Origin of the sequence: Haladaptatus sp. AB643 (genome assembly GCF_024136975.1) — an archaeon.
In the GTDB taxonomy this organism is placed as follows: domain Archaea; phylum Halobacteriota; class Halobacteria; order Halobacteriales; family Haladaptataceae; genus Haladaptatus.
Genome location: NZ_JAMYJW010000007.1, coordinates 115,344 through 173,014, shown reverse-complemented (window position 1 = coordinate 173,014; position 57,671 = coordinate 115,344). Strand labels below are relative to the sequence as shown.

Here is a 57,671-nt window from a genome sequence, read left to right as displayed (position 1 = left end):
AAGTGGTGTTCCTTCCCGACACCCGTGAGAAGCGTTCCTGTGCGCCCAATGGCTTCTCACGGTTTTCGATACTGACATCCTTATGCCGAGTGAAATTGCGGAGGAACTCAGGTGGTCACGTCGGACGTCAAATGAGGTTCTGAATTGGCTGGCCTAGAAGAGATTCGCAAGAAGAATCCCGAAGAGCGTCGCGTAATCGGGATTCGAACAGAATAGCAATCGTTGGTATGGGTGATCGCGATCTAGTGAGAGGGTAGCACTCTCACACAAAAGAAACCATTCAGAGCGCGCTCTGCGTACGCGCTCCATTGGGAGACATTATTCGAATTCGTCGTTGGGACGCGCATAGAGCAATTCGCTCTCACCATCATCGTAATCGCTCTCCGGACCACCGATGATGAGATCAAGTTCTCGAGTGCTGCCACCGGTCTCAATCGTCTCCGGATGGCGTCCGTCATAGTCGAATTCGTCTATGGCCTCGTCGATCTCGAATGCGAGAACAACATCGACATCACTCTCTTGGGTGACTTCCTTCGTCAGGTTCACAAAAACGTCATGTGAGCCACGCACTGAGTAGGCGATCCTCGTTGACTTCGAGTGCATCTCGGTCTGTAACCACGTTGGCTTGCGTTCGTTGTTGTCCATTGCAGTGGAGTATCGGTGATCGCCTATTGTGATACCGATACCAAGTCACGATGCCGGAACCAACATCGATTTCGATGAGGCAGCTGTAGGAATCCAGTTCGCGCCCAGTCTCTTCTCCGAGATTGTCATGCAAGACATCTGTGATGGTATCTTCTTTCCCGTGGTTTTCGCTGTCGAGATCAGTCTCGGAGACGTAGACCTGTACGTCGTCGCCCGGTTGATAGGGGTCGGTCCCAGGGTTGAACGTACCTTCAACAGCATCAAGTAAAATTATTTAGAGGGCGGCAGTCATGCAGAATTCGGATTTACTTGGTCAGTAAAGCCAATCGAACGCCTCACGAAACCTTCGCTTTGGATTGTGCTCGACAACGTTACCATGGCCGACAATGACTCGTTCGAAGTCCCACTCAAGGATTCGATCGATTGAGTGGCGTGCTGCGGCCTTATTCTTCATCATGTGCTGAAGATCAAGGGGGACAGATAGATCACCATACATGCCGAGAAGCTGTGTGGCAAGCCTTGTTTTGAGCGGAGTTTTCGGCCCGAGATTGTAGCAGATATCACCGATGATCAGTGTCTTACTTGGTCGATGAAAGAATTCGATTTCGGTAATCCAAAAGGAGCCAAGGAACGCCGCCTGGTCGATAACATCACTCCAGCGTTCGTCGGGGGTGCTGCCAAGAAGACCATCGAATACAAGATCTGTACGGCGACGATCAAGGCCAGGTGCAGCGAATAACTCAGCATCTGGAAATTCATGTTTGTAGTCTTCCATGTGGAGATGACCGTGGAGTTTACTCGATGGTGCCACATATCTCACTCTCCCGAAATCTTTCAATGTCGAAATTCTGTCATCAGTCAATGATGCTGGGGAGTTTATGAATAGATCACCATTCGGGAGACGAATGACAACCATATTCCGACCGATCTGGAGCCCGTAGAATGATAACGGTTCTGAGAGAACGAATATGTTTGAAGCCAGCTCGGTGAACATATCTTGTAATCGGTGCAACGATAGAAAGAGATTCGGTACAAATAGGAGTCAATTTGCTAATTCCGTTCATCGTTTGTTCCGGTCGGTTTGACCGATGTGGAAGCATCACACTTTGTTCACATTGGGGTTAATTCGATAATTTCTTCCTCCTCGCTCTTACGCACGGCCTGCACGGGAAGCCACGTACCAAACGCTCACAAATCAAATTGCATCTCGCATACTTGTTCAGAGTATCTTGATGATAGACATAGAATTTTGTGACCTCCAGCCAATATAGGATATATGGAAACTAGACCACTCGGCGAAATCGGTCACGACAGTTCGATCCTGACGTTTGGCGCCATCGCGCTGAATTTCCTCGAACAAGACGAAGCGAATCAAATGGTGGAGGATGTTCTCAATGCGGGTGTCAACCACTTCGACGTCGCTCCAACCTATGGTGACGCCGAAGTGAAACTGGCCCCTAAGCTGAACGAACACCGCGACGAAATCTTCCTCGGGTGCAAGACCCAAGAGCGTACCTACTACGGCGCTTGGGGAGAACTCCACAAGTCATTGGAGCGCCTCGACACCGACTACATTGATCTTTATCAGTTCCACGCATTAACCCGCTATGATGAACTGGACACGGTCACAGGCAACTATCACCCAGAGATGTCTCAAGGCGACCATGATCCCGGCGCGCTAGAGGCATTCAAGGAAGCGAAAGAGGAGGGGCTTATCGGTCACATCGGCCTGACGAGCCACGGTGATCCGAGCATCATTCGCACCAGTATCAAACGAATCCCCGAACTGGAATCGGTTATGTTCCCGTTCAACTACACACTCGACTCAAAGAAAGGTCCTGAATACGATTACCGATCGGTGCTCGAATTCGCCCAAGAGCGCGGTCTCGGTACCCTCTGCATCAAAGGCTTCGCGAAACAATCATGGCCCGAGGATCTTTCCGAGGACGAGCGCCCCTATTCGACTTGGTATGAACCGTACGATACGAAAGAGGAACTCGTTGACTGCTTCCGCTACGCGCTCTCGCAAGGCATGACCACCATCCCGAGCGCTGGCGATCCGAATCTCGTACCGGACATTCTTGAAGCAGCGAACGAATACGAACCGCTCGACGAGGCTGAACAAGAGCGACTGCGTGAAGCTGGACGTGATCACGAATCACCGGTTCCCGCTCCCTAATCAACACAGCATCCAGAAATGCAAAAGCAGTATTAAACAAGAATTGGTTAGTGGCCGTCGCCCTCCTCGACACGGAGTGAACCACCGCACTCACTACAGCTGTACTGCTCCGGTGCGGACTATCTTCAAGCATCGATACCGGGCACTCCGACTGTCGCAGTCCTCGTACACGAGCCACCACTTGGGTGCAGTGAAGGGTTCGCAGTATTTCGAGGTGTTGAGGGCGTCCGTCCACCGAGTGAACGTTGTGCCGTGATCCGCGTCGCCGAACTCGTTGGTACTGCCACGCGTGAATCAGTTCGTGCCGGACGGTGGAACTGAATTGCTCCTACCCGTGTTGTTCGTCGGCCGTCCAGGTCAGTGCAATCGTGATTGCCTCTGTTGCAGGGCCGTACTTCGTGACGCCTGCCTGTCGTTGGGCTTGGTGTGAAATCTCCCAATCGATCGTTTCGACGGGCAGATCTGGGAAGTGTTCGGCGGCGACGTTTGTTGCGTGCTGTCGTGCTCGGTCGAGCAGATCCGTTGGTGTCTTCGGTGTATCGCTGCTGCCGATAGAAACACGATTTTTTTAGACCAGGGTGTGATTGATAGCGGGCCGAAAACCTTTTGTTTCGACTTTTTAGTACCGGTCAACGTCTCCGCCAACGAATTTCTCTTTCATATGGACCACTGAAACCAGGATCCGATGACTACAATCACTGACGATCTCGAAGGGAAGACTGCACTAGTAACCGGCGCCTCCTCAGGTATTGGTGAGTCAACTGCAGAAACGCTAAGCGAAGCAGGCGCAAGCGTCGCACTCGCTGCCCGCCGCGAAGACGAACTTGCACAGCTTGCGAACCGCATCGAGTCCAAAGACGGTGAGGCGCTCGTTATCCCAACCGACGTCACTAACGAGGAGGACATCCGAGAGATGATTGACCGAACCCAGGAGGAGTTCGGGACCCTCGATATTCTCATCAACAACGCAGGCGTGATGTTGCTTGAGCAGGTCGAGGATGCCAATACGGATAACTTCCGTCAGATGGTCGAGGTAAATCTGCTTGGCATGATGAATACTGCTCACGCGGCCCTCCCGATCATGCAAGACCAGGGCGAAGGTCACATTGTGAATATTTCCTCCGTTGCTGGACGAAAGGCATATGCCGGGTCAAGTGGCTATAATGCAACGAAATTCGGCGTAAACGGCTTTTCTGAGGCCCTCCGCGAAGAGGTCACTGGTGAGAATGATATCCGTGTGACGCTCATTGAGCCTGGCTATGTCGATACTGAACTCGCCGAGCATATTCCAGATGACGAGCAGAAATCCCAGGCGGAGCAGATGCTAGAGTCGATGGATGCACTAAGTCCCGACGATATTGCTCGATCTATCGCGTACGCTGTAGGCCAACCTCCGCATGTGGATGTCAATGAGATACTTATCCGGCCAACCGACCAAGAACTCTGAAATTTTTGCGCTCAGATCTGTTATACCGTAATGCTCGATAGACATAATGCGGGCACTTACAGGCCATCAGTTCGTCAGTCACGTTGTCCAGCGTCACATCGTATTGATCCTCAACGGGATTGTCGTGGCTCTCATTAGTTACTTCGACCATTCCGGGGGCATCGACGTTGAAGGAGAACTGTTCCCACTGGGCGCGTTTCTGTGCTGTCTCGTCAGCTTCAAGTTCACGAGGCGATTTCGTTGACATGGTCTTTCAACGGGTTTCGGAAGACCGGTGCCGGGTGTGCCAGCACCCGGTGCGTTTCTACACGCCTGAAGATGTCGTTAAGTGTTCAAAGATTATAGACAAATTATCAATATTAGACTTGTTCTTTTCTATTATTTCAAGGATAAACTCTGATATTTATCCGGATGTATGGTAACGCTTAACATGATGGGGGCAGCAGGAGCGATATAGGTTGATTAATAGTGATTGAACGACCAAACGATGATACAACGAACGAAACACCAATCTACTACCAGAAAAAAGCTATTCTGCCAGTACTGGTAATTTGCTTTGGGGTTCTCATCTATTCTGGACTTACCGTTGGCACCACCACCGGCAGTTTTGTCGCGATAGTGTTTGGGTTCTTTTTGATGGTAATTGGGACATTCAGGAACCTTTCCGCTTCCGACAATACGGATGACGATTCCGACTATAGAGAAAAGATGGCGAAGTAAGTGAAACTTTTCGTATATCGCGGTCGAGATGGAACGGCGGCCAGTGCACCAGTGGATTGAGGAGTTGCATGAACGAGGTGCGTTAGAACGTGGGAAATTGAGCCCACGAGTGATTATCTGGTGGATCCCCAAAGAATAGTAGCAATAGGTACCTCAGTTAGCGATTTTCGGTTTCGCACATCTCTGTTTTCAGCTTAGTTTTGAATTGATTGTGTAGAGCAGTCGTCTTTTACGTGGTTATACATAATTATTCGAAGGTAAGAGAATAGCAGCGTTTTCGTGCATCAGTATATGAGGAGCGTGAATTGACGAGATCGTGGTTTTCGAGTTGGGTGAGTGCGTAGCGAACCGTCCGTGCTGGGAGTAAGGTTTTATCGGCGAGTTCACCCTGTGTGAGCCCATCGTCGTTGTATTCGAGTGTCTTTACAACCAGTTTTGCACTTGGTGGAAGCTTGGACAGCACGTCAGTCGGTGGTTTTGTTTCTGGATCGTCTGTGTCGTCTGGCGTTGGGCGTTGTTGCATTAGTCAGAATATGTATCTAGTAACTCAAGGCACCGTTGCTATGACAGAGATGTCTGTCGGATTGAAACTGTTCATTTAGGGATATCGTTGGGGGTGAGTGGAAAGAAGAATGCGAGGGATGGGATTCGAACCCATAGTCGCCTACGCGAGCGGGTCTTAAGCCCATCATCCCTGGCTTGACTTGGCAACCTTTGCTCATCAGGTGGGTCCATCGGTCAGAATAAATGATTCACTAATTCTGAGAGGTGATATAATAGGATGATCGGTAGTATGTGCAATATCATGTCCCACGAGAACATTATCTTGAGAGATCGGGACCGAACTCACAGACAAATTGCCATTGTGATCCTACCCATCTGGCACCTATAGCAGGGAAGGACGACTCGCAGATCCCGATGAATGAAAGAGAATGTGTAATCAGGTTAGGAATACAGACTAACAATAGGGACTTAAACTACTGATCTAACCATACAGTTCGACTTCTCTGGATTATTCGGAGTGGAGTGCCCCACCTTGTTTCACCTCAGACGCATGCATACACTCAAAGCACCCGAATTCCTCATCGTCATTGGTACCGAAGATACGAGCAAAGTCTCTCGTAAAGAACGCCCCACAGTTGCGGCAACGATGATCACCCGGATACGATCCGCTCGGGGTATTCTGGTGTGTCTGTACAGTATTCCCTTGCGCAAGTATAGAGTTGGGCATTGTGGTGATTGAGTGCGTTCTCGTGTTGTTGTTTCTCGGTGCGAGACTTCCCAGTCGATCGCCTCGACGGGCAGATCTGGGAAGTGTGGGCGGCGACGTCTGCCGCGTGCTGTCGTGCTCGATCGAGCAGGGCTGTCGGTGTCTCGGGTGTATCGTCAGTCACAGTGCTCGCGCTTTCCGTCAGCGTTCGCTGGTCGGTGCTATCCGAGACCGTCAATCATCATGTTATAGAAATAAACTGGAGCGAGCTCGCTCGTCTATGTTCTTCCTGGATAGACTTATCTTGGTTCCCTTTTCATGAGTGTCATATTTTAATTATCAATTCGAGCAGGAATATTCATCTGAATATGAGGATGGCTACCTATCGTGTCCTCTTGCCTCCCTTATCAATCATGGATAAATCTCAGCGTGGGGATTATTTACCTTGTGGAGGGGAGTAACTATATTACCATTACGTGGTTAGGAACGTAATGGAAACGATTGTACCTGAGCATAGATGCAAAATCGCCTTCCTCGACGATTGACCGGCGAAGGTCGAAAATGATCGGGATTGGTCGGTCACTCAGGCGCTATTATTTTGTTACATTCCGGTATGGAGCGTCTAGTCGTACTGGACGTACCGCACGCTATGGCGATTACTCTTGCCAATGCCGTAAACGTCCAGCACGTATTGGAGCGCATCTCGATTCATTTCAAAGAACAGCTAGTAGACGTCGATGTGGTTTGCGACGAACATGTACTCCAGAGATCGTGAACACCAGAGTTTCGAGACGGATTTGGGGTCCGGGACCCTGTCTGCGAGTGCCTTCTCGGCAGCATCGACATCGACGAGTGTGTTGTACGAGTCAAACGTGACCGTTGTGACGCGTTCGGAATCGAACTTCCTTGATGACTTCATTATGGCGGAACCACTTGATTCCAACCCTGCAGCGGTCAACATCGATCCAAATCCCGCTCTTGGAGCTTCCAAAAACCACGCACTATCGACTATTATTCACTTCAAAGGTCCATCCTGCCCAGTCTGCAAACAATTCACGGTGAACGCGTTTACAAAACTTCGAGCAAATCTCTGCAAGTTGGAGGAAACGAAGCTATCACTATATCGACGTTCGTTTGCATGAGTTGTCCCTTTTTGGACGATTCTTTTGCATATCGTTCTTTGATACGGTTTACTGCTTGGAAGCGATCCGTCGACCCGATATGTTCGAGAAACCATCCTATATGTGTGTTATTTCGCTCCTCACGATCTCGTTTCGGTGGCTCATAATTGCGTGTGATGCTCTTGATAACGGATGTTCTAGGTCGACAATTGACCCTCGACGGCGTGACCGAGGGATTCGGTGTTCATCGTATTTCTGTGTTCGTGGTTCACGAACGTTAAGTACTACCACGTTAGTTGATAACCTATGAGTGAGGGAAGCCGAACACTAAAATCGGGAACAACACTCTTTCGGGTGCTCGAATCACTTCGCGAGTCCGACGGTGCGTCCGTAACCGAACTCGCCGACCGGCTCGGGTTGGCGAAGAGTACCGTCCACGTACACCTCTCGACGTTGAAAGCGGCCCGTTACGTGGTTCAGGAGGGTGATGTCTATTATGTGGGCCTGCGATTCCTCGGTCTCAGCGAGTACGCTCGCACTCGGAGGGAAGCGTATCGGCTCGCCGAGTCGCTCGTCGTGGAACTCGCCGAGGAGACCGACGAACGAGCGCAGTTCATCGCCGAAGAACACGGCAAAGGCATCTATCTTTACCGCGAGACTGGCGAACGGGCCGTCCGAACCGATTCGGGCGTCGGCAAGGAGATCCTGCTTCATTCGACCGCAGCGGGGAAAGCGATCCTCGCGTTGTTCCCCGATGAACGGATTCACGAGATCGTTGACCGTTGGGGCCTCCCGGCGCGGACGTCGGCGACGATCACGGACAAGAAACGTCTCTGGACCGAGATCGAAACGATCCGTGAACGCGGCTACGCGTTCAATCGAGGAGAGAACATAGAATCCCTCAACGCGGTCGGTGTTCCCGTCAAACGATCGGACGGTACCGTTATCGGCGCTTTCAGCGTCTCTGCACCGGCACATCGCCTGGAAGGCGAACGGCTCGAAACACAGGTCCCGGAGCTCCTACTCGGCGTCACGAACGAACTTGAACTCAAGATCGCGTACTCCTAACTGTACGACGCTCGCGAATCTATCGCTCGTCCGCTGGCAGGGAACCGTACGGCGATTTCACGGGATTACACAGCGGTGTTACGCCCGCATCGTTGTAATAGAACGATGTCTCTGTCGACAAATGTTCGCGATCATCGAACGATGCTGACCGTCGTCTGTCGTGCTCCCGTCTTTGTGCTGATGCATTCCTTCTCACCTATCGACCTCGCCTCAACTGGCGTGATCCCCATAGTTTATGAGTTCGTGCGCAGAATTTCAAGCGCATGGTTAGCAAGTGGCGGGACCAGATAGGTCTCACCGAGCAACAGCGCCTCGTCCGCGACAGCGTCCGCGAACTCTGCGAGGAGTTCGGCCCGGCGTACTGGCGCGACCGCGATCGAACCGAGTCGTACCCGACTGACTTCGTTAACGCGCTTGCGGAGGGGGGATGGCTCGGAATTCTCGTCCCGGAGGAGTACGGCGGTGTCGGAATGGGGACCCCCGAGGTTGCCGTGATGATGGAAGAACTGGCGGCCTGTGGCGGCGGATTCAGCGCCCCGCAGTCGATTCACGGCGGCATATACAACTCCGTTCCACTGGTACGCTACGCCGACGAGGAACTGAAAGAACGAATACTGCCGGGCGTCGCGAGGGGCGACGTCGCCGTCCAGTCGCTCTGTCTCACCGAACCCAACGCCGGGTCGGACTCGACGTCGATGGAGACGAAAGCGGAAAAAGACGGTGACGAGTACGTCGTCAATGGCCAGAAGATTTGGATCTCGCGTGTCGACCACTCGGACTACGCGATTCTCATGGCCCGGACGACGCCGAAGGCCGAAGCCGACAAACGGACCGAAGGTATCTCGATGTTCCTCGTGGATCTGGACGACGCCTTCGAGCAAGACGCGCTCGAAATCCGGCAGATCCCGAAAACGGCGAGCACCGCCGTCCACTCCTTCGAGATGTGGTTCTCGGACCTCCGGGTCCCCGTCTCGAATCTCATCGGCGAGAAGGGACGCGGCTTCTACCAACTGCTCGATGGCCTCAACGAGGAACGACTCGTCATCGCCGCCGAGTGCATCGGACTCGGCGAAGTCGCACTGGAAGCGGCCGTCGACTACGCGAGCGAACGCGAGGTTTTCGACCGACCAATCGGACAGAATCAGGGGCTTCAGCATCCGATTGCCGAGGCGTACGCCCACCTGCGGGCGGCGAAACAGTTGACCTACGACGCTGCCTCGGCGCTGGACGACCTCGACCGGACCGAGGCGGGAGCGCAGGCGAACACCGCGAAGTACCTCGCGGCCGAGGCGGCCTTCGACGCGGCCGACATCGCCGTCCAGACGCACGGCGGGTTCGGTGTCGCCCGCGAGTACGACGTTGAGCGGTACTTCCGCGAAGCACGGTTGACCCGTATCGTTCCCATCTCGCAGCAACTGGCGCTGAACTACATCGGGAGCAACGTCCTCGGGCTTCCGCGGTCGTACTGATCGATGCCGGGGGAACGACTCGACACCAGTACGCACGACGGCGATCGAACATCGGAAAACGCCTCGAACGACGCGAAAGGTTACCGTAATTCACCCAGACAGAACACACATACCACACGAACATACCACACATGACCGACGACACGAATCCGACTGACGGCAATGACGAATCGAACGACGACGAACCGACCACCGACCGTCAACTCGTCGGCGGCTGGGAAGGCCGCTACTACGAGGACTTCGAGGTCGGCGACGTCTATAAACACCCCTACGGGCGGACAGTGACCGAGACCGACAACGTCTGGTTCACGAACCTAACGATGAACGCGAACCCAATGCACTTCAACGAGCCCTACGCCGCCGCGACGGAGTTCGGTGAGCGACTCGTTGACGGGACGTTCGTCATCGCGCTGGCGGTCGGGATGAGCGTCGTCGACGTATCGATGAACGCGACGGCGAACCTCGGGTACGACGACATCCGCCACCACGGCCCGGTGTTCCACGGCGACACACTCTTCGCCGAATCCGAAGTACTCGATAAACGCGAGAGCAGTTCCCGCGACCACGTCGGCATCGTCACGACCGAACTCCGAGCGTACAATCAGAACGACGATCTCGTGCTCTCGCTCGAACGTACACCGATGGTGCTCAAACGCGAATACGCCCAGCCGTCGGCGGCACAGCCGACCGGGTGGCCCGAGGGTGTCGGCACCCAACCTGAGGACCTATGACCAGGGCGTTCGACGACGACGAACGCCTCCTCGGCGATCTTCCGACTCGGTCCGCGACGGCTGCAGCAGGGGAGATCGAAGACGACGACACGATGCTCGTGAGCGGGTTCGGCAGCGTCGGTAACCCGAAGGCGGTCCCCGAGGCATTGGCGGCGAGTGACCGCGATTTGGCACTGACAGTCGTCAGCGGCGGCTCCACCGGCGATCAGATCGACACTGACATGGTGGAAGCTGACGCCATCGCGCGGCGGATTCCGTATCAGGCCCGTCCCGAGGCACGCCGGGCGGTCAACGATCGGCGAATCGCGTTCCACGACACGCACATTTCGCGACTCGGCGACCAAGCGGCACTTGGCGAGTTCGGGAACCCCGACGTCGCGGTCGTCGAAGCCGTCGCCGTCGGCGAGGACTGGCTCGTCCCGTCGACGTCTATCGGCCACACGCCCGCGTACGTCGACGCCGCTGATCGACTCGTCGTGGAGGTAAATCGGGCACAGCCGACGGCGCTCGCGGCGCTCCACGACGTCTACCGCCCTGGCCTCCCGCCCCGCGGTCCGATTCCTCTCGATGGTCCCGGTGACCGTATCGGCGATTCGAGAATCCGTTTCGACCCATCGAAACTCGTCGCTGTCGTCGAAACCGACGACCCGGACACGCCCTACAGTTTCCGCGACCCGACCGACGAAGACGAGGCCATCGCCGTGAACCTCGTCGACTTCCTCACCGCGGAACTCGACCGTAATCCCGCACTCGAAGAGGCGATTCGCCTCCAGTTCGGCGTCGGGAGCATGGGGAACGCGCTGATGGGCGCGCTCGAGTCCTTCGACGCCGGGAACCGGCGACTCGACTACTTCGGCGAGGTGTTTCAAGATGGCCTCCTCGATCTCGTTCGGGACGGGACGTTCGACGCCGCCAGCGCGACGTCGCTGGCGCTCTCGGAAGACGGTCAGCAGCAACTGTTCGACGACATCGAAGGCTACACCGAACGACTCGTACTCCGTCCCGCAGATGTCTCGAACCGCGCCGAACTGATCGACCGATTCGGCGTCGTCGGGGTTAACAGTGCGCTCGAAGTTGACATCTACGGCAACGCGAACTCCACGCACGTCGGCGGTACGCGGCTGATAAACGGCCTCGGCGGCAGCGGCGACTTCAACCGGAACGGCCTGCTATCGATCACGGCGCTCCCGTCGACGGCCGGTCGGGGGGACATCTCGCGCATCGTCCCGATGGTCCCGCACGTCGACCACACCGAACACGACGTCTCGGTCATCGTCACCGAACACGGCGTGGCCGACCTTCGAGGGCTGAGTCCCGTCGAACGGGCCGGGACCGTGATCGACGACTGCGCCGATCCCGACTTTCGCCCTCGTCTCCGCGAGTACGTCGACCGCGCCGAGCGACAGCGCGGTCACCTCCCACACGACTTCGACGTCGCGTTCGACTGGTTCGACGAGTGACTCGGCGCTTGGTCGCCACTCACACGACGCCAATCTTTATACCGCTTCTAGACCGTGTGATTGCATGGCACAAAATTCGACGCACGGGCAAGAGGAATCACCGGTTGACGTACTCGCAGATTTCATCAGCGAGTGTACGTACGACGACGTCCCGGACGCCGCACACGAGACGGTCGTTCGAGCGATCACGGACACCGTCGGCGTCACGTTGGCGGGGACGCGAGCCGGGAGTTCCGAAATCGTCACCGAATTCACCACCGGCCACTCCAGCGGCGACGGATTTCCCGACCCATCTGCCGCCGAGACGGACGCCGACATCGCCGAACTCGCGCTCGCCTACGGCACTGCGAGTCACGCACTCGACTACGACGACCTCTCGTGGGCGATGGACGGCCATCCGAGTGTAGTACTGCTCCCACCGATCCTCGCGCTCGCCGACCGGGTCGATCCGACCGGCGAAGAAGTCGTCACCGCCTACGCGGCTGGATTCGAGACGGCGTGCTACGTCGCCGCCCCAATTAGTCCGTCCCACTACGAAGCGGGGTGGCACGCCACGTCGACGTTCGGCGCGTTCGGCGCGACCGCCGTCGCGGCGTCGTTGCTCGATCTGGACATGGAGACGACGGCCTGCGCACTCCACGTCGCGGCCTCGACGCCCGCCGGGACGAAAGAGAACTTCGGATCGATGACGAAACCGATCCACGCGGGACTGGCGGCCCGGTCGGGCGTGACGGCGGCGCTCCTCGCCGCGGACGGATTCACAGCGGGGGATGGCACTCTAAACGGCTCTCGCGGGTTCTGGCGGCTGTACGGTCCGGAAACAGAAGACGACGTGGAGGTCCCGACCGCACCGACGAGCGACGGCTGGCTGCTCGAACGCCGCGGGATTCACATCAAACGTTACCCCGCGTGCTACTTCACCCACTCCTCGATTGCGGCGACGCGGTCGCTGGCCGACGAACACGGGATCGTACCGACCGACGTCGAACGCGTGGTTGTCGAGGCAGCGGGCGGTGCCGGCGACGCGCTCACCTACGAGCGGCCGACGGACGCGCTCCAGTCGAAGTTCTCGATGCAACACGCGGTCGCAGTCGCCATCGCGAGCGACCGGGTTAGTCTCGGTGAATTCACTGACGAAGCCGCCACGGACGACCGGTTCACGCAACTTTATCCCCGGATCGACTTCGCGGTCGACGAGTCGATGTCCTATGACTCTCACGCGGCGAGGGTGACTATCGAAACTGCCGACGGGAGTCACCAGACGGTCCGTGAGCATCCGCCGTGGACCCACGAACATCCGCCGACGACCGACGAGTTGGAGGCGAAGTTCGTCGAGACGGCGACGCGGGCAATCACCGAGAGCGACGCCCACCGTGCCTTCGAAGCGTTGCAGTCGCTGCCTTCGCGGCGACTCTCGGACGTGTTGGCTCCTCTCGTCGGTTCGGATCGCTAAAAAAGGAAGATCGAGAACTCGAATCGTGCTACGCGCCGAGGTAGAGCCGTGCGATGTCTTCGTTTTCGAGCATCTCGTCGGATGACCCCTGGTACTGCACCTCACCGTCGGCGACGACGTATCCACGGTCGCTCGCCGACAACCCCTTCTCGGCGTTCTGTTCGACCAGCAGGACGGTCTTCCCGCGGTCGTTCAACGCTTCGATCCGGTCGAACACCATGTCGACGTACGTCGGTTCGAGGCCGATGCTCGGTTCGTCGAACAACACAAGATCGGGGTCGAGCAAGAGCGCACGGGCGATCTCGAGCAATCGCCGCTCGCCGCCGCTCATCGTGCTGGCTTGCTGGTTCCGGCGGTCGGCGAGTCGATCGAAGTCGTCGTACAACTCCTCAACCCGCTCGCGGACGACGTCGTCGTCGTTGAGAATGAACCCGCCCATCATCAGATTCTCGTCGACGGTCATCTTCGGGAAGATCGAGGGGTTCTGCATCACGTAGCCGACGCCGCCACGCAGCAGATCGACCGGGTCGGCGTCGGTCACTTCGCTCCCGCGGAGCGAAATCGATCCGGAGTCGACGTCGGCGAAGCCGTAGATGCTGTTCATCAGCGTCGTCTTGCCCGCTCCGTTCGGTCCGAGGAGCGTGACAACTTCACCTTCGATGACGTCGACGCTGACGTCCGTGATGACTTCCGTGTCGCCGTATCCGGCGGTGACACTGTCGATGACCAGCATCGCGTCGTCGGAGACTCCGCGCCGATCGGCAGCAGTCGTCTCCTCGGCTACGGCCATTCCATCGGACGCCGACCGCTCGTCGGATCCTGTCGGATCGTCGGTGGCCATCTACTCGTCACCTCCGCCGAGGTACGCCTGTTGGACGCGTTCGTCGTTCTGGATCGCTTCTGGCTGTCCTTCCGCGAGGAGTTCGCCGTTGTTCAGTACGTAGATCCGGTCACAGATGTTCATCACGAAGTCCATGTTGTGTTCGACGACGAGGAGCGTCTTCTCCTCGTTTATCTCCCCGAGCAGCGTCCGAAGTTCTGTTCTGGTCGTCGGGTTCAGTCCGGCGGCCGGTTCGTCTAGCAGGAGTAACTCGGCGTCGGTCATCAGCGCCATCGCGAGTTCGAGGAGCTTTCGGTGTCCATAGTTGAGGTCGGCGGCGAGTGTGTCGCCTTCCGACGGAATCCCGACCCGATCGAGCAACTCGTCGGCTCGCTTGGTAACGGCGTCGGGGTACGGACGGAAGAGGTCGAACGTCGACTCCGACCCGTGGTCGACACTTGCCAGCAGGTTCTCGCGGGCGGTCATGCCCTCGTACACCCGAACCTCCTGAAACACGCGGACGATACCGCGCTGGGCGATCACGTTTTCTTTTGTCCCCGTGATGTCGGTGCCGTTGAACTCGATGGTTCCCTCGTCGACCTGGAGCGCGCCCGTGATGCAGTTGAACAGCGTCGATTTGCCCGCCCCGTTCGATCCGATAAGGCCGACGATGTCACCGTCGCCGACTTCGATGTCGACGTGGTCGACGGCGGTCAATCCGCCGAAGGTTTTGGTAACGTCTCGACCGATCAGTTCGGTCATTCACTCCTCACCTCCCGCCGTGCCACGATTTCGCAATTTGTCCACCCGCCGTCTAGTGACTCCGAAGACGTCCTTCCCCTCCAAATAGCCGAGGATTCCGTTGGGCGCACCGATCACGATTGCGACGAGGATGATCCCGAACACGACGAGGTACGCGTTGCGCATCGACACACCGGTGATCGTTCCAACAGCGTCGACCATCGGGCCGCCGCTCCAGAGCGTGTTGCGCAGTTCCCAGAGGAACGCCGCCCCGAGGACAGGCCCCCAGAGACGGCCCATTCCGCCGACCAGCGCCATGAGGATCATCAGCACCGTCCAATCGATGTTGAACGCCGTTCCCGGGCTGACGTAGGAGTTCTGGTAGGCGAAGAGCGCGCCCGCGAAGCCGGTCAGGAGTGCGCTCACCCCCCACGCGACGATCTTGTACTTCGTGGTGTCGATTCCCATCGCGCGCGCTTTGGCTTCGTCGTCCCGAATCGCGTTCAGGCCGTACCCGAACCGCGTGTTCATCAGGTACCAGTAGACGATCACGGTCACCACGGCGAGGCCGACGAACAGCAGGAAAAAGGTTCGATCGACCTGTGCAAAGCCCGGCAGCGGAAGCGTTTGTCCGCTGCCGCCCCCGGTCTGTTTCAGGTTAGCGACGTACTGCTGGGTCGCCACGAGGACGCCCAGTGTCGCGACGGCGAAGTAGTGGCCCCGTAGCCTGAGCAACGGGTAACCGAGGATGAGGGCGTAGACGAGTGCGACGATCCCGGCAGCGACGAACGCGACCGGGAAGCCGTACGTCCCGACGAGCGTTCCCTTCATCAGCACGACGACCGTGTACACACCGATGCCGAAGAAGGTGATGTTGCCGAACGAGGCATAGCCCGTCTGGCCGCCGATGAGATCCCATGCCAGCGCCAGTACGACGAACTGGAGGATGCGACTCATCACGGTGTACTGACTCGTCTTGATTCCGACCCCGACGTACGGTGCGACGAGGTAGAACGCGGCCCGGAGGAGGACGTATACCGCGACGATGAGGACGATGATTCCGAGCACGTTGCCAATCGCGCTGGTCGTTCGGCCGTAGACGGTTCGGTATCGCTCCGGGACCGACCGGCGGAGCGTCCGCCTCGAGCGCCGTGAGACGCCGCTGAGGGCTCGCTTCGGGTTGTCGACGTCGAGTTCATCAGCGTCGACCATCAGTCATCCGCCTCGCCGAAGAGGCCGTTCGGTCTGACCAACAGGAAGACGACGAGCGCGGTGAACCCGATGGCGTCGGCGATGCTAGCACTCCAGATATTCGATCCGAGGTGCTCGATGAGACCGAGCAGGAGACCGCCGACGAGCGCGCCGATGATGCTGCCGAGTCCGCCCATGACGACGACCACGAAGCTCTTGAGCGTATAGGCGTTCCCCATTCCCGGCTGGAACGAGAAAGCCATCCCGATCAGGCCGCCGGTGACGGCGACGACCGCGGCCGAGATGGCAAACGTCACGCTGTAGATGTGGTCGATGTCGAGGCCGACCAGTTGCGCCGCCTGTTCGTTCTGGCTGGCGGCGCGGATCGCCCGTCCCGTCCGCGTCCGCTTCAGGAACACGTAGAAGATTCCCGTGAGCAGGACCGCGACGACGAAGATGAGCAGTCGTTCGGCCGGAATCGTCGCACCGAGGAACTGGTAGTTCGACGGCCCAGGGACAGAGGGGTTGATAGACCGGGGAGTCGCCCCCCAGTAGAGCAGCGCCGACTGCTGAATGATGATCCCCAGCCCGAAGGTCAACAACAGCGTCAGGAACTTGCTCGTCCGCATTACCTGGTTGACGAGCAGCCGCTGGATGAAGTAGCCAAGCACGCCGACCGCAACCATCGATACAAGGAGGCCGACGACGAACAGCCCGAAGCTCGGGTGGTTGGTCGCGCTGATCGTGCCGACCGTCGTCCACGTCGTGAACGCACCGAGCATCAGCAGGTCGCCCTGTGCGAGGTTGATGACGCCGACGACGCCCCAAATCATCGTGAAGCCGATGGCCATCGCGGCGTAGACCCCGCCGATGAGCAACCCGTTGATGACGACGCTCGGGTCTGTGATCGAGTTCCACAAATTGGTAAGTACAGTGATCATTGTATCTGTGAAACGTAGCGTTAGCGCTTGGACCACTTGGGTGCCGGATACTTGGCGTCGGATTTGGCGACACTCTCCGGTGCGACGAGTTTCTTCTTCTTGTTTTGCCACTGGTACGCGACGGTCTTCTTCCCGACGTTTGCCCCGTTCGAGCCGAACTTGACTTTCCCGAAGAACGTCTCGACGTCCATCTTGGCGAGTTGGTCCTTGACTTTCTTGGGATCTGTCGATCCCGCCTTCTTGAACGCACGGAGATACGACAGGATGCACGCGCTTCCGGCTGCGTTGTGGTAGTCCGGGTTGTAGTCGTGGCTCTTCTTGAAGTGTTTCACGTAGTCGGGAGCTGACCCGTAAAAGAAGCCTTTGTACTTCGCCCCGCTTGCCCACTGGCTCGTCCCGTAGACGTAGTTGCCGGTGTCGCCCAGTTCGTCGATGAAGTCGCTCGTCGTCGCACCGACCGTCTCGACGGTCATAGGAACGTCGACATCGTATTGCTTCATCTGTTTCTCCGCGAGGACGGCGTGTTTGTAGTGACCGGCGACGACGAACACCTGCGGCGATTTCTTCTTGACTTTGTTCAGGATCGACGAGAGGTCGTCGGCCCCCGACGGGAACGACTCGTCGACGGCGATGTTCCAGCCGTTCTGTTTGGCGATCTTACGGACGCCGTTGGCCGATCCCTTGCTAAAGATGTCGTTCTCGTAGGCGATGGCGATCTTAGATACTTTCGGATTCTTTAGACCCTTCGCAAGACTCAACGCACCGTCTGCGTAGTGGGGTGCGGTGGCGAGCAGGCCGAAGACGTACTTGTTGCTGTCGGAGAAGATCTCCGTCGAGGAGCCGCCGCCTTCGACCATGGGGAGTTTGTTCTTCTGGACGACCGGCTGTGCGGCGAGGGTCACCCCGCTCGAATACGGACCGAGCAGATACTTGACCCCGTCCTCCTGAATGAGCTTCTGAAACAACTGTCGGGACTTCGTCGGGTCGCTCTGGTCGTCGTACGTTTTCAGATCGAGTTTGTACGAGTCACCTCCGACCTTGACTCCCCCCTTGTCGTTGATATCCTTGATCGTCATCTTGTAGGAGTCGAGGTACAGTTTCCCTTCCTTGGAGAGTTCCCCCGTCTTCGAGATGGCGGCACCGAGCGTGAGCGTCTTCCCACTCGAACCGGACGACCCACTCTTGCTTCCGTTGTTGTCATTGTTGCCACCGCTCGAACATCCTGCAAGACCAACAATACCCGCCGCACCGGTCGTCTTCAGAAACTGTCGCCGCCGACTCGTGGCTGTACTGCGGTCTCTCTGATCATGCCTGTCATTTGATGGCATGTCACAATATTTCTCAGTAGAATGTTTTAAATGTTCGCTCTTCTGCTCGTGAGACAGTCATTCTAGTAACAGTAGGTGATGGTTATATCCGGTGATGACTGAAGGGATCCAGCGTGCTGCGGCGAGTTGTGAAGTGGACTGGTTCACTGGGACTGTCTGTGACTGTGAGAGCGAGAGTGATTGTGACAGGAGAAGGCGTCTCCCAGTAGTGGACAGCGGAGTTACTCCGGAAATATAGTGTGGGAGTAGTGGACTGCCAAACTGGTTGCTGGAGACTGTTTGCACTGCTGAAATTCACTTGAAAGATGGTGTGTTTGACGTTCGGGTGGGCGCTGTTTCTGCCGGCTGAAGGGCACCTGAAACACGGTAGATCAGTTTGTGAACGGTATTGGGAACCACTATTCGATATCATTGCGTACTGACCGGTGGCTGATCAGAAGCCGTAACAAAGAGTTACTAAGTAGAGGTAGATTTATCGTGATCTGTGTTGACACGAGACATGGTGTTTCCGAATGACACAGGAATGGACCATCGAGGGGGATTACGTCGAAGCCTGCAACTGCGATGTCGCGTGCCAGTGTATCTGGCTGGAACCACCTGATGACGACGTCTGTACGGTCTCGTTGGCATGGCGAATTCGGGAGGGCAACTATGGGGACGTGTATCTAGGTGGGCTCTCGGTCGGTATGCTCATTTCCACCGAGGAGGGCGTTATGTTCGGTCCCGACACCGGCTGGGACGTCGTACTGCTGATCGACGAAGCAGCCGACGACGACCAGTACGATGCGCTCGAAGACATCTACTTCGGACGGGCGGGCGGCATCTGGGCAGCCGTGGCCGACGCGCACGTCGAATCCGCAGAGGTCGTAACCGCACCGATCGACTTCTCGCGCGACGGTGATGACTTCTCGGTCGAGATCGGGGAGGTCATGGCCATGGACGCGAGCGGTACGGTCGGGTTCAACGAAGAACTCGGCACCATAATGCCTCATCCGCTCACGAAAAATCTCCGGATGGGAACCGGAAAGTCGACGACGGCTACTGTGTCGTACGACGATCGGTTCGAGTGGGACGTCTCGGGGAACAACGCCTACCTCGGAGACTTCGAACTGGCGAATACCTGAGAGTACGATTTCCACTCGTGGTGTTCAGATGGAACGAGATTCGTATCGAAGTCGGTTCGGATTGCAACGCCTCCCGGTCGTCGCGCTTGTCACGTACGTGATCGCGTTGCTCGCCTGGGTTGCGCTCGTGGAGCGCTGGCTCCCGATGCCGGGCGCTGGGAGCGGGATGTCCATGTCCGCACCCGGAGTCCCGGAAGCGATGGCCCTCTCGAATGGCCTCTCGGGAATCCTCCTGTACCTGTTCATGTGGAGTGTGATGATGATCGCGATGATGTTCCCGTCGTCGGTGCCGCTCTTCCGAATGTACTATAAGACGATTGACGGCGCGACAAGAGCCGGAAAAGCGGCGCGTACGAGCGCGTTCATGGGAACGTACGCACTCGTGTGGGCACTTACAGGAATTGTTCCGCTAGCCATAAACGCAATGATGCCGATTACCACCCTCGCTGACCGGAACGGTACGCTGCTGTTCGGCGGAACGCTGATACTGCTCTCGATGTATCAGCTCTCCCCGTACAAGCATCGGTGTCTGAAATACTGCCGGACGCCACTCGGATTCTTGATGGAGTACCATCGTTCCGGGATTCGTGGGGCGGCACGGATGAGTTTCAGATTTAGCGCCTTCTGTGTGGGGTGTTGCTGGCCATTGTTCGCCGTAATGGTGGTCGTCGGCTCGATGAACATCCTGTGGATGGCCGTCATTACGGTCGTCCTTTCTCTCGAACGAATGGTCGCGTGGGGTGAGCGACTGACGAAGGCGGTCAGCATCCTCGCCGGTGCTTTCGGCGTTGTCCTCATCGTGGTCGCAACGATGTAGCCACATTTGGCCGATGTCGATAGGTATTCTCGGGGACATACGTGAGCCTCATGCTTGCAGCAACCCGAAGAGTTCGTGAATACTGCACAGCTGAGAATAAAAAAGACTGAAGCGGTGGTTAGTTCGGCAGTTCCTTACGTCCCGTTCGTATGCTCGGCCAGCGCAGGAACCACCAAGTCTCTTACAATCACAGTCGTCCGGTTCGGCATCGTCTTCGATGTCCTCGGACGGGAATGTCTCGAGTGTCCCGTCGTTGGTTGCGGTTTCGACTGCGGCCATGTGTTTGCAGAAGGCGTTGCGGTGGACGTGATGTGGGCAGGTACACGCCATCAGGTCCTCGGTCACGTCGTCGATAGAGACAGTATACTGGTGGGCTGCGGGGGTCTTGTGGCTAATAGTGACTTTGATGAGTCCGGGGACTTGACGTCGATGGCAAGGTACAGACGGTCACTTTCAGTCCACTAGGCGAGAGTATTTCCTCCTGAACGGCATCTATAGAGACGGAGGAAACTATGATTGAAAAGCTTCGCCTCACGACCCGCATTGTTATCGACCAAGACGAAGCACTGGACTTTTACACCGAGAAGCTCGGCTTAAAAAAGAAAGCAGACGAGACGTTTGGACCCGATGATCAGCATTGGGTTACTGTCGCAGCTGAAAAGGATGACACCGTGGAAATCGTCCTCGAACCGCTTGACTGGTTCGAAGGCGAGGAAGCAGAGCGTCGCTCTGAAATGATCGGGGAGCAACCGGCACTCGCCTTTACTGTGGATAATTGCCAATCCACATATGAAACGCTGCGTGAACGCGGCGTTGAATTCACATCTGAGCCGACAGAACAGCCGTACGGAATCGAAGCTGTCGCAATCGATCTCTACGGGAATGGAATTGTCCTTGTCGAACATCCCTCAGGAACAGAGACGAGTTAATAGTCAAATAGCCCCATCGTACTACCGCTCACAGGGCGACAAAACGGAGCAACGAGGTTCGCACACTGCCGACGAGACATCACCGGGGGGAAACAATATCGTGAGATTTGGCCAATCAGGTATGATGGCAATCGTATATATAGAACGAGGAATCTGCGGACGTGATAGGGGGCAAAGCGATAGTCAGTGGACACGAGCCATTCCGCACATTCACCAGATGCGACTCAAGCAACACACCTGCAGCATCACGAAAGACACCTGCTGCACCAGACCATGTCAATTCAGTTCAACACCACACAAGAGGACGCTGCACAGTTCCTAACGGCAAAAACGGAGGCCGACGTTACGGCTTCGCTCTCCGACGGTCGTCTCGAAGCTGTCGTGTGGAAACCGCTCGGCGGTATCGAGAACAACTACGGCATCGTCGAGAACCAGCAGGCCGATCCGATGGCTGCGTTGACGGAACTCATCGTCAATAGTATCGACGCCATTCTGCTGAAAAATTATCACGAATACGTTGGTAACGAGTACACCGGTGACGAATTTGAGACACTCGATGCGGCCGCCGACACGCTCATCGATCCCAACGACGAAGAGATACGCCTCACTGCCGATGGTACGGGAGGGAAGTCGCTGTCGTTGACGCTCTCCGATACCGGCTGTGGCCAGTCGCTGAAACGATTCGAAGAGACCTTCCTCGGATTCCTCCAACCGGGAAAGACCAAACAGCAATACGGATTCCTTCAGGGCAAGTATGGAATGGGAAGCTCCGGCGTATTACCGTTCTGCGGCGAGCGGGGCTACAAACTTGTCCTCTCTGCGGGCGTCGACCGCCCCAAGGAGTGGAGTTGGACGCTCATTCGAAAGAACAGGACGAAGGATCGCTACGAGTATCTCACGCTCGATGGCGACGTACCGACGTTCCCGGGGACGGTAAACGGTCAGATCGCTGGTTCGATCGTCAAACTGTTCGACTTCACCGTTGAGGCGAAAACGCGGTTCACGACATCGTTTCGCTACCGACTCGAACGGTATCTTCTCGACACGCCCATCCCGATCACACTCGCGGACACGCGAGGCGACAGGCAACCGGATGTGACGACGACGAACGGGTTGTTCGCCACTCTCGACCAGTACAACGAGTTGGTCGCATCGGATCAGACCATCGCCTACAACTTCGAGGATGCTACGCTCGACACCCGGGATGTCCGCATAATCCTCTTCGAGGACGACGCGACGCTCGAAGCCGACGATAGCTTTACCCACGAACGCGGGTACGACCCCATCACGGCGAAGAACAAACACTTCGTCGGTGGCGAGAAACACCGCGGTCAAGCCATCTTTTTCGTCATCAACGGACAAACGCACGGCGACCAGGGGCGGACGTTCATTCGGAATCGGTGCAGTCTCCCGCACGTTGCCCGCGACGTACTCGTATTCGTCGACTTCTCCACCCTCGACGATTCGAGCGTAGTCGATCTCTTTCCCGCGTCACGCGACCGACTCCGGAACAGTCAGAGTGCACGCACGCTGAAGCGCGAACTCGAATCGCTTCTCGGGACGAACGACATCCTCGTCGACGAAGAACGGCGTCGTCGCCAACAACTACCGACGGACGACCCCGACGAGATTGTCGAGGATGTACTGATGGCGATTCTCGAACGGAACCCGGCGTTACAACGCTACTTCGCCACTGGCGAGCGGTTGGAACGACCGACCGTGCACGGTGCGAACTCGGACGTCGATTCACACGATCGGTATCCGTGCAGGCTCGAACTCATCGAGACGTACCACGGTCCGGATGACTACAACATCTGGAATCCAGATCGGAGCACGTCCACCACTGACACGGTGGACGAGAGCAACGTCGAGACGGACGCAGCTCTAGAATATGGAAAGGAGATGCCTCCGAATGCGTATGCTTGGCAGCGATTTGTCCTCGATGCCCCGAACGATTATCTGACGCGAAGCGGCGATCCGGGGTCGATCGACGTCACTCCGAGTGACGTGGTCAAATCCGTGCGGGTGTTGAACGGTATCCTCGCGATCACACTGAAACCAATCGAGAACGCGTCGCCCGGACAGCGCCTCCCGATTCACGTCAAGGTCGGTCCCGCTGGTGGGGACGGCAAAATGACCCTCGAACGATCGTTTACGCTCGAATATCTAGAGCCGCGTATTGACGACCGAACGCGGAACACGAACGGGTCTAGCGAGGACGAGATGATCTTACCAACCACGCATTCCGTCCACGAAGAGGATTGGGACGCCTACGACCGTGGGTTCGACGAGGACACAGTTGTGCAGGTGATGGACTCCACCGAGGAGATGGACGTCTACATCAATATGGACGCTGCGCCACTTCAGCAGTTCTTGACGAACCACACGTTGACGGACGCGGGAAAGGAGTACGTGAAACGGGTGTACAAGACCGGCGTTACCCTCTATACGGTCGCTCAGTACATGGAGTTCCGGGAGGAGTTTGACGAAGAGGACGTCGACGTGACGGAATTCGTGAGCACTGCGATGCGCGGAACGGGACAGATTATCCTCGATCAGACTATCAGTGACGACCAACTCGAGACGCTCACCGTGTAGGCGGTAGCGAGCGCGACTTTGAGATACCTATCTCTCCGTTCCCCAATCTCTCTCACTCACCTGTGATGTCCAGCACCACCTTGTTGGTGAGTCTGCGTCGAGTTGATCGCGCTCGGCGAAACCGAGTTGGTTCGAGTCACGAATATTTGATATTACTAATAATTATATTAGTACGTGATGGATTACTAATGACAGGATGAAAACAAGCCAAAGGAGAGATGCAAATGAACCTGCGACAACCAAGCCCTTCCAGAATTCCTTGGCTTGTTTATCTGGTGACGATCCTGTGCGTTTATCATTCGCTGACCAGCAACAATCAAGAATCATCTCCCGCTCGGATTCAGTTTCCCAGTAGTCCATAAATTCTATACAGGAACTATTTGTATTGTTATGCGCTCCATGCTAAACAATAATCAACGATTACTACGGTTCTAATATATGAATTAGAGTTCGCCAAGAGTATACCCAAGCAGCGTCAAAACGGGACTGAAGTATTTGGGGAGTGAGCCCATAGATGTTCGCGTTATCGTGTCGTGCGTCTCCCAACACACAGTAGAGTCCACTTTTTGGCACGGTTGTTCCGAGTTCAGCGATGAATCGACCGCGCTCCCGATCACCGAGAATATATGGCATCATTACGACCCCGATACCCCTATTCTCTGGCGTGTGCTTCAGTCCAGGCGATTGAGTGAATCATAAGACAGGAATGGATCCGCTTCAGACGATCCGGTGGTCGAAGAGTTTCAGTATTCTTCCCGTTGGAGAGGGTGTGTTTGTTGCTGCTTGTGATGCGTTCGAGCGCTATGACGACCCATCGTGACGGCTTCGCGACCACTGATACCCCGCACAGATTTCGGAGGGAACGTACATTTAATAGTCGCCGCGGGCACTTTCAGTCATCAGCCGTACTTCGTGCACTATGCAATCAAAATGTAATACTGTCCCGACATCGACGAACCGCCGAGGATCGGTGGTACGGATACGACCGACACCAGCTCCAGCTCATCAACGATGACCAATGAACGTCCCCCGGACGCGGGCATTGTCATCGATCGCCGGTACGGTGATCTCCCGCTCGTGGACGCCGCGACCGCCGCCGCGACGATCGCGCCGGACGCCACTGTGCTCACCAGCGGGTTCGGGAGCGTCGGCTACCCAAAACTCGTGCCGCTCGCACTCGCCGATGACGACCGCGACCTTGCGATCGCCCTCGTCAGCAGCGGGAACGTCGGCGACGAAATCGATGTCGACCTCGTTGAATCTGGTGCTGTCGCCCGCCGGTTCTCCTACCAGTCTTCCCGGGTCGCCCGCGCGATGACGAATCGACGCGAGGTCGCGTTCAGCGACCGGAACGCCTCCGCCATTGGTGACGAGGTCCGGTACGGCGCCCTCGTCAACCCGGATGTCGCGATTGTCGAAGCCGTTGCCGTGGGTGAAGACTGGTTCGTACCGTCGACGTCGCTCGGCCAGGTTCCGGCGTTTGTCGCCGCTGCCGACGAACTTATCGTCGAACTGAACTACGCCCAGCCTCGGGAACTGCAAGCGTTACACGACATCTACCGGCCGGACGCACCCCCGAACCGCGGCGAGATACCGCTTGACGATCCCGGCGACCGCATCGGTAAACCCTATGTTTCGTTCGACCCAGAGAAACTAATCGCCGTCGTTGAGACCGACCGCGCGGATTCGACGTACACGTTCCGCGACCCTACTAGCGACGACCTCGCTATCGCCGAAAATCTCGGTGCATTCCTCACCAAAGAGGTCGACAGAACGCCCGTCTTCGAGGATGCCGTCCATCTCCAGTTCGGCGTTGGAAGCCTCGGCAACGCACTGATGGGCGAATTGAAGGAACTCGACTTCGGTGGCCGGGATGTGGTCTATTTTGGCGAACTCATTCAGGACGGTCTGCTCGACATGCTGGACGGTGGTCGTCTCAAGAGCGCAAGCGCCACCTCCCTGGCCCTTACTAGCGGCGGTCAGGACCGTTTGTTTGCGGACGTCGAACGATACGCCGAGGACGTCGTCCTCCGCCCTGCCGACGTTTCCAACCATCCTGGACTCATCGACCGTTTTGGCGTCGTCGGCGTGAACAGCGCGATCGAATTCGACCTCTACGGGAACGTCAACTCTACACATGTCGGCGGGAAACGTATGATCAACGGTGTCGGCGGCTCTGCAGACTTCAACCGGAACTCGCTCGTCTCCGTTTGCGCGCTCCCCGCTCGCCTCACCGGGAAGGACGTCTCCCGCGTAGTTCCAATGACGTTCCACGTCGACCACACTGAACACGACATCGACGTGTTTGTCACCGAACAAGGTGTCGCCGACGTCCGAGGGCTCTCCCCAGTCGAACGCGCCGAACGCATCGTCGAGAACTGCGCACACCCTGATTATCGGACGGATCTTCGTGCATACCTCGAGAACGTGAAAACGCAGGACAGCCACATCCCGCACGATGTGAACCGCGCGGCCGAGTGGCAACAGTAGTGCACCACTCACCCTCGTTTGACGTGTCGATGAAATCGGGGCAGTCGGACCGCTACGCGGTCAGCAAGAGGAACAGCCAATAAAGGTAGCCGGCGGTGAGGACGAACGCGGTCAGTATCTCGAGAACGCCAGTATACCGGTCACCGTATGTCTCGCGGAACGCCTGGATCGCTTCGATACGTCGCCACACCGGTAGCAACGATTCGGGAATAAGTTCGCCAAGATCACCGGCGTTCGCCGTCGGGTCGTCCGATTCACTCGCCGCACCTCGATCGTCGTTTTCGCTCATTGTTTCACCTCCGTTAGTAACGGAAGTTCGAGATCGTGGAACATCACCTTCTCACCGATGAAGACGCCAGCAAACACAACGATCCCGGCGCCCTTCACGAGCCACCCAGGATACACCATCACGACCACGCCCAATACGGTGAGAACGGTGCGTATCAGGATCCGGCGACCGGGCTTCAGTTTAAATGGATAGTTCAATCCGTAGATCATCGCGATAGCGCCGAGCAGGACGAGCGTCCCGACGGCGAGCGTGTTTGTGCCGAGCGTGAACGACACAAGTTCGGTGTTGTAGACGAACACGACCGGGAGCACGAACAGGGGGGCGGCAATCTTGATCGCCGCACCGCAGGTCCGCCAGAAGTTCGCCTCGGCGATCCCGGCCGCTACGACTGCCGCGGTGGCAACCGGCGGAGTGATACCCGCGAGGATTGCGGCGTAGAACACCGTGTAATGGGCGGCGAGTTTGGGGACGCCGAAGTCGGCGACGAACGTCGGGACGATGAGGATGGCGACGATGACGTAGGAGGCAACTGTCGGCAGCCCAATCCCCATCAGGATAGCTACGCCCATCCCGAGCAGGACGGCGAACAGCAGGATACCACCGGAGATGTTGATGAGCATCAGCGCGATCTTCGAGGGGATACCGGTCGTTCCGAAGAGGTTAACGACGCCGCTGATAACGACGAGGATGATTGCAATCGGTGCGAGAATAATGGCACCACGGCGGAACCCGTGGACGGTGGCCAATAACTGGTCGCGGAATTCGCGGCCAGCGTCGGCGAATGATCCGGTGACGGCGCGGTGGACGACTGGCATTGCGATGCCGGTAATGATCATAGCAACGACCGTGTAGAGCGCGGACGTCATCACGGTGTACTGGACGACCCCGAGCAGGTAGACGAGGAGGGCGAACGGAACGCCGAACCGAACCGCCTGGAACCATTTCTGGGAAGTCGTGAGTTTGTCCTCGAAGAACGCGTCGAAGTCGAGGTCCTGATCGCTGGTGTCGCTGAGCGCCGTGTAGTGGACAGCGATGGCGATTGAAGCGACGAGGATAGCCGCCGGGACGAGACCCGCGGCGACTATCTGGAAGTACGAGACCTGAAGGTAGGAGGCCATCACGAACGCGGATGCGCCCATGACCGGCGGGAGCACCTGACCGGACGTCGACGCGACCGACTCGATGGCGGCGGCGCGGTGGGGGGCCATCCCGGAATCTTTCATCGTCGGGATGGTGAATGACCCGGTCATCGCGGCGTTCGCGGTGTACGACCCGTTGATGGAGCCGATAACGGCGGACGAGAGCACAGCGGTTTGGGCGACACCGGAGCGGACGTACTTCGCGGCGACGATAGCGACCCGAAGGATGAGGTCAAACGCCCCGTACGCGAACAACAGGCCTGCGTAGAGGAGGAACGGTGCGATCTTCGACGCGGTAATCTGGGTGAGGTTCCCGTAGAACCCGTACAGGTCAGTGACCGTCGCCTGTAGGAGCGTCAGTTCGGTCATGCCCGCGTGTCCGAGGATGCCGGGAACGTAGTTCCCATAGATGGCGTACAGCAGCACGCCGACGACGAGGAAGAAAAACAAGTTCCCGAACTCCCGCCACGTCAGGTACAGTAGGGAGATGATGATGAGGCGGGCAAGCATATACTCGTGTTCGAGTGCGAACCCCTGTCGGAAGATATACACTTGTTGGAAGTTCAGCGCAAAGTACGCGGACGCGGAGATGAGGACGAGCGACGCGGGTATCAGCACCGCGCTATCGATCCAATCGCCTTCCGCCAACGCTACTCGCGTCTCATTGAGGGCGTAGACGGTCATGATGCCGCCGACGAAGACGACGCCGTATTTGACTGTCGACCACTCTTGCGTGTTCGCGAACCAGAGGACGAACACCCAGAAGGCGAAAGCGATGGTCGTAACTAGCACGTCGAGTCCGCGGACCAGTCCGGATTCGGTCGGGTTCTGTTCTGTCTGTGTATTCATGATAACATATGATCTATCGTGTATAGTTCAAAGACGACGCGCGTCGTCCACCAGAGACTTATTTGCCCTCCTTGAGGTTGCTGTCCCAAGCGTTGTTCTCCTTGTAGTACTTGACGGCGCCGGGGTGAACGGGGATACGTTTGCGAGCGGAGGCGAGCATGTCGCTCGTCGACTTGAAGTCGTTGAACTGCTCTTCACCCTCGTTCACGACGTCATTATTTTTGTCGACGACGCGACAGAGTTCGTACACGGCGTCCGTGCTCGCGCTCGGGTTGAACGTGTAGTTGACTTCGAGGTTCCAGTGAAACACCTCGTCAGTCCCGATGTCGGTACCGATGCTCCAGTCGCTGTACTTCGTGGTGCCGGTGCCGGCGCCAGAGTAGGACTCAGCAGATTTTTTGAGCGCCTTCGTGGGTTTGACATAGTGAACGTCGACACGGGAGGCGATTTCGCGGACGAATCCGGTGTAGCGGACACCGGGGGTACCGTAGGCGATGGCGGCATCGATGTTGCCCTCCTCCATCGCACCGGGCGCGGAGTCGACGCCCATGTTCTTGATGTTCATCTTGTCGTAGACGTTCTTCGTTGGTTTCTGTGACCAGACATCGAGCGTCGTTGCGCGGGTCGAATAGCCAGGTTCCGCGGGGTAGACGTTCTTCCCGGCGAGGTCGTCGAACGTTTTGATACCCGTGCCGTCGCGGGCGATGACGTAGATGCTGTACGGGAATGCGTAGAATCCGTACTGGGGGACGCTGTCGACGCCATGCTTCGAGAATTGGCCACGGTCGTCGAGCGCTTTCGTCAGGGAGTTGTTGTCGGTGATACCGGCGTTGAACTGGTTCTGCGCCATCCGGTAGATGGTACCGATATAGCCCGGACTCTCGACCGTCGAGTAGTCGAGTTTGTCGCTCTTCTGGCTGACGGCGCGTTCGACTGCGAGACCAACGTCCTTGGTGCCGCCCGCGGACGTTCCCACGCGGAGGGACATGCTGGAGTTCCCACCGTTTCCGCTACCACCACCGTTTCCACCGTCGCTGTTACCACCACCACCACTGCAGCCAGCGAGACCGACTACACCAGCAGTCGCTGCCCCAGACAAGAATGTACGTCGTCGAATGTCGTTTCGTGACATGATCACCCATTTGTTCAATGTCACCCTATAACAAACTACCTGTTTAATCCTGTAAAATTATTAAATATGTGTAATAATATCTCAAATTTTACCGGTAAAAATTCTCCATTCCAAAGTATTTATAAAATATGATGCCCTGTAAGTTTAGCGTCGTCAGAACCTATCTTTTGACTAACGAGTTCACGGAGCCGATAGATTCCACTGTCGCACGAACTTCGTCACCCGGCTCGATAGGTTCTGCACCCGGCGTCCCCGTACTGAATAAATCGCCCGGCGACAGCGACATCACTTTGGAATGGAAGGAGACGATCTTCTGCGGCGGGAACAGCATGTTGTCCACGACGTTTTTCGCTGCTACCTCGCCATTCACCTCGGTCGTCACCGTCAACTCCGTCAGGTCGAACCCTTCCTCGGGGACGGAGATAACGTCCCCGACGACGAGGAACGTGTCGTAACTTTTCGCCCGCGTGAGAAACCGGGGGTTCCGCTGGAGAACGTCCTCCGCGGTCATGTCGATGACCGGGAGGAACCCAGCAATGACGTCGTCTGCCTCCGCTTCACTCACGCCATTGCACGTGCGCCCTATGACGACTGCGAGCTCAGCCTCTGCGGTAACTCGGTCGCTCTGCTCCCGCGGTGGCAGTCGGATAGGACCACCCGCACCGGTCAGCACCGAGTTAGGTTTCATGAAGCTCGCCGGTTCCTCCGGGCGTTCCTCGTCCAAGTCACCCGCGTGCTCCTCGTAGTTCAACCCGATTCCCCAGAGTTTCCCGAACGACGCGAGCGGCAGGCCGAACGAGATGTGCTCGGCGGGAACCGGCTTCGCCGTCGCGGTCGCGATGTCACGGAGCTTCCCGTGAGTCGCCGGCGAGAGTGCCTCTCGGATGCTGTCGAGTTCGGGATGGACGCTGCCGAGCGGGACGAATCCGTCGTCGTCCCCGAGCAGAGGTTCACCGGTGTCGGTCCGCGCAAGGTACTTCATTCGTCCTCCCGGTCCGTCCAGAAGTCGAACGACCGACCCGGCGCGAACACGTCGAAGCCGACTGCGAGTTCCTCACCCGTGTTCTCGACGCGGTGTGGTTCGTCCGACTCAAGATGTACGGAGTCGTACTGCCCGAGTGTCACCGAGTCGTCCTCAGTTGCCACCGTCAACTCACCCTGCAGGCAGATGCAGACCTGCTCGTTCTCGTGGTCATGCATTGGTGACGAGTGGCCGGGCGGCTTCTCGAACCACTCGAAACTGAACCTGTCGCTTCCCGCCATCGAAACGCGCCGCCATCCCTCGTCGGGTTCGTACGATTCTGCATCGTCGAAGTTGACAGGTCTCATAGGTTCGACCCGGTAGAGCCGCCGTCGATGGGAATGGCGGTGCCGTTTATGTAGCCGGACTGCGGCGAAGAAAGGAATGCGACTGTGTTCCCAAGCTCCATCGGGTCGCCGATGCGTTCGAGCGGGTTACCCGCCCAGTCGTCGAGACCTTCCTCATAGGAGTCGTAGTCGCCGCGGTCGACGGCAGCGTTCACGATGTTTTCTATGCGTTCAGTCTCATGGGGGCCGGGGAGTACGGCGTTCGCGCGTACCTCGGGTGCGAATTCCTTCGACAACGTCTTTTCCAGGCCGATGACGGACATCCGGACGGAGTTCGACAACACGAGGTTGTCGAGAGATTCCTTCACGCTCCGGGACGTTATGTTGACGATAGTTCCGTGGTCGCTCTCGCGGAGGTAGGGGTGGGCCTCGCGGGCGAGACGGACGACACTCATCACAAGCAGGTCGTACGCCTCATACCAGTCCTCGTCGTCGGTGTCGAGGAACGAACCAGACGGAGGACCGCCCGCGCTCGTCACGAGGTGGTCGAGGCCACCGAGCTCGTTTACGGTCGTCTGAACGAGCTCTTTCATGTCGTCTTCATCGGTGAGATCACCGGGTTGTGCGATGACGTCGCCGGTCGCAACCGCCTCGATTTCGGCTTTTGCCGCGTCGAGTTTCTCGGAGTCGCGGGCGTTGATGACGACATTGACGCCTTCGCGGGCGAGTGCTTTCGCAGATGCTTTTCCGAGACCACTAGATGACGCGGTAACGAGTGCCGTGTTACCATCTATCTGTAAATCCATGGTTTATTCACGAGTCGGTGTGAGTGAAAACGTTTTCGTAGAGGCAATCCCCTCACGATTTCGGTTACTAGACGTCAAACGACAGTTCGCCAGCAGGGAAGGTGAACGCACCGCGCTCTACGACTTCCGTGCCCGCTGGGAGGTCGTCTACCACCGCCTCTGAGACGTACAGTTCCGTGAGGTTCTGTGTACTCTCGATGCGGATGATACGCGCGTCTGCCGGGTCGTAGCCGCCAAGCGCGGATAAGGCGACGCGGAACGCTAGTTCGTCGTCCGGTGCCACCACGGGGAGTTTCGATTTCTCCAGCGACCCACTCGTCATCGCGTTTGCATACGTCTTCCGCAGGTCGAGTTGGTCGACGGCCGCTGTTCGGGTGACATCCGCGAGGCCGATGCCGTTCCCGTTACCCTTTGTCCGGTCCGTCAATCCCCGCACGTAGATGAGACTGATATCGGGATTTACAGGGTCGTCGGCATTCAACACGCGGTACCGTCCGATGACGTTCGTATCCATCCCCGCACCCGAGATTTCTTTCCCGACTTCGTCCACGACGAGCAGGTCAATGTCATCAGTGGGGAGCATCGCCATTTCAGCGTGCGCCCGCTCCAAGAGCGTAGGTTCTCGATCCTCGAACGCGTCCACGGGGATGAATTCGATGTGGGAGGTCTCTTCGTGGAAGTTTTCCACGAGCGCGATTCCGCCGAGGAGCGACATGTTGGCGCGGATGACGTCGAGCACTGACTCCAGCGTTGTCACGTACCCTTCCGCGATGGCGGTGGAGTGGAACGCGTTTGCGCCACGTTGCTTCCCGAGTCCTACGACCGCCATCTTGGAGAGCCCGCTCTCGATGCGGCCTGTGAAGTTCGTGTGCGGCTTCACACGATTCACTACGAGCACGCCGTCAGCCTCCAATGCCGCCGTTGAGATGTAGACTGGCGTCGTCGTCCCGCCGACGGTAACCTCCCCAACCTGCTCGGCGTCCATCCGGGCGTCGACGGGTGCACCTACTCGTTCTTCGGTGATGCCGAGTGCTCTCAACACTTCGTGTTGCCCTTCCGCGGTCGCGCCGCCATGACTCCCCATCGCAGGAATGATGACCGGGTTGAACCCGGCACCGTCGAGAAACTCGACCGTCGCGGCAGCGACGTCTTCAATTGCGTGGATACCGCGACTCCCAAGGCCAACCGCGACGGTCGCCTCTCGATCGAGGTCCGAAAGGTCGAGGTCGGCCAGTTCGTCTTGGGTCGTCGCCGTCACGTCGCTGACGGCCTCCGTTTCGGGGTCGTAGCGGACGCGGGCGAATGAGGGAAGCGACACCGGGTCGAGGAGACGTTCGATATCCGTGCGGTCGGGGAACTCCATGTGTAGCGCATCGCGCCGGGAATCAGTAACCCGCGCTCTCCGGAAAGGGTTGCCTATATACGGTTATTTTTATTTTTGGACACTAGCGCTTCAGCATGGAAGCCACCGACGTGGAGTCGTACCCGATCGAAATACCTCTTGACTCACCGGTGTCGTTTTCCAACCGGACTCTCAGCTACCGAGACCAAGCCATCAACCACGTCCATACGACGAACGGCCGCGAGGATGCCGTGAAAATCGCGCACTTTGCCGCCCACAATGTTTTCCCCTACGAAGACACCCCCCACGAGTTCAACGCATGAGAGATTTCTCCAACCACACGACCAACCGCGGCGAAGCCCGCGACGTACAGATTACCGACATCACGACCGCAGTCGTCGAAGGCAACTTCGAGTGGAACCTCATCAAGATCGAGACGGACGCTGGCGTCACCGGCATCGGCGAGTCCTACCGGGGTGGCGGAATCTCCGAACTCGTTTCGTATACCAAACGATTCCTCATCGGAGAGAACCCTCTTGACGTCGAGCGTCTCGTCCGCTACATCTTCCAGGAGATGAGTGGACATGGGGGCACCACTGGAAAGGTCGTCACGGCTGCCTCCGGCATCGAGGTTGCACTCTGGGACGTCGCCGGGAAGCTTCTCGACCTCCCCGTCTACCAACTCCTCGGGTCGAAGTACCGCGATGAGGTTCGCATCTACTGCGACTGCCACGCTGGCGAAGCGTACGCCGTTGAGGATGGCGCGACCGCCTACGCCGGAGCTGACGCATACTCGCCGGAGGCGTATGCCAACGAAGCTCGCCGCGTCGTCGACATGGGATTCAGCGCGCTGAAGTTCGACCTCGATTTGCCAGCGGATAACGATCCCGATCCCTACAACGGCCGCCTCACTAACACCGCCATCCGGGAGAAACGCGAGATCGTCGAGGCCGTCCGCAACGAGATCGGCTACGACATCGACCTTGCGTTCGACTGTCACTGGGACTACTCGGTCGAGAGCGCGAAACGCCTCGCGTACGAACTGGAAGAGTACGACCTCATGTGGCTCGAAGACCTTGTCCCTCCGGAGAACATGGACGCCCAGATTGAAGTGACTCGTGCTACCCGTACCCCGGTTGCGACCGGAGAGAACCGCTTCCGGGTGTTCGAACTCACCGACCTCATCTACGAACACGGAGTGGACGTCGTTACCCCCGACCCGACAACAGTCGGCGGGCTCGCGGAGACGATGCGGGTTGCAGACCGCGCGGAAGAGAACTATATTCCGATGTCCCCGCACAACGTTTGTAGCCCCGTCGGGACGATGGCGTGCGTCCACCTAGGCGCTGCCACCCCGAACTTCGATGTCTTGGAATACCACGCCTTGGAGGTGGAGTGGTGGGACGACCTACTCGTCCGCGATGAACCCCTCATCCAGGACGGCTACATCGAGGTCCCGGAAGCCCCCGGCCTCGGCATCGAACTCGACGAGAATGTGGTCGAAGATCATCTCCTCGACGGCTCTACGGGGTTCTAACTTCACTAATTGAGAGCAATGGCTGGGCAGTAGCTCACTGATGACTCTCCCCCTCGATAACGGAGACAGTTGGTTATCTGCTAGACGTATCGACAAGGGGACTCTCGGTAAGCGATCGACAGAGGAGGCAATTAGCGAATGGACTCGACTCATTCGGTTTAATCCACTCGGTTGAACCGGTGACCGTTCTCCTGAGTTCGATGTCCTACATTTACTACGGCATTCAATCGTCTTCCCCTGTCCCCCAATGGCTTCGATAGTCAAAATTAGCGGATCGGTCGTCGAACCGATCGAGTCGAAACTGCGCCATCGGGAAGGGTGGTTTCTCTCCGGTGACCAGCGACCGAACAGCGCGCCCAGTTACAGGCGAGAGCATAACGCCTCGGCCGTGAAGACCGGTCACGACCGCAAGCCCGTCCGGCGCTTCTCGGGGGGTGTCAATGATAGGAAGTCCGTCAGGTGAGGCACAGTCCGCAGTCGGACAGCAATCCTCTCGGCGGATTGTTCCTCCAGCAACCCCATTGAGTAGCGGTGCGACGTCCTCAACCACACCTTTACGGAACGATTCTTGAACGCCCATCGGTGTGCCTTCCGGGTCGTCAAGGAGGTGTTCGTTTCCGCCAACGAGAACGTTACCGTGATTGGTCGTCCGCCAGTATATCCGCATCGTCGGTTCAGAACCCATAGGACAGTCGTCCGGAAGTGGGTTGTCCGGTTCGATGACGACCGCGTTCCACCGAAGCGGTCTCACTGGGAGTTCGACGTGATCAGCGAGGAGGTCGCGCGTCTTCCATCCAGTTGCGTAGATGACATGGTCAGCGTCGATAACGCCGTACTCTGTCTCAACACCAGTCACCGTGCCGTCTACGACTCGAATATCCGTGACTTCGTGGTCGCGGAAGATGCCCGCTCCGTTCTGTTCTGCGGCCCACTTCAACGTCATTGCATAGTTGAGTGCGTTGAGGTAACCGGTACCATCATAGAGAAGACCACCTCCATACGCAGAGAGGTCACCGAACGATTCTGGGAATCTGCGCTCCAGTGCATCTCGGGTGAGAAACTCCCCACCACTAGGTGCTTGGTCGGTGTATAGGTCGGCGTTCGCCCCAGGAACGAGACGAACCGTCTCGCGTTCTGTGAACGAGAAGACGCCTTGACCGTCCAAGTCGCGAAATTGTGACAAGGCGAACGTTGCCCATTCATCGGGAAACGGTTCAAGCGAAAGCGAAATCATCCCGGACGCTCGAGAGGATGTATCTGCTGCGATACCGCTTTTATCGAGGACGATAACGTCATGGTCCGGTGCGAGTTCTCGGGCGATAGCAAGCCCCGAGACACCAGCTCCGACCACGACGACGCGATCGTTGGTAGTCGGCATGGATACTATTCAGACACTCGAAGAGGTGGCACAAAACGCTACGGGTCACTCAGTAGAGATCTCTTAGATACAAGCTTTAAGTCTTTGGCACACAGGAATCGTCCAATAAGTGGAGTACACTCATTTCGATTGCTGCAGCGTAGTCATCGTGCGACTCGACAGCGGCATTCGTGACTAACGCACCGGATTGAAGACCATAGTCATCCAATACTCGATACTGTTCTCAATTTTTCATATTATTTTTGAAAAAACACACCCGGCACCTCGAGTGATCTGATTTTCTCTGTGTCTATTGAGCCGGGTTGGATTTATAAAGAGAATCGAGCCGTGACACTAATTCTATAGAACAGTAGGTGAGCCGCAGGCTGGAAGCTACGACCACTCGCTAACAGCGCGTTCACCAAGCATCTCTCGGAAATCCTCAGTCGTTTGCTCTAGCAGTTCACCGCTGGACCAATCGAGGATGACGCCGTAGCGTCGGATAAGATCTAGCGTATCAAGTTCTCCCTCATTGTAGCGCTTAGCAACTATCTCGGGGTCCTCGCCTAACCACTCTCTCCGATTTTCGCGGATATAATCGCGCTTTTGTTCCGTTGCTTCTTGGTCGACTTCGTATTCACACAAATCGGGGTCTATCTCCTCAATGACGACACCATAGTCCTTGGCTGCACGCTCGACAGACACGTAGTCATCCTCGACGTCTACCAACACATCCTGGGGGTTTCGGTCGAGGGGGTCGCCAAATCCACCACCCCCTGAGGAGGGACGGACAAATTCGTTGCCTTCTTCGATGGGAACACTAGAGAAGACCGTACCCATCTCCTCGGACTCCCCATCTTTTGTGAGAGTAACACCGTGAGGGATTCCTGGAAGACCACCGTTGATTCCCCAGGTGATAGACCGGGCACGATCCGAGCAGTACGATATAACACTATTTTCACATTCTAAGATATCGCCACCTTTTCGAACACCGAACCCACCGCGGTACTCCCCTGGCCCAGCAGAATCAGTTACAATGGAATGTTCACTCGTCAAAAGCGGTGTGTCGCGCTCTTGACCCTCCAAAGATTGGACGGCAAGGCCAGCACCAAACACTGGCGCTGTAGCAGTAGCGCCGTCTTTACCATCACGACCTCCCCACCCACCGGCCATCCAATCGTACCAAGCGAACTCTTTACCGTCTCGACCCGGCCGTTGATCTTGCCCACCTGCAAGGAGATACTCGAGGTTGAATGCACAAGCCATTGCTCGCTCAGGCAAGACCTCTGACCACAACTCGAAGATGGCATTCATTACTTTCTCATAAGCACCAGCGACTGATCCTGTGACGGGAACTGGCTCTGGTGCATTTACCACTGTTCCTTCCGGGAGTTCAGCACTGACGACTCGATACATTCCCGAGTTCAGTGGCACGTCTGGGAAAAACATCTTCGTTCCAGCGATGACTGCCGAAAAGGAGGTTCCAAACGTCGAATTCAGGAAGTTACCAATGTATTCGTCCGACCCCGAAAGATCGTAATGGACTTCGTCTCCGTCGATAGTCATTTTGACGTCAACAGTGACGAATCCCTCTCCTTTGTTGGGGTCAGCATCGATGTAGTCTTGAGTGTGCCAAGTGCCATCGGGTAAGTCATCAATCTGCTTGCGCATCATGCGCTCAACGTAGTCTTTCGACTCATCAAATGCAGTCATCACCGTATCGACACCATACTTCTCAACAAGTTCGAGGAGGCGTTCTTCAGCGATTCGTGTCGCTTCGGCTTGTGCCCGCATATCGCCCATTCGATCCTCTGAAAGACGCATATTGGTCGTGAGGAGGTTCGCGACATCGTCTCGGAATTCTCCACGGTCCCAAATTTTCAATGGTGGAATGCGCAGCCCTTCAGCAAAATGGTCGTTTGCACTAATGTTGAACGAACCGGGAGCCGGCCCACCAACGTCAGCCCAGTGACCATTCGATTGGGTAACGGCGATGAGTTCGCCGTCGTGGAACACGGGGCGCATAATGCGGACGTCGTTGATATGGGTTCCACCGAGATACGGATCGTTGACAATGTAGACGTCGCCCGGATTGATGTCCCCCTCGAAGTACTCGAGGGTTTCCTTGCAGGTGTAATGAAGGGTACCAACGTGAACAGCGATGTCTTGTGAGCCTTGCATCACTGTATTGCCCTCTGCATCGTTCAAGCAATTGCTGAAGTCGCGGTTGTAAATGACGAACGAATAGCAGGTTCGCTGTATTTGTTCGGCCATTCGGTCAACGAGGTTCGTGAACGAGCTACGGAGTACCTCGAACGTAACTGGATCGAGGTCTATATCCTGTTGTGGTTGTGTATCGGACATGGTTAGACGGTAATGATGATGTTTCCAGTTTCGTCGACTTCGGCTGTCATCTGAGGTGGAATTACGACGGTCGAGTCCATCTGTTCGACAATCGCGGGTCCATCGAAGGTAGCACCTGAACCAAGCGCTGTGCGGTCATAGACGGCCGTATCTACATATTCTCCGATTTCTGTGAAGTACGCTTCACGAGTGTTCTGAAGGGCATTAGTAGAATCACCTCGATCGATTTCTGGGAACGAAGGTTTCTCGACGACACCTTTGCCAGTGACGTGGAGGCCATATATCTCGACGGGTTGATCTTCATCAGAGTAGGCGTAGGTCTGTTCGTGCTGGCGATGGAACCGTTCTCTGATTGATTCGATGCTATCGATTGGTCGTGAACAGGTCACTTCCAACGAACGCCACTGACCGACATACCGCATCTTTACCTCGTATTCCATTCGCATTTGTTCATCGTCGATACCTTCCTTTGCAAGACGCCCGTGAATCTCGCTCTCCATCTCTGCAAAGGTATCCTCAATATCATCTACGACGCCCCCTGACGCGTTGGCGATGAACGTTTGTGAGAGGTCGTGTTCAACATCGACTAGCAGACAGCCGAGTGCTGAGTTAATTCCCGGATAGGGAGGCACAATGACCTTCGGAATGCTCATTTCCTTTGCAACGTGGGCAGCATGCATTGGACCAGCACCGCCGAAGGCAACCAAGGCGAAATCACGAGGATCGTATCCCTTGCTCGTTGAAACCAGACGAACGGCGTTACACATATTGGCGACAGCGATTTGCTCAATAGAGGAGGCAGCTTCGATGAGATCCAGCCCTAGCGGTTCGGCGATGTCACGTTCGATTACCTCACGAGCCGGATCAGCAGTGGCATCCATATCTCCACCAAGGAATTTGTCTGGATTGACCCAACCCAGAACGACGTTGGCATCGGTCGTAGTGGGCTTATCCCCACCTCGGAGATAGCATGCAGGGCCGGGATCTGCCCCTTGGCTCTTCGGTCCCACGCGTAAGGAACCACCATCGTCAATCCAGGCGATCGAGCCACCACCAGCGCCGATAGTTTCGATATCTGTCGACGGGAACATGATCGGATAACCATATTCGACAGACCATTCATCGGTCATCTCGATATTGCCCTGAAAAGTGAGCGAGACGTCAGCGCTGGTTCCACCCATGTCGAAGCCGATTGCGTTCTCGAAACCACATTGTTCGGCAATGTACTGACTCGCAATCGCGCCTGCAGTCGGCCCTGAATTGGCGATACGTGCAGCATAGTAGGCGATCGCCTCTGTTGTCATTACCCCTCCGCCAGAGTGCATAGCAAGAACGTCACCGTTGTAATCTCGCTCGCTGAGTTTCTTCGAGAGATCGATCAAGTACTCACGGACGACCGGAACCAACGCTGCATTGATGATTGTTGTGCTGGTTCGTTCGTGTTCGAACATCTCCGGAAGGATTTCATGGGAGGTACAGACGAACGCGCTGGGATATTCCTGTTCGACGATCTCAGCGACCCGTTTTTCGTGTTCACCGTTGACGTAGGCGTTGATCAACGATACAGCGATAGTGTCGATACCACGTTTCTTGAAGATACGAGTTACTTCGCGAACTGTCTCCTCATCAAGTGGAGTAACGACGTTTCCGTCTGTATCAATCCGTTCGGAAACCTCGAGCCGATCGCGTCGCTGAACATATGGATCAGCAACGTCCTTATACGCATCCCACAGTTCGTCCTTCGTCGCATCACGAATTTCATGAACGTCACGAAAACCTTCAGTCGTGATCAACCCGATTCGAGGGAGTTCACGTTCGATGAGAGCATTGGTACCGACCGTTGAACCATGGGAGAAAAATTCCAATTCTCCAATACCTGTTTCAACCTTTGTCAAGCCATCTATGACTCCCTCTGCTGGATTTGCAGGTGTTGATGGGGTTTTCGCTATTTCAATCTCTCCAGTCTCGTCGTTAAAGATGATAACGTCTGTGAACGTACCACCGATATCTACTCCAGATCGTATCATTGATTCATCGGGAATAATTACGACTCATCTATACTTAGAATTTTGTTGTTTGTACATTACAAAAGGTGCAATATAATAAGTCCCATGTTGTCGAATGACACGGCAGCGATATTCTTGATGTACTAGCAACGTCTCCCACTGTCACCGCTCGGTGGGGCGTAGATACGGTTTCAATGAGGCGGGTAGTGCATCAGCGGCTTGGTGAGCTAGAACGTGGGTAATTGAGTCCACGGGTGGTTATCTGGTGGATCTCAGAGAACAAGCAACAATGGGTACCTTAGTAGCGATTACGAGCTTTTCGGGTATTTCAGGGGAGAGATGACCACCCATCTAGTTTATTATGTTTAGTATCTAACTAGTGTAGCTACCAGCTATGAGTGACAAGCAAAGGAGACGCTGGAAACGGTACCTCACAGTGATCCCCTGGACGTTTGGAATTCTATTCATTCTCAGTGGACTAGGCTTGACTCTCGTTCCTGAGTCGGATGTACTCCGATCGGTTAGTAGTGGAATTCTCATGATTGCCGTCGGACTGTTTGCAATCCCGCCCGTTCGATGGAAAGTCAGCTCGTTCACAGGGCGAGAGTTTTCCACTCTCGTTGTGATCGGCATCGTGCTCAGTGGGGTAATCGTTTCAGGTGCTATGCTCCCAGAAGCCGAATCAACGGGACCACAACAAGGGAAGATGAGTGACCAGGGGGTTGCAACAACGTCAATGGAAACAACCACGACATCGCCAGCAACAACACAGGTAACGACAGCAACGGAGCAGATGACGAACACTCAAACGATAGCCACAACATCGAGTGTGATGACAACGACTGCCGCTCAATCATCACCACGACCTGCTCGTACGCGATCCGCCCATGGGCCAGCGAGCGGAACCAAGTGGACAGTTTCTGTCACGAGAGTAATCGATGGAGATACGATGGAGGTCCAGTTCCCGAACGGTGAAACGGATACGATACGCCTTTTGGGAGTTGATACACCCGAGACGACCCTTAGTCGAGTAAACCCATCTAAATTCGAAGGAATTCCGGATTCGACGGCTGGTAGAGATCACCTCTATGAGTGGGGCGAGCGTGCGAGTCAATTTGCGACTAATAAATTAGACGGGAAGACAGTTCGCATCGAAACGGATCCTCAGGCAGATCGTCGAGGGAGTTTCGGCCGACTCTTGGTTTATGTCTACGTGGATGGTACGAACTTCAATCGACAGCTGTTGACGGATGGCTACGCACGGTTGTATGACAGTTCGTTCTCGAAAAGGGGTGCGTTCGAGCGTGCTGAAGCCCGAGCGCAACGCAACCACGTTGGAGTCTGGAAATTTGAAGGAGCTACTGTAACGCCGACGTCGACGGTTGGAACACCGGCAAGTGCGAGCGGAGTCAACGTTCCGCCACCGCCAGCAGATGGAGATTACGATTGCAGTGATTTCGACTCACATGAGCAGGCACAAGCCGTCCTCGATCAAGATCCGAGTGATCCGTATCGGCTCGATGCTGACGATGACGGAATTGCCTGTGAGTCGATTTGATCGACGGGAAGTTGACAAACACTTACTCGTCCAAATTGGGTTAGAGTAGATATATCTGAGGTTGTTTTCAGCCATGAGGATATGGTTGTTCGTATATTGTATACGGATACAGCATACAGATTCGGTATGCAGATATAACATACCTTTTCAAGGAGGGTTATAACAGATCACCATTCCTGGGATAGTGTTCGTCACGAAGCGAGATGACGAGAGAATTCGGACGATTCGATTGAAAGACCGATCGCATTTTTCGAATTGTACACTCGGACGTTTCAGACGTTTTCGGACGTTCCCCAAACGAACCATGGAGACGACTGGGCAACGTGGGCAAACGAGTACATTCGTGACTCAAAGCGGATTCTCACGGTTCGACAGAAAGCAGCCCTCTTTTCGTTTCTTCAATCTTTAGGCGCTACTGGCGTCCGCAGGAAAAGCGATGTTATCATCCCGTTCGAGACGTATCCGCCCGATGTTGACGATCCGTGGGCGTACTATACTGCCGAGCATGAACACGTCTGGGAGGAGTTTGCAACAGACTACCCCCAACGAGCAGGGGCCCCTGAATTGCTTAGCCAGACTGATGATGGGAAGCTTGTCTTCGCAAGCCGATTGTGACCCAATCGTTATCGTTCTTATCTAACTTAGCAGGCAATCCCACTGCTTCAGAAAGTACGATCAACCTTCTCTTATCCCACAATCTTGCGAGACATAAGCAATACTTTGATGCGGGTCGGCTCTATCAATTCCCATGGAAGATACGTTCATCGTAGTTGGCGGCGACGCCACGGCAACGATAACAAGCTATTATCCTATGGGAATATACGATGAAATAGCAGAAGGACGGCGCATTCGACGACGTGGTCGAACAAACGATATACGCTCTCGGGGGTGAGAGGTTCAGCATCTTCTTGACATCGACGTCTGGGCCATGTTCGAGGAGAAACCCGCGAAAATGGTCGAACAGACGGTATTGTATACTATCCCCAAAACTATAAACTACTGTAGCCACTACTAGAGCGTGATGACAACTGAGACTACTGAAGCAGGTTCAAAGGTGCCTACCGAACCGATTCACATCGACGGCCAGGTAGATCTCGAGACTACTGTCGCAGACAATGATGTCGTGCTCACGGACTTCTACGCCGACTGGTGTGGGCCATGCCAGATGCTCGAGCCGGTCGTCGAAACAATCGCTGCTGAGACAGAGGCCGTCGTTGCGAAGGTCGACGTCGATACCAACCAGCAACTAGCCGGCGCGTACGGCGTCCGGGGCGTCCCGACGTTGGTCCTGTTCGCCGACGGCGACCAGGTCGAGGAAGTGGTCGGGGTCCGAGGCGAGGACCAACTGCGCGGGCTGATCGAGGGGTATACCGAGTAGATGAGCGGCGACACAGTCGAACTCGTGATCGCGGGATCGGGAGTCGCCGGCCTTTCGGCGGCCGTCTATGCCGCGCGCGCCGACCTAGACCCACTCGTGCTCGAGGGTGACGAACCAGGTGGCCAGCTCACGCTAACAACCGACGTCGAAAACTACCTCGGATTCCCCGACGGTGTCGGCGGGATGGAGCTGATCCAGCGCGGGAAAGGGCAGGCCGAGCAGTTCGGCGCCGAGTTTCAACACGGTAGCATCGAATCCGCCGACCTAGACGGGCGACCGCTCGAGCTGTCGCTATCGACCGGCGAGACGCTCCGGACGCGCGCACTGATCGTCGCGACCGGCGCAAGTGCTCGTTGGGTCGGCGCCGACGGCGAGGACGAGTTGATGGGCTACGGACTTTCAACCTGTGCTACCTGCGACGGGGCGTTTCACCGCGGCGATGACGTGCTCGTCGTCGGTGGGGGCGACAGCGCGATGGAGGAGGCGCTTTTCCTCGCGAAGTTCGCTGACTCCGTGACGGTCGTTCACCGCCGCGACGAGTTCCGGGCCTCGGAGATCATGGTCGAGCGCGCCCGCAACCACGAGGCCGTCGAGTTTGCTTGGAACACGGAACTCGTGGCCATCGACGGCTCGCGTGACGAAGGCGTAACCGGCGTGACGCTTGTCTCCCATCCTGACGGGTACCCCCGAGAGAAATACGAGGCTGATGAGAATGTCGAAATCGAGGAGGTCGACGTCGGCGGCGTGTTCTACGCCATCGGCCACGAGCCGAACACCGATTTCCTGCGGGACACGCCGGTTGAGCTCGACGAGGATGGTTACGTCCGGACAGCTGACGACGAGGCGTGGGCGACGACGGCAACGGCTGCCGACGGGGTCTTCGCAGCGGGTGACGTGATGGATCGCGACTACCAGCAAGCGGTCACGGCCGCCGGCATGGGCAGCATGGCTGCTCTCGACGTAGAGGAGTGGTTCGAATCGACCGCCGCGGTGCCGGCCGACGGCATCGAACTGATCTCAACTGAGGCAGGAGACTGATCGGAACGGCCGGATAAGGAATGTCAGAATCATTATATACACCTGACCGCCCGTAAAAACGAGAGAACGCGATACTAGTGGACAATTTGCAGAGGAAACAACTGACGACGATATCCTGACCGCGATACACGAGTCAAATTTCCCGGCAGTGATCGCTCGGTGGGTCACGGATACGGTTGAGATGGAACAGCGGAAATTGAGTCCGCGGGTGGTTATCTGGTGGATTCCAGAAGAATAGAGGAAATCAGTGAATAGTAGTACGCAGCTTACTTTGTGATAAATCAGAGCAACTATTCCGGGGGCATCGACGTCGAAGGCGAATTGCTCGGCCTGTGCGCGTTTCTGTGCCGTCTCGTCAGCTTCAAGTTTCGTAGGCGTTTCGTACTCATGGTCTTTCCAATCTATTCAGGTAGACCAGTGCTGGTTCTGTTCGGACAGACATGACTCGTCCAAGCGCGTTATCATCGACTGTTGATTGAAATATTAGCTACTTCTGATTGATGCAATTTATTGCGGTTCGCCTCCCCGCCAAACAACCTGCGACTTAATTCGGGCTTCCCAGTACCAGCCCAGTGGACACAATCTATACTCCAGTAGCGGTGGTACTGTTGGGTATGGACGCAATGGTTATCACAGACTTCGGTGGTACCGACGTATTCGAAGACCGCGATGTCGAAAAGCCATCTCCTGGACCGACCGAAGTCTTGGTTCGGGTGCATGCGTCGTCAGTCAATCCTGTCGACTACAAGATTCGCCAAGCTGGATCATGGGCTGGTATTTCCCCGCCAACAGTCATTGGGTACGATGTCTCCGGGGTTGTCGAAGCTGTGGGCGAAGCTGTCATGGACTTCGAACCTGGTGACGAAGTGTTCTACACACCGGAGATCTTCGGCAACCAGGGGAGTTACGCCGAATACCACGTCGCTGATGAGTCAATCGTCGCTCAGAAGCCTACAAATCTTTCCCACACCGAAGCAGCGGCGCTCCCGCTCGCTGGTGGAACCGCATGGGAGGCAATCATCACGCGGGGCAATGTGGCGGCTGGTGAGACAGCACTGATCCACGGCACCGGCGGTGTCGGTGCCCACGCAGTACAGATCGCGCACGCTGCCGGAGCACAGGTCATCGCAACAGCGAGCCCTGAGATGGTTGAACAGACCGAAAATCTCGGTGCGGCTCGCGCAATCGACTACAAATCCGAGGAATTTACCGACGTAATTGAGTCAGAGTTCGATGAACATGTTGATCTCGTCTTCGACACTGTCGGGGGTGATACGCTGGTCGAAAGCACCGGCATTACGAAGCCGCATGGTCAACTGGTTACCATTCTCGAACCGGAGGGTGAATGGGGGAATGCATACCAGAAGAACCTCTCAATTGAGATGCTGTTCCTTGAGCGTAGTCGACGGCCACTCGAGGGATTACGACGGCTCGCTGAGCGTGGTCAGCTCGAACCAGTTATCGATTCAGTTCTTCCCTTGGAGGAGGTGGCGAAGGCACACGAGATGGTCGAAGGAAGCGGACTCACTGGCAAGGTTGTATTGGATATCGCCGGTGACTGAAAATCACTGAAGCGACTTTTGCACTGACACCCATGCAGGAGGAGAACGAAATTTAGTGTCGTCTTTCAGTCGTTTGTTAGAAGGGAGTGATAGATATAGAGGATGCATCCAGCAGATCGCCATTGTGACAATAGTTAACATGGGCCGGGTCGTAACACAAGTAGCACTCTCCGTACTCTGCGTCAAGGATGAAGAGGTAACGAGGGAGATGCAAAACGGAGACTGTAATGACACCAACGGTAAGAGACGCTGACCAAACAGCCGTTGAAGACCTTCGAGAAACGCTTCGGGGCACCCTGATTCGGCCCACCGACGAGGACTATGACGAGGCCCGGGGCGTCTGGAACGGGATGATCGATCGTCACCCAGCACTCATCGTCCAGTGTTCAGGCACTACAGACGTGATTGTAGCTGTAAATTTCGCACGGGAGTACGACCTCGAGATCGCAGTGCGCGGCGGCGGTCATAACGTCGCCGGCACCGCCGTCTGCGACAACGGTATCGTCATTGATCTCTCTGCGATGCGAGCCGTGTGGATCGACCCTCTCGCACGGATAGCCCGAGTGCAGGGTGGCGCCCTGTGGGGCGACGTTGATCATGAGGCCCAGGCTCACGGACTTGCGACCCCGGGCGGCATCGTCAGCCACACCGGCGTCGCCGGGCTTACCCTCGGCGGGGGGATCGGCTGGCTGATGCGCAAGCATGGCCTCACTGTCGACAACCTGCTCTCCGCCGATATGGTAACCGCCGATGGCGAGTTCATCCGTGCCTCGGAAGACGAGCACTCCGAGCTGTTTTGGGCGTTGCGGGGCGGTGGTGGAAACTTCGGGATCGTGACCTCCTTCGAGTTCGCCCTCCACCCTGTCGGTCCCACTGTGCTCGCCGGCCCAGTGTTCTGGTCGACGGACGACACCGCTGCCGCGCTGCGCTTCTACCGCGACTTCGTTCGGGATGCTCCCGACGAGCTTGGCACCGTCGTCAGGTTGGGAACCATCCCTCCCCTCTCGGTCGTCCCCGAGGAGCTTCACTGGCGACCCGCCGTGGCCATCAACGCCTGCTACGCAGGTCCGGTTGAAGAAGGTGAGAGCGTCCTCCGCCCGCTGCGCGAGCACGGCACACCGCTTCTCGACTTGGTCTCCCCCAAGCCGTATGTGGCGCACCAGAGCGGGCTCGACAGCACCGTTCTCCATGGATGGCACTACTATTGGAAGTCGACCGACCTACCTGAGCTGTCCGACGACTTGATTGACGTTCTCGTCGATCACGCCTTCTCGACGAAGTCACCCCGCTCATACGCGGTGCTATTCCACTTAGGCGGAGCGGTGAGCCGCGTCCCTGGCGACGCCACCGCCTACACCGGTCGGAACGCACCACATAATATCAACATCAATGGCGTGTGGCGTCCCGACGAAGATTTCGCCGAGTCGGAGACCGCGTGGGTCCGTCGATTCTTCGATGCCCTCAAGCCCTATCGAGAGGGCGTCTACGTGAACTTCCTTGACGTCGACGACGACACACGACGGGTCCGCGAAGCTTATGATGAGCATACCTACCAGCGACTCGCCGAGATCAAAGCCGAATACGACCCCAATAACGTGTTTCACCTCAACCAGAACATCGAGCCGGCAGGCTGAACATCTCTCGTACAGTACGTACAGGCTTTGCTCATACAAGATGGAAATGAGCTATAGAAGGAAAAGAGTAGTCTCAGTGAGAATGGGTCACTGGTAATGAGACGATCACAAACCGAGGTCGTAGAAATAGTCTTGGAGTGAAACGAGGTTAGTTCGGCAGTTCTTTCCGTTCCGTTCGCACGCATGGCCAGCATGGGAAGCCATTGAGACCGTCGCAGTCACAGCCTTCCGGTTCGGAATCGTTGTCGTCCTCGGAGGGGAAGGCGTCGAGCGTCCCGTCGTCGGGTGCGGTTTCGACTGCAGCCATGTGCTTGCAAAACGCGCTCCGATGAACGTGATGCGGACACGTACAGGCCACCAGTTCGTCAGTCACGTCGTCGATGGCAACTGTGTACTGGTGGGCTGCTGGGTTCTCGTGGCTCTGGTTGGTGAGTTCAATGAGTCCGGGGCCATCGACGTCGAAGGCAAATTGTTCGACCTGTGCGCGGTTCTGTGCCGTCTCAATCCGATCAGCTGACAAAGCGGATCATCCCTGTATCGTCCAGCGCCGCGTATTAGACATCCCTTCGTCACGGTCAGACCACAGTACGGTGACAAGCCCATCGAACTTACGTGTAAACAGCATAATCGAGTTGAACGACAAGAAAATTCCCAACAGAAGATACCAGCGCTCTATGAAACAGATAAAGGACGCTTACTGCTGAATGAGCAATCGCACGGCATCGGAAATCGCATTCACCCGTGCGGCATGCTCGTATGACTCTTCGCGGATGCCATTGGTCACATAAGCAAACCCGATACTGTATTCTGGATCACCCCAACCAAAGATACTTCCAAGTCCGGCATGGCCAAACATTCGTTCGGTGCTGACAGTGCCGAACATATCATTAGCTAAGCCGCCCGTCCAGAAGCCAAGCGCATAGCGAGCTGGTCGCGAAAGCGTCCCGTCAGATTCGGTCTCAGCGTGGGTTTGAGTCGCTTTTTCTACAGTATCTGTGCTCAAAATTCGGTTTCCAGCAAGCTCACCTCCGTTCGCGATACAAGCGTAGAACCGTGCCATATCCCGTGCTGTTCCGATACCGTTTGCAGCTGGGATTACTGCCCGATGAACGGCCTCCTGATTGAACGCTTCTGCTGACTCACTAGCTGATATCCCCAGCCCTTCTCCCGGATCACGGCACCGGTCAAACACTTCGAAGCCAGTTAGCGTGGCGACAGTATCCTCTTCATCCTCGTTGAGTCCGAGGCTGGTATCGTTCATATCCAGGGGCTCAAACACGTTTTGAGCGATATACTTATCGACGTGTTGTCCGCTGATTCGGTGAATGAGTTCGCCAACCAACCAGCCATAGTTGAATGTATGATACGCTGGTTGTTCACCAGGATCGAAAATCGGGTCGATGTCTTCCATTGCTTGAACAACCGCATCCCAGTCTCCCCACTTATCGGCTCGCTCGTCGAACTCCCCGTACGGTATTCCAGCGGTGTGGCTCAGTACGTGTCGAAGGGTGATGTCGGATTTTTGACTCCCTTCGTCTGCAAATTCTGGCCAGTGATCAACGACTGGATCGTCGTAATTCGCTTTGCCTTGCTCAACGAGTTGGTGCAGTCCAACACCGACGTATGGCTTCGTGCATGAGAACACGATATGCGGAGTTTCTGACGTTGTTGGTTCGCCATCGGGTCCAGTTATTCCCCCGGCAAAATCAACCGCAAGTTCCCCGTCCACGTAAACCGCTAGTTGTGCACCGTGATGAAGGCCGACCTCAAGTTGCCGGTTAAACGCTGCATGGAGTTGTTGCTTCTGTCCATCTGTGAAGTGTGACATAGTAACTAGTCCCATTGCTGTAGGTTAATGCTATTGGGAGAGTGAACTCGGCCTCGGTATACATACTAGATACTGTACTGCATTGACATCCTCCCCGCGCTAAAGCGCGAGGATTCCTCGAAGCGGATATTGAGGTTGCGCGTTTCCTCGGTTCGCAAGGACGCTTTCGCGTGGAACGTCAGCGGTAGCCACCGAATTATGACCGACGGTGTGCGTTACAGCGCGTAGAGCCGTGTCAAAGCGGCCTTCCTCCCCACCAACTATGGGCGTCGATGACGGCTGGCTGTTCAACCAGCAAGGGAGCACGGTTCGCGTCAGCCGAACTGTTACGCCGTGCATGGTTCCCCCTCTCGCTTCCCGATGTTCGCCGCCGCGTTCAAATCAGCATGGCGTTCGTAGCCACACGACGAACAGCTGAAATGGTCGTGGTTCCGTGACCCGCGTTCACCACACGAAGAACAGTTTTGACTGGTATAGGCCGGCTCAACCGTTTCTACCCGGATACCGGCCTGTTCAGCCTTGTAGGTGATGAACGTCTGAAGCTGGTGGAAGTGCCACGAATGGACACCGGACCACCCGGTGCAGTCGCGAATACCTTCGAGCGCTTCAATCCGAATCACGGGATTCTCGAATTGGCCGGCAAAGTCGATGAGTCGACGTGAGAGGGTGTGATTGAGGTCGCGGATACGGCGGTGTTCTTTGTTACCAACGTGGTTGCGAGCACGAAGTGCTCCCGCTTCTGAAAGCGAATCACGAAGGGAACGATATTTCCGTCTGACGTATCGCGCCTCTTTTCCCGATACCAGCATTGATTCATCCATCCCGAGGGCGTGGACGGCGAGAATGTGCCTCTCGCCAATATCAACGCCTATCGGCGTTTCACCGTCAGGAATGGTATCGTATTCGACGGTGAACGAGCAGAACCAGTTGTCGCCACGGCGGTAGATCTGTAGACGAGATTTCTTCGCTTCGCCGTCGAGAATCCGCTCGAGGGGTTCTTGAATCTCGTCATGGACACAAATCGGCGTATGCCACCACTGCGAAATGCAGGGAAAGCCAACTACAACCGAGCCGTTATCGGTCGTTTCGAGCGTCCAATTCTGGTTGTTCGTGGCGAACGGCTGGGCGGCAGTGTAGTCCATCCATCCGTCGCGCTTGTACTCGGCTTTTGCTTCTCGAATAGCTTGGTTCTGAACCGCCGAGTACAATCCGTTGTCAATGCTGGCTGTGGTCACGGACATTCCGAGTTCGCCTGAGTCCCATCCATTGACCAACTGTTGTTTGGTGTCGCGGTAGACGAGCATGGCGTCTTGCCATTCTCGCCGTCGTGACCGGGTTGGTTGATGGAATTTTGCGGTTACTGTCACCGAGACCATTACATGTGTAATGAGATTGCAACGGATTAAAACTATCCAATATCGGCTATGCTATTGGCAGTAAATTGTGTATTCGATTGTCGGATTCATCCCCGCCCTAAAGGACGGGGCTTTCTCCTCGTATCTCCGTAAAGACGAAAGACGAAGAATGTGCGATACTTCCAGCCAGTAGACAGAGGACACCAGTGAGACCGAGATTCTTCGAGTGATTCGAGGCCGAGTTTCCGGCAGTAACGGCTCGGGGATTAGATGATCTTGACAGGAGGAGACAACGTTATTTCCTTATGGGGTGTGAGTACGGTGTGTAGGTTTTTTCATGTCTTCGACAAACAGTGAGGAAAATCATCGTCAAGCAAGCACTTGGGAGGATGGAGTCGCAGCAAAAGTACAGCAGTTACGGCCGATGATCCAGCCTTCACCCATTTCGGGCTATGAGCACGTGCGTGGCTTCGGCATCTATGGCCTGCCCTTGGATACCGGTCACGTCCTCGCACTCCGTGTGTTTCCCGAGAATGATTTTGCGCCCTACAAGACGATTTGGCATCGAACCCCGGATGGCACATGGTCGATTTACGTGGATGGGCCGCGTCACGACACCGCCTGTCCTCGTTACTACGGAGCGGCAACCGATCACGTCGAATCTTCGAATATCACACTCACATGGGTTGGACCGATGGAACTCCGTGTGGAGATGGACGATCCTGATTTCGTTCTGACTGTCAAACTTGAGGCCGCTTGGCCGACGAGAATTATGAACATCATCGGGGCTCGTATCCCGGTGTTTTTGTGGCGTGTTCCTGGAGTAGCACAGACACTCGCCCCCATTGCAGACAGGGTGTTCGATGTCGGAGACGTAACATTCGTTGGATCCGCCCCCAACGGACACCGCACCATTCTGATGCCACGTCAAATGTATCCGATTGTCGCCGGATCGGCTACCCTAAATGGGGAGGACCTGGGAATGCCCGTGCGAAGCGAAACCAACCCGACGATTGGAAACGTTGCGCTGCCTGCTCAACCGGTGCTTGCGATCGGAGAAGCGTACTTCGAGATTCTCGACCAGGAAGAGTACGACCGGGTTCGATCAGAACTCGCTCGCCAACTCTCTACCTGAGGTATCGAGCTAGTTTACGAGATCTGCGCCTTGCATTCAGTACGACTCCTGAAACCGATCACAGCCCGAGAGTTCCAAGCAGGCCGAATTCGTCTATGGCCTCGTCGATCTCGAATGCGAGGACAACATCGACATCGCTTGCTCGTGTGACATCCTACGTCGGGTTCACAAAACATCCCGTGAGCCACGCACTGAGTAGGCGATCCTCGTCGACTTCGAGTGCATCTCGGATTTGTGCCCACGTTGGTTTGCGTTCGTTATCGCCCATTGCGGTGGACGTATCGGTAATTGATTACTGAGATACCGGTACCAAGTCGCGATGCCGGAACCAGACATCGATTTCTTTACCATCGGTTTCGATGCGGTAGCTGTAGGAGTCTAGTTCGCGACCGATCTCGTCTCCGAGAGTGTCCTGCAGGACGTCCGTGATGGTGTCTTCTTTCCCGTGGTGTTCACTCTGCCCTCATCGATACCAGTCTCGATGAACCGAATCAGATCACCTCTAGTCTGAATCGTCGAGTTGTGCACGGATTGGATGGTCGTCAAAAGGACGTCGGCATATGAGCCATCGTACCCATATTGGGAAAAGACACACTCGAGAACCCCACCGATCGTCTCCAGGGCCTCCAGCTCCGCTCTGAACGCCTGCATGTTCGAGGGGTACACTTCGTGGTCCAGAATGTGTCGAACTTCCTCTAGCGAGTAGCCAGCCTCCTCAAGGACGGCTGCCCAGCCACGCTTCGAGCCTGATTCGAGAATTCGAAGCCACGCCAAGAGGAGTTTCGCCTGATCCGAGCGGAACAGCTCGATACCACCCTCGTAGGCTAATGGGAGGTCGTACTGTGTTAGAGTAGAGTATATCTGAGATTTGTTTTCAGCCATGGATATGACTGGCCGCATATTGTATACAGATGTAGTATACAAATGCAGCATACAGATACAGTACGCCTCTTCAAGGTGAGTTATAACAAATCTCCACTCTTGGGATAGTGTTCGTCACGAAGCGAGATGACAGTCGAATTCGGGCGATTCACTCCTCAGAACCGAGAATCGATGTGATTTCCCGTATTAAAACACGGTTTGGTGTCCGATTCTTCTTCCCGTTAACCACACTCAGACGACTCCTTCATCGGTCGCACTGTCGCGGTTGACACGACGGAGATCATGAATCTCCTGTCTGACTGCTTCCCAATTGGTGATATCTAACCAGACTTCTTCTGGATCCCCGTATTCTGCATACTCTAAGGGATCGATATCGTCGGGGTTTTCGACATCGTAAGTCTGTTTGTACTCTTCGTTCTCGGCGAGCAATTCTCCAAGTCGGGTTTTGTACTCCTGTTCGCTCAACTCGGCTAATCGATTCAGTCGTTGCCACTCGAAGTACGCTTCGTTCCGTTTGTACGTCGCCGGGTTCTCTGTCACACGAGTCAAGAGACCGATGTCAGCGAGTCGTTTGAGATGGCGTCGGGCTGCATTCACAGAACAGTCTACTCGGTCAGCAACCTCGGCAACACGGGTTGGGTCGGTAAGTTCAAGGGCGATTCTGTAGACTCGTTCGTCGGCAGGGGGGGGTTCTCCAGTCGATCGGCGAACTCGGATGCAAAATTAGTTTCTGGTGGTCCTCGTCCGTTTGTATCGCCGATACGCAGGAATACGAGTTAGTATGCAATTTAGCATTGACTACGCATATTATCGACAGTTCCCCATTCTTCCTGAAATTGATTCGTGTTTCAGTGAACGTGATGGCTCGTTGGAGGAGTAAACGAAGAAAGAGACCAGTGAGCAGACAGGATTTAACAGGAGCGATGAATAGAGGCACTGATACCACCCACGGGACATCGAACGAAAACATAATCCTACTACTGCGCCGATTTTCCAAACGCGAACAGCGTCATCGGCGTCTGATTCGCCGCTCGAGGCGAGAAGTAGTCAGTCACGAGATCGTCGTAGAAGGTGAACCCGCGACCACCGAGCGTACGGTGTGCATACGTCGCGAGATACAACCGCCCTAATCCGATACCGCCCTCTAATTGGGCCACTCGATACCCTCGATTCCCAGCCGCTTCGACGATAGCGTCGATATCCGCCATGAGATAAACGTTCACCGCAGCGTCGCCAACGACCGGCTGGTCGAGCGCGAGATGCCCTGCAGTTCGACGGTCGATATCACCCAATCGTTCGAGAGTTTGTGCGTTCGGATGGTACTGATATGCCCCCGTCGGAATATCCTCGACAGCGTGAATGAGACAGTAACAATCGACTAGACCGTCGATACGCTCACCACCGAAACAGTCTGCGGGCATCCCACGAAGCGCACGGTCGAGAATCGTCGCGAACTGCCGCGAACTGATCGAGTCGTGGCTGTATTCTCGAAGTGACCCCCGACGTTCAATTGTAGACCACACTGGACGACTTGACGCCGTCTCGGCATCGACCGGATCAAGGGAAATCAATTCGCCATCACCTACATCGTGGCGTCCGAACTCCTGCTTGGACGCATCTTGAAAGTCTTCGCGCCAGGCCTGCACTGCCTCGCCGTCCGCCAACGTACTCTGCTCCCAAGCGTCGGCTACCAGCGGATACTCGACAGGATTCCGTGAGAGTGGCCTTTCCTTGGGTTCGATACTTGTGACGGAGAGAGGGTCTGGAGCGGGGTCTCCGCTACCGACAGGAACGAGTTCGAGTGGAGCTTCGTCTTCGGGGTCGACGCCGAGGAGTCGAGCAATCATGTGGTCCGCGAATCCGGTGACGACTGACGCCCGATGACCGCTTCCGTGAGCGACCGCCAACAGGTTAGCGAGAACGGTGCCTGAATCCCAGAACGCGTGGCGGTAGGTTCGCTCGCGGTACTTCCAGGCGTTGCGCCACCATTCTGAGGTGGCAACGAACGTCACAGGGGCGTCAGCGACTGCCGCGTGGTTGCCCGTCGCTCGAGCGAGAACACCACGATAATCCCCCTCGCGAAGCACGTCGAACGATTCAGTATCCGGATCGAAGTGATAGACGCCGGGGACGAGCCCGTCGATGTCACCTGTGACAGCGTAGAGGTCGACGTGATAGAGCTTTCCTGTACACGAGGCTGCGCGAAACCGCATCCGTTGGCCCTGTCTCTCCAGCTCCTTTGTGATCCCCGTCGCGTAGTGACAGAGGGTGTGAACGGCTTGGGCATCAAGCGAGGATGGAGCGCTATGACGCGGAGTGTCGGTCGATGTAGTGATTGCTGATAAGGCAGGTTCGTCGGGCGAGCGTGCCGACCCCGGAAGCGAACGCTGTGACAACGTTTCATAGACTTTGTAGGGACGTGGCTTATTCGAAAAGTTCAGTGAGAATCGATCGCTCCGGATACTCTCGGGGGAATGATTCGTCCGCTTGTGATATTCGCGTGCGTCGACCATCGAGCAATCAGACGAGAGAGATTCACAAACAGTTTGGGTCGGGTTGGGGAATGTGAGGAAAGGTTGACTAGTTCATTTCTTGGCTACCAGTGTGATATTGAGCTTTTGCTTAGAGTTAGAATCTTAGCGATCATAGATCTCTTAGAGTCTAGCGTTCGTCTTTGATCATGTCAGAAGAGACCTATGTGGCTTTGGCGTCGCCCACGACATGAAAAAGAGTGATTCACAGAACGACAAGTCTCCCTCCGAGCGCATTGATGCGAGAATCGAAGAGCTGTCCGACTGGTGAGGAGAGATGCTTGCCCGGATACGTGGTCACATCAAAGAGGCCGACTCCGATGTGGTCAAGGAGTGGAAATGAAGTGGTCCGGCGTGGTCCCACGACAGGGTGGTCTGCACTGGTGAGACCTACATTCAGGTAGGCGGTGTTCGGGCCTAAGTCGGCAGTTCATTACGTCTCGCGCTCGGGGCACGTACAGTAGAAAGAACCCTGGAATCCGTCAGTCCGTCATTGCTCATGCGTCATTCCTCATTCAGATTGATCTCCGACACACACTTCGACGACCACGGCAACCGAGGTGGTATCGTCACCTGCTGTCACCACCCGGTCGCCAGGGTTGAACGGGTTTTCGGGCTTTTCAGGTGGGCGGTGTTCGGACCCAGATTGTGCAGTTCATTCATGGGGTGGGCTTCGAGATGTGCGAATTTCGCCGGTTCTTCGCCAGAATATGCTTTCTGCGTCGTGTCTTTCGATTTGAGGGTTTCAATCCACTCCCAGCCGAGGAGAATGAGTGCGTCTTCGTTATCTCGATGTCCCAATAGTGGAGAGGTATGGATGTGTGAGACCCTTCTGAAGCCATGCAAGTGTTTATACGAAAGCAGGATCAAGATTAGGTTGACCAATGAATCTTGATCAGGCGGTTGACGAAGCACTCGCGACGTACAATATGTCGCGCAGTGAAGAGGCCGAGGAAACAGGCCGAACAGTCGCCACGCTCCAAGATTAACGCGTTCTAATCGAGATCTCGTATCTTCTCGGCGAAGTCTGCTTTCGATAGCGCTTGGGCCTCTTTTAGTTCTGAGTAGCCGGCGCGTTCGACAGCTTGCTCTACAAACTGGATCCAAAGCTCTTCGTGCTTTTCTGCGTAGACCATTTTCGCTTCACTCGGGTACATATCCAGCTCGTATTCAGCCAACTCAATTTTCACATCGTGTTTCCGCTCAAGCGTTCTTGCGCCGAAGCTGTACAGGTGCTTGAAGAGGACGTTCTTCCGACGAACTGTCAAGAGCCGCTTGGATTCGTTGATGTACTCGTTTACCCACTGTCGCCAGTCGTATGTTTCTGGATCAATCTCTACAGATGTTTCCGGTATGGTAAAGTCCGCATTCAGCCGCCGAAGGTAGAATTGAATCAAAGCGACAGCGGTTCGATGGTTGGCGTTCGGAAGTGCGTGTTTCAGAATCAGGTTGGAGGCGAGTCGACCAGCAACGTCCGTTGCTGATCCCTCCCACGACGTTCTGTTGAAGACATCCGGTAGTGCATCGACATCGATATTCTTGTACGCCTCGACAGGAACTCCTTCTTCCTCCTCATTTTGCGCGATAAGGGCACGGTAGATTTCCAGCAGACGCACGACGATGGTGCTATTCTCATCAGTCATTTCCGCGAGTGAGGCTTGCAGATTGAAGTCTATTTCACGCACTGGTCCACCGCCGACACGAGACGTATAGATGACATAGAATTCTTCGGCGATATCGTACGCCTGGACCTTTACTGCGACGTCGTCATCGTAGTCGATGATTTGCGAGACGATTTCGGCAGGGTCTGGATGCACGAAGTCGAGGGAGAATTGCTTGTCACCGGGATGGTGGTAGTAGACATGGCCCATCTGTGCTTGGAGTATTCACTTACCAGTCTATATTAATCCCAGTTTGTCGAACGAAATCACTCTGAATAGCGTCTCAATGTCGGCTCGATGTTCTCCTCAACGTACTGTCGTTCGGCTTCGTACGCTCCCGTCAAGTCGGCATACCACTCAGCAATCTTGCCAGCGAGATCGACGTCATCTGTCTGTCGATAGGATTCAAGCAAGGATCCTCGTGCTGCTTCGTTGATTACTGTTCGTGATTCGCCTTCAATCAGGGCAGTCAATGCATCCTGCATTGCACTGTCGTCG

Annotated in this window: 49 protein-coding genes and 1 pseudogene (1 of these 50 only partly in view); 22 read left to right on the top strand and 28 right to left on the bottom strand. The window is 56.1% G+C overall.

Annotated elements, in window-relative coordinates; genetic code table 11:
* Positions 1-318 precede the first annotated feature (318 nt).
* Both NKF25_RS15200 and NKF25_RS15195 read right to left on the bottom strand, forming a co-directional pair.
* A complete protein-coding gene (locus NKF25_RS15200) occupies positions 319-645 on the bottom strand; it encodes a hypothetical protein (protein ID WP_253227501.1) in 327 nt (108 codons plus the stop codon).
* A 313-nt stretch (positions 646-958) separates the two neighbouring features.
* Positions 959-1,639, bottom strand: a complete 681-nt coding sequence (locus NKF25_RS15195; RefSeq protein ID WP_253227500.1) for a DUF4336 domain-containing protein — start codon at positions 1,637-1,639, stop codon at positions 959-961.
* Between the two features lie 282 nt (positions 1,640-1,921).
* Between NKF25_RS15195 and NKF25_RS15190 the strand changes: the two genes are divergently transcribed.
* A complete protein-coding gene (locus NKF25_RS15190) occupies positions 1,922-2,824 on the top strand; it encodes an aldo/keto reductase (protein WP_253227499.1) in 903 nt (300 codons plus the stop codon).
* 685 nt (positions 2,825-3,509) lie between these two features.
* Positions 3,510-4,271, top strand: coding sequence for an SDR family oxidoreductase (locus NKF25_RS15185; protein ID WP_253227498.1), 762 nt, complete (start codon positions 3,510-3,512; stop codon positions 4,269-4,271).
* Here the strand turns inward: NKF25_RS15185 and NKF25_RS15180 are convergent.
* Positions 4,243-4,518: a hypothetical protein gene (locus NKF25_RS15180; RefSeq protein ID WP_253227497.1), complete on the bottom strand. Its 276-nt coding sequence runs from the start codon at positions 4,516-4,518 to the stop codon at positions 4,243-4,245. The two genes, NKF25_RS15185 and NKF25_RS15180, sit on opposite strands and share 29 nt — an antisense overlap.
* Before the next feature lie 221 nt (positions 4,519-4,739).
* On the opposite strand from NKF25_RS15180, the gene NKF25_RS15175 reads away from it, so the two are divergent.
* A complete protein-coding gene (locus tag NKF25_RS15175) occupies positions 4,740-4,991 on the top strand; it encodes a hypothetical protein (RefSeq protein WP_253227496.1) in 252 nt (83 codons plus the stop codon).
* A 247-nt stretch (positions 4,992-5,238) separates the two neighbouring features.
* On the opposite strand, the gene NKF25_RS15170 is transcribed toward NKF25_RS15175, so the two are convergent.
* Positions 5,239-5,514 carry a winged helix-turn-helix domain-containing protein gene (locus NKF25_RS15170; RefSeq protein WP_253227495.1) on the bottom strand — a complete coding sequence of 92 codons (276 nt, stop codon included), beginning with the start codon at positions 5,512-5,514 and terminating at the stop codon, positions 5,239-5,241.
* A 1,414-nt stretch (positions 5,515-6,928) separates the two neighbouring features.
* Positions 6,929-7,120: pseudogene (locus NKF25_RS15165) on the bottom strand (haloacid dehalogenase type II); the annotation flags it as partial.
* A gap of 508 nt (positions 7,121-7,628) precedes the next feature.
* Between NKF25_RS15165 and NKF25_RS15160 the strand changes: the two are divergent.
* The 5 genes from NKF25_RS15160 (at position 7,629) to NKF25_RS15140 (ending at position 13,503) form a co-directional block, all read left to right on the top strand.
* On the top strand, positions 7,629-8,390 hold the full coding sequence (locus NKF25_RS15160) for an IclR family transcriptional regulator (RefSeq protein WP_253227494.1): 762 nt from the start codon (positions 7,629-7,631) through the stop codon (positions 8,388-8,390).
* Positions 8,391-8,653: 263 nt separating this feature from the next.
* Positions 8,654-9,859, top strand: coding sequence for an acyl-CoA dehydrogenase family protein (locus NKF25_RS15155; protein WP_253227493.1), 1,206 nt, complete (start codon positions 8,654-8,656; stop codon positions 9,857-9,859).
* A gap of 131 nt (positions 9,860-9,990) precedes the next feature.
* A complete protein-coding gene (locus NKF25_RS15150; RefSeq protein WP_253227492.1) occupies positions 9,991-10,590 on the top strand; it encodes a MaoC family dehydratase in 600 nt (199 codons plus the stop codon).
* A complete protein-coding gene (locus NKF25_RS15145; RefSeq protein ID WP_253227491.1) occupies positions 10,587-12,050 on the top strand; it encodes an acetyl-CoA hydrolase/transferase C-terminal domain-containing protein in 1,464 nt (487 codons plus the stop codon). The genes NKF25_RS15150 and NKF25_RS15145 overlap by 4 nt, the downstream gene beginning before the upstream one ends.
* A 64-nt stretch (positions 12,051-12,114) precedes the next feature.
* Positions 12,115-13,503, top strand: a complete 1,389-nt coding sequence (locus tag NKF25_RS15140; protein WP_253227490.1) for an MmgE/PrpD family protein — start codon at positions 12,115-12,117, stop codon at positions 13,501-13,503.
* A gap of 28 nt (positions 13,504-13,531) precedes the next feature.
* Here NKF25_RS15140 and NKF25_RS15135 read toward each other — a convergent pair whose 3' ends face one another.
* From NKF25_RS15135 to NKF25_RS15115, 5 genes are read right to left on the bottom strand one after another with little or no spacing between them, the layout of a single operon-like run.
* Complete coding sequence (locus tag NKF25_RS15135) at positions 13,532-14,344, bottom strand: ABC transporter ATP-binding protein (protein WP_253227489.1); 813 nt, start codon at positions 14,342-14,344, stop codon at positions 13,532-13,534.
* Positions 14,345-15,085: an ABC transporter ATP-binding protein gene (locus NKF25_RS15130; RefSeq protein WP_253227488.1), complete on the bottom strand. Its 741-nt coding sequence runs from the start codon at positions 15,083-15,085 to the stop codon at positions 14,345-14,347.
* On the bottom strand, positions 15,086-16,276 hold the full coding sequence (locus NKF25_RS15125) for a branched-chain amino acid ABC transporter permease (protein WP_253227487.1): 1,191 nt from the start codon (positions 16,274-16,276) through the stop codon (positions 15,086-15,088).
* Entirely contained in the window at positions 16,276-17,196 is a 921-nt protein-coding gene (locus NKF25_RS15120; RefSeq protein ID WP_253227486.1) for a branched-chain amino acid ABC transporter permease, read from the bottom strand. The genes NKF25_RS15125 and NKF25_RS15120 overlap by 1 nt, the downstream gene beginning before the upstream one ends.
* A 20-nt stretch (positions 17,197-17,216) precedes the next feature.
* Positions 17,217-18,524 carry an ABC transporter substrate-binding protein gene (locus tag NKF25_RS15115; RefSeq protein WP_253227485.1) on the bottom strand — a complete coding sequence of 436 codons (1,308 nt, stop codon included), beginning with the start codon at positions 18,522-18,524 and terminating at the stop codon, positions 17,217-17,219.
* Positions 18,525-19,036: 512 nt separating this feature from the next.
* Between NKF25_RS15115 and NKF25_RS15110 the strand changes: the two genes are divergently transcribed.
* From NKF25_RS15110 to NKF25_RS15085, 6 genes are all read left to right on the top strand, one after another.
* The gene (locus NKF25_RS15110) at positions 19,037-19,648 is read left to right on the top strand and encodes a DUF1326 domain-containing protein (RefSeq protein WP_253227484.1); all 612 of its coding nucleotides are present in this window, start codon (positions 19,037-19,039) and stop codon (positions 19,646-19,648) included.
* A 28-nt stretch (positions 19,649-19,676) separates the two neighbouring features.
* The gene (locus tag NKF25_RS15105; protein ID WP_253227483.1) at positions 19,677-20,465 is read left to right on the top strand and encodes a DUF2182 domain-containing protein; all 789 of its coding nucleotides are present in this window, start codon (positions 19,677-19,679) and stop codon (positions 20,463-20,465) included.
* A gap of 54 nt (positions 20,466-20,519) precedes the next feature.
* The gene (locus NKF25_RS15100; RefSeq protein ID WP_253227482.1) at positions 20,520-20,930 is read left to right on the top strand and encodes a hypothetical protein; all 411 of its coding nucleotides are present in this window, start codon (positions 20,520-20,522) and stop codon (positions 20,928-20,930) included.
* A gap of 47 nt (positions 20,931-20,977) precedes the next feature.
* Positions 20,978-21,394 (top strand): VOC family protein, encoded by a 417-nt coding sequence (locus tag NKF25_RS15095; RefSeq protein ID WP_253227481.1) that lies wholly within the window; start codon positions 20,978-20,980, stop codon positions 21,392-21,394.
* A gap of 273 nt (positions 21,395-21,667) precedes the next feature.
* Entirely contained in the window at positions 21,668-23,992 is a 2,325-nt protein-coding gene (locus NKF25_RS15090; protein WP_253227480.1) for a hypothetical protein, read from the top strand.
* Positions 23,993-25,003: 1,011 nt separating this feature from the next.
* Positions 25,004-26,482, top strand: a complete 1,479-nt coding sequence (locus NKF25_RS15085; RefSeq protein WP_253227479.1) for an acetyl-CoA hydrolase/transferase C-terminal domain-containing protein — start codon at positions 25,004-25,006, stop codon at positions 26,480-26,482.
* Positions 26,483-26,534: 52 nt separating this feature from the next.
* Here NKF25_RS15085 and NKF25_RS15080 read toward each other — a convergent pair whose 3' ends face one another.
* The 7 genes from NKF25_RS15080 to NKF25_RS15050 all read right to left on the bottom strand — a co-directional run bounded on the left by NKF25_RS15080 (position 26,535) and on the right by NKF25_RS15050 (position 33,368).
* Complete coding sequence (locus tag NKF25_RS15080) at positions 26,535-26,771, bottom strand: hypothetical protein (RefSeq protein WP_253227478.1); 237 nt, start codon at positions 26,769-26,771, stop codon at positions 26,535-26,537.
* The gene (locus tag NKF25_RS15075; RefSeq protein ID WP_253227477.1) at positions 26,768-28,759 is read right to left on the bottom strand and encodes a TRAP transporter fused permease subunit; all 1,992 of its coding nucleotides are present in this window, start codon (positions 28,757-28,759) and stop codon (positions 26,768-26,770) included. Before NKF25_RS15075 ends, NKF25_RS15080 begins: the two co-directional genes overlap by 4 nt.
* 58 nt (positions 28,760-28,817) lie before the next feature.
* The gene (locus tag NKF25_RS15070) at positions 28,818-29,891 is read right to left on the bottom strand and encodes a TAXI family TRAP transporter solute-binding subunit (RefSeq protein ID WP_256490542.1); all 1,074 of its coding nucleotides are present in this window, start codon (positions 29,889-29,891) and stop codon (positions 28,818-28,820) included.
* A gap of 160 nt (positions 29,892-30,051) precedes the next feature.
* Complete coding sequence (locus NKF25_RS15065) at positions 30,052-30,873, bottom strand: fumarylacetoacetate hydrolase family protein (RefSeq protein ID WP_253227475.1); 822 nt, start codon at positions 30,871-30,873, stop codon at positions 30,052-30,054.
* Positions 30,870-31,220, bottom strand: coding sequence for a cupin domain-containing protein (locus tag NKF25_RS15060; protein WP_253227474.1), 351 nt, complete (start codon positions 31,218-31,220; stop codon positions 30,870-30,872). The genes NKF25_RS15065 and NKF25_RS15060 overlap by 4 nt, the downstream gene beginning before the upstream one ends.
* Positions 31,217-32,005 carry an SDR family oxidoreductase gene (locus tag NKF25_RS15055; protein WP_253227473.1) on the bottom strand — a complete coding sequence of 263 codons (789 nt, stop codon included), beginning with the start codon at positions 32,003-32,005 and terminating at the stop codon, positions 31,217-31,219. The genes NKF25_RS15060 and NKF25_RS15055 overlap by 4 nt, the downstream gene beginning before the upstream one ends.
* A 67-nt stretch (positions 32,006-32,072) precedes the next feature.
* Positions 32,073-33,368 carry a DUF362 domain-containing protein gene (locus NKF25_RS15050; protein ID WP_253227472.1) on the bottom strand — a complete coding sequence of 432 codons (1,296 nt, stop codon included), beginning with the start codon at positions 33,366-33,368 and terminating at the stop codon, positions 32,073-32,075.
* 95 nt (positions 33,369-33,463) lie between these two features.
* Here NKF25_RS15050 and NKF25_RS15045 point away from each other — a divergent pair, with 95 nt between their 5' ends.
* Positions 33,464-33,670, top strand: a complete 207-nt coding sequence (locus NKF25_RS15045; RefSeq protein WP_253227471.1) for a hypothetical protein — start codon at positions 33,464-33,466, stop codon at positions 33,668-33,670.
* Complete coding sequence (locus NKF25_RS15040) at positions 33,667-34,884, top strand: mandelate racemase/muconate lactonizing enzyme family protein (protein WP_253227470.1); 1,218 nt, start codon at positions 33,667-33,669, stop codon at positions 34,882-34,884. Before NKF25_RS15045 ends, NKF25_RS15040 begins: the two co-directional genes overlap by 4 nt.
* A 223-nt stretch (positions 34,885-35,107) precedes the next feature.
* On the opposite strand, the gene NKF25_RS15035 is transcribed toward NKF25_RS15040, so the two are convergent.
* From NKF25_RS15035 to NKF25_RS15025, 3 genes are all read right to left on the bottom strand, one after another.
* Positions 35,108-36,262 carry an FAD-binding oxidoreductase gene (locus NKF25_RS15035; protein ID WP_253227469.1) on the bottom strand — a complete coding sequence of 385 codons (1,155 nt, stop codon included), beginning with the start codon at positions 36,260-36,262 and terminating at the stop codon, positions 35,108-35,110.
* A 372-nt stretch (positions 36,263-36,634) separates the two neighbouring features.
* Positions 36,635-38,605: a hydantoinase B/oxoprolinase family protein gene (locus tag NKF25_RS15030; protein ID WP_256490541.1), complete on the bottom strand. Its 1,971-nt coding sequence runs from the start codon at positions 38,603-38,605 to the stop codon at positions 36,635-36,637.
* 2 nt (positions 38,606-38,607) lie between these two features.
* Entirely contained in the window at positions 38,608-40,632 is a 2,025-nt protein-coding gene (locus NKF25_RS15025; RefSeq protein ID WP_253227467.1) for a hydantoinase/oxoprolinase family protein, read from the bottom strand.
* 928 nt (positions 40,633-41,560) lie between these two features.
* Here NKF25_RS15025 and NKF25_RS15020 point away from each other — a divergent pair.
* From NKF25_RS15020 to NKF25_RS15000, 5 genes are all read left to right on the top strand, one after another.
* Positions 41,561-42,169, top strand: a complete 609-nt coding sequence (locus NKF25_RS15020) for a thermonuclease family protein (protein ID WP_253227466.1) — start codon at positions 41,561-41,563, stop codon at positions 42,167-42,169.
* A 1,021-nt stretch (positions 42,170-43,190) separates the two neighbouring features.
* Entirely contained in the window at positions 43,191-43,547 is a 357-nt protein-coding gene (gene trxA, locus NKF25_RS15015; RefSeq protein WP_253227465.1) for a thioredoxin, read from the top strand.
* Positions 43,548-44,585: an FAD-dependent oxidoreductase gene (locus tag NKF25_RS15010; RefSeq protein ID WP_253227464.1), complete on the top strand. Its 1,038-nt coding sequence runs from the start codon at positions 43,548-43,550 to the stop codon at positions 44,583-44,585.
* Between the two features lie 614 nt (positions 44,586-45,199).
* On the top strand, positions 45,200-46,147 hold the full coding sequence (locus NKF25_RS15005; protein WP_253227463.1) for a zinc-binding dehydrogenase: 948 nt from the start codon (positions 45,200-45,202) through the stop codon (positions 46,145-46,147).
* Between the two features lie 227 nt (positions 46,148-46,374).
* The gene (locus NKF25_RS15000; protein ID WP_253227462.1) at positions 46,375-47,781 is read left to right on the top strand and encodes an FAD-binding oxidoreductase; all 1,407 of its coding nucleotides are present in this window, start codon (positions 46,375-46,377) and stop codon (positions 47,779-47,781) included.
* A 148-nt stretch (positions 47,782-47,929) separates the two neighbouring features.
* Here NKF25_RS15000 and NKF25_RS14995 read toward each other — a convergent pair whose 3' ends face one another.
* From NKF25_RS14995 to NKF25_RS14985, 3 genes are all read right to left on the bottom strand, one after another.
* Positions 47,930-48,301 carry an SWIM zinc finger family protein gene (locus NKF25_RS14995; RefSeq protein WP_253227461.1) on the bottom strand — a complete coding sequence of 124 codons (372 nt, stop codon included), beginning with the start codon at positions 48,299-48,301 and terminating at the stop codon, positions 47,930-47,932.
* Between the two features lie 174 nt (positions 48,302-48,475).
* Positions 48,476-49,609 (bottom strand): serine hydrolase domain-containing protein, encoded by a 1,134-nt coding sequence (locus NKF25_RS14990; RefSeq protein ID WP_253227460.1) that lies wholly within the window; start codon positions 49,607-49,609, stop codon positions 48,476-48,478.
* 326 nt (positions 49,610-49,935) lie between these two features.
* Entirely contained in the window at positions 49,936-50,985 is a 1,050-nt protein-coding gene (locus NKF25_RS14985) for a transposase (RefSeq protein ID WP_253227459.1), read from the bottom strand.
* A 316-nt stretch (positions 50,986-51,301) separates the two neighbouring features.
* On the opposite strand from NKF25_RS14985, the gene NKF25_RS14980 reads away from it, so the two are divergent.
* On the top strand, positions 51,302-52,099 hold the full coding sequence (locus tag NKF25_RS14980; RefSeq protein WP_253227458.1) for a hypothetical protein: 798 nt from the start codon (positions 51,302-51,304) through the stop codon (positions 52,097-52,099).
* A 378-nt stretch (positions 52,100-52,477) separates the two neighbouring features.
* On the opposite strand, the gene NKF25_RS14975 is transcribed toward NKF25_RS14980, so the two are convergent.
* The 5 genes from NKF25_RS14975 to NKF25_RS14955 all read right to left on the bottom strand — a co-directional run.
* Positions 52,478-52,981 carry a hypothetical protein gene (locus tag NKF25_RS14975; RefSeq protein WP_253227457.1) on the bottom strand — a complete coding sequence of 168 codons (504 nt, stop codon included), beginning with the start codon at positions 52,979-52,981 and terminating at the stop codon, positions 52,478-52,480.
* 231 nt (positions 52,982-53,212) lie between these two features.
* The gene (locus NKF25_RS14970; RefSeq protein WP_253227456.1) at positions 53,213-53,446 is read right to left on the bottom strand and encodes a hypothetical protein; all 234 of its coding nucleotides are present in this window, start codon (positions 53,444-53,446) and stop codon (positions 53,213-53,215) included.
* 512 nt (positions 53,447-53,958) lie between these two features.
* A complete protein-coding gene (locus tag NKF25_RS14965) occupies positions 53,959-55,494 on the bottom strand; it encodes a SagB family peptide dehydrogenase (protein ID WP_253227455.1) in 1,536 nt (511 codons plus the stop codon).
* A 1,013-nt stretch (positions 55,495-56,507) separates the two neighbouring features.
* Positions 56,508-57,383 (bottom strand): hypothetical protein, encoded by an 876-nt coding sequence (locus NKF25_RS14960; protein WP_253227454.1) that lies wholly within the window; start codon positions 57,381-57,383, stop codon positions 56,508-56,510.
* A gap of 56 nt (positions 57,384-57,439) precedes the next feature.
* Positions 57,440-57,671, bottom strand: partial view of a hypothetical protein gene (locus NKF25_RS14955; protein WP_253227453.1) — the 3' end only. It continues 1,028 nt past the right edge of the window; 232 of the gene's 1,260 nt are visible here — the last part of the coding sequence; its start codon lies beyond the right edge, outside the window; the stop codon is at positions 57,440-57,442.

What these genes read in the sequence shown, in the direction of transcription:
- NKF25_RS15145 (WP_253227491.1), top strand. Translation starts at nt 10,587, where the DNA reads ATGACCAGGGCGTTCGACGACGACGAACGCCTCCTCGGCGATCTTCCG.
- NKF25_RS15105 (WP_253227483.1), top strand. Translation starts at nt 19,677, where the DNA reads ATGGAACGAGATTCGTATCGAAGTCGGTTCGGATTGCAACGCCTCCCG.
- NKF25_RS15020 (WP_253227466.1), top strand. Translation starts at nt 41,561, where the DNA reads ATGGAGGTCCAGTTCCCGAACGGTGAAACGGATACGATACGCCTTTTG.
- NKF25_RS15065 (WP_253227475.1), bottom strand. Translation starts at nt 30,873, where the DNA reads ATGAAGTACCTTGCGCGGACCGACACCGGTGAACCTCTGCTCGGGGAC.
- trxA (WP_253227465.1), top strand. Translation starts at nt 43,191, where the DNA reads ATGACAACTGAGACTACTGAAGCAGGTTCAAAGGTGCCTACCGAACCG.
- NKF25_RS14975 (WP_253227457.1), bottom strand. Translation starts at nt 52,981, where the DNA reads ATGGCTGAAAACAAATCTCAGATATACTCTACTCTAACACAGTACGAC.
- NKF25_RS15025 (WP_253227467.1), bottom strand. Translation starts at nt 40,632, where the DNA reads ATGATACGATCTGGAGTAGATATCGGTGGTACGTTCACAGACGTTATC.
- NKF25_RS15080 (WP_253227478.1), bottom strand. Translation starts at nt 26,771, where the DNA reads ATGAGCGAAAACGACGATCGAGGTGCGGCGAGTGAATCGGACGACCCG.
- NKF25_RS15125 (WP_253227487.1), bottom strand. Translation starts at nt 16,276, where the DNA reads ATGGTCGACGCTGATGAACTCGACGTCGACAACCCGAAGCGAGCCCTC.
- NKF25_RS15135 (WP_253227489.1), bottom strand. Translation starts at nt 14,344, where the DNA reads ATGGCCACCGACGATCCGACAGGATCCGACGAGCGGTCGGCGTCCGAT.
- NKF25_RS15075 (WP_253227477.1), bottom strand. Translation starts at nt 28,759, where the DNA reads ATGAATACACAGACAGAACAGAACCCGACCGAATCCGGACTGGTCCGC.
- NKF25_RS15060 (WP_253227474.1), bottom strand. Translation starts at nt 31,220, where the DNA reads ATGAGACCTGTCAACTTCGACGATGCAGAATCGTACGAACCCGACGAG.
- NKF25_RS15070 (WP_256490542.1), bottom strand. Translation starts at nt 29,891, where the DNA reads ATGTCACGAAACGACATTCGACGACGTACATTCTTGTCTGGGGCAGCG.
- NKF25_RS15130 (WP_253227488.1), bottom strand. Translation starts at nt 15,085, where the DNA reads ATGACCGAACTGATCGGTCGAGACGTTACCAAAACCTTCGGCGGATTG.
- NKF25_RS15200 (WP_253227501.1), bottom strand. Translation starts at nt 645, where the DNA reads ATGGACAACAACGAACGCAAGCCAACGTGGTTACAGACCGAGATGCAC.
- NKF25_RS15120 (WP_253227486.1), bottom strand. Translation starts at nt 17,196, where the DNA reads ATGATCACTGTACTTACCAATTTGTGGAACTCGATCACAGACCCGAGC.
- NKF25_RS15110 (WP_253227484.1), top strand. Translation starts at nt 19,037, where the DNA reads ATGACACAGGAATGGACCATCGAGGGGGATTACGTCGAAGCCTGCAAC.
- NKF25_RS15045 (WP_253227471.1), top strand. Translation starts at nt 33,464, where the DNA reads ATGGAAGCCACCGACGTGGAGTCGTACCCGATCGAAATACCTCTTGAC.
- NKF25_RS15155 (WP_253227493.1), top strand. Translation starts at nt 8,654, where the DNA reads ATGGTTAGCAAGTGGCGGGACCAGATAGGTCTCACCGAGCAACAGCGC.
- NKF25_RS15030 (WP_256490541.1), bottom strand. Translation starts at nt 38,605, where the DNA reads ATGTCCGATACACAACCACAACAGGATATAGACCTCGATCCAGTTACG.
- NKF25_RS14985 (WP_253227459.1), bottom strand. Translation starts at nt 50,985, where the DNA reads ATGGTCTCGGTGACAGTAACCGCAAAATTCCATCAACCAACCCGGTCA.
- NKF25_RS15185 (WP_253227498.1), top strand. Translation starts at nt 3,510, where the DNA reads ATGACTACAATCACTGACGATCTCGAAGGGAAGACTGCACTAGTAACC.
- NKF25_RS15190 (WP_253227499.1), top strand. Translation starts at nt 1,922, where the DNA reads ATGGAAACTAGACCACTCGGCGAAATCGGTCACGACAGTTCGATCCTG.
- NKF25_RS15160 (WP_253227494.1), top strand. Translation starts at nt 7,629, where the DNA reads ATGAGTGAGGGAAGCCGAACACTAAAATCGGGAACAACACTCTTTCGG.
- NKF25_RS14965 (WP_253227455.1), bottom strand. Translation starts at nt 55,494, where the DNA reads ATGGTCGACGCACGCGAATATCACAAGCGGACGAATCATTCCCCCGAG.
- NKF25_RS15115 (WP_253227485.1), bottom strand. Translation starts at nt 18,524, where the DNA reads ATGCCATCAAATGACAGGCATGATCAGAGAGACCGCAGTACAGCCACG.
- NKF25_RS15195 (WP_253227500.1), bottom strand. Translation starts at nt 1,639, where the DNA reads ATGTTCACCGAGCTGGCTTCAAACATATTCGTTCTCTCAGAACCGTTA.
- NKF25_RS15000 (WP_253227462.1), top strand. Translation starts at nt 46,375, where the DNA reads ATGACACCAACGGTAAGAGACGCTGACCAAACAGCCGTTGAAGACCTT.
- NKF25_RS14980 (WP_253227458.1), top strand. Translation starts at nt 51,302, where the DNA reads ATGTCTTCGACAAACAGTGAGGAAAATCATCGTCAAGCAAGCACTTGG.
- NKF25_RS15140 (WP_253227490.1), top strand. Translation starts at nt 12,115, where the DNA reads ATGGCACAAAATTCGACGCACGGGCAAGAGGAATCACCGGTTGACGTA.
- NKF25_RS15050 (WP_253227472.1), bottom strand. Translation starts at nt 33,368, where the DNA reads ATGGAGTTCCCCGACCGCACGGATATCGAACGTCTCCTCGACCCGGTG.
- NKF25_RS14990 (WP_253227460.1), bottom strand. Translation starts at nt 49,609, where the DNA reads ATGTCACACTTCACAGATGGACAGAAGCAACAACTCCATGCAGCGTTT.
- NKF25_RS15170 (WP_253227495.1), bottom strand. Translation starts at nt 5,514, where the DNA reads ATGCAACAACGCCCAACGCCAGACGACACAGACGATCCAGAAACAAAA.
- NKF25_RS15090 (WP_253227480.1), top strand. Translation starts at nt 21,668, where the DNA reads ATGTCAATTCAGTTCAACACCACACAAGAGGACGCTGCACAGTTCCTA.
- NKF25_RS15150 (WP_253227492.1), top strand. Translation starts at nt 9,991, where the DNA reads ATGACCGACGACACGAATCCGACTGACGGCAATGACGAATCGAACGAC.
- NKF25_RS15005 (WP_253227463.1), top strand. Translation starts at nt 45,200, where the DNA reads ATGGACGCAATGGTTATCACAGACTTCGGTGGTACCGACGTATTCGAA.
- NKF25_RS15040 (WP_253227470.1), top strand. Translation starts at nt 33,667, where the DNA reads ATGAGAGATTTCTCCAACCACACGACCAACCGCGGCGAAGCCCGCGAC.
- NKF25_RS15085 (WP_253227479.1), top strand. Translation starts at nt 25,004, where the DNA reads ATGACCAATGAACGTCCCCCGGACGCGGGCATTGTCATCGATCGCCGG.
- NKF25_RS15095 (WP_253227481.1), top strand. Translation starts at nt 20,978, where the DNA reads ATGATTGAAAAGCTTCGCCTCACGACCCGCATTGTTATCGACCAAGAC.
- NKF25_RS15035 (WP_253227469.1), bottom strand. Translation starts at nt 36,262, where the DNA reads ATGCCGACTACCAACGATCGCGTCGTCGTGGTCGGAGCTGGTGTCTCG.
- NKF25_RS15180 (WP_253227497.1), bottom strand. Translation starts at nt 4,518, where the DNA reads ATGTCAACGAAATCGCCTCGTGAACTTGAAGCTGACGAGACAGCACAG.
- NKF25_RS15010 (WP_253227464.1), top strand. Translation starts at nt 43,548, where the DNA reads ATGAGCGGCGACACAGTCGAACTCGTGATCGCGGGATCGGGAGTCGCC.
- NKF25_RS15055 (WP_253227473.1), bottom strand. Translation starts at nt 32,005, where the DNA reads ATGGATTTACAGATAGATGGTAACACGGCACTCGTTACCGCGTCATCT.
- NKF25_RS14960 (WP_253227454.1), bottom strand. Translation starts at nt 57,383, where the DNA reads ATGGGCCATGTCTACTACCACCATCCCGGTGACAAGCAATTCTCCCTC.